This window comes from Allobosea sp. P5_A5, from assembly GCF_056400625.1.
The window spans coordinates 56,060-113,730 of sequence record NZ_JBFUKY010000012.1; the positions used below are offsets into that span (position 1 = coordinate 56,060).

Here is a 57,671-nt window from a genome sequence, read left to right on the forward strand (position 1 = left end):
CGCCATACGGCCCTAGGCAAAGGGATCGTCTGATCCCGGATCTGATCAGGCGCGTAAGGGATGGTTCGTCTGTGATACTTCCCGCCGAGGGGGGGGGGATGCGCTTTGCGCCGACTTTCGTCGACGATCTATGCGAGGCGATGATCGCGGCTCTGGCAGAAAGTTGGAGCGGGGTCTTCAACGTTGCTGCGCCCGAGGCGCTGACCATCGAGGAGGCGACTTGCCTGATCGGCAAGGCTCTGGATCGCGCGCCGATTTTCGCCCGCGCTTCTCAGTCCGACATCAAGAACAGCCAGCCCGTGGTCGTGCCTGACTTGATGCGATTGGCAGAGCGCTACGACGTCAAACGCTTCCGCTCTTTTGCCAAGGGGCTGCAGGCAACACTTTCCGCAGAGCCTTGAGCGTCGGATTGCCCCCCTATCCAGCTGCGCTACGTAACGGCCGCCCGCTGCGCGTCTTGCATTGTCCGTGGAACGTCGCCGGTCAGTCAGCGCAACTGGCTGCTGCCGAGCGCGCACTTGGAGCCGATAGTCGCTGTATCGTCATTGAGGAGACCGCACAGGGCTTTCCGGCTGACGAGGCTCTCACCGAGCACGACGCCCGCCTCCTCCTGCGTGAGAGTGCACGCTGGCGCCTCCTCTGGCGTGCAATCTCCTGGGCCGATGTCGTTCATTGTTCTTTCGGGCAGAGCTGCCTAGTGCCGCATGCGTTTCCCGGTTTGGAACATATGCGCTGGCGCAACCCGCTCGCCGTGATCTGGCGCCTGTATTGCCGTGCTATCTGGCTGAAGGATTTGCCGTTGCTCGCCGCTATGGGCAAGACGCTGGCGGTGACCTGGCAAGGTGACGATGCCCGTCAGCACGACCATTCGCTTGGAAATTTCGACGTGTCTATCGCGAAAGCCTTGGGCGAGGACTATTATCCGTCGGGTTCGGATGAGTGGAAACGCCGTACGATTGCCGCGTTCGCCCGTCATGTGCCGCTGCACTACGCGCTGAACCCGGACCTCCTCCATGTCTTGCCGGAGCGGGCGTGCTTCCTGCCCTATGCGAGCTTCGATCCCGCGAGCGTCGTGCCGGCCCTACCTGCGATAGAGGCCCCAAGCCGTCTCGTCATGGCCCACGCGCCCAGCCATCGCGGCGCCAAGGGGACGGCGCATATCATGGCCGCGGCCGAGAGACTGAAGGCGGAGGGCGTCGCGTTTCATCTGGAGCTTATCGAAGGCTTGCCGCGATCGCAGGCCATGGCGCGATACCGGGAATGCGATGTGGTAATCGATCAACTGCTGGCCGGATGGTATGGAGGGCTCGGTGTCGAGGCGATGGCGCTGGGCAAGCCGGTGGTGGCCCATATACGCCGGAGCGATCTCGGGCCGGTCGACGCTGCCTTCATCGCAGATCTTCCCGTCATCGACGCCGATCCCGACAGCATCTACGTCGTGATGAAGCAGCTTATTGCCATGCCGCGGCCCGAATTGCACGCGCTGGGGCGGCGCTCTCGCGCTTTCGCCGAACGGTGGCACGATCCCCTGACCATTGCGCGACAAACCCTGGCCGCCTACCAGAGTTCACGCAAGGAGCCATCGACATGAGCCGCACCACTCTTCTCACGATCGTGGGTGCTCGGCCGCAGTTCATCAAGGCAGCGGCTGTCAGCCGGGCCTTGCGCGCGACCAATGACTTTTCCGAAATCCTCGTCCACACCGGGCAGCATTTCGACGAGATGATGTCGGATGTCTTCTTCAGCGAACTGGACATCCCTAAGCCTCATGAAAATCTCGCAATCCACGGCGGGTCGCATGGAGCGATGACGGGGCAGATGCTGGAGGGGATCGAGCGCTGTCTCATACAGCACAAGCCGGATTGGGTTCTGGTCTACGGCGACACCAACTCGACGCTCGCTGGTGCCCTCGCTGCAGCCAAGCTGCACATTCCCATCATCCACGTCGAGGCCGGCCTGCGCTCGTTCAATCGCCGAATGCCCGAAGAGATCAATCGGGTACTGACCGATCATGTATCGACGCTGCTGTTGAGCCCCACGACCGTTGGCGTCGACAATCTGAAGGCGGAAGGGATCACCAAAGGCGTGCATCACGTCGGCGATGTCATGTACGATGCCATGCTGCACGCTCAGAAACGCTCCCGTGAAGGCTCAAAGATCCTTACACAGCTTGGTCTGGCCGATGGTCACTATACGCTAGCGACAGTGCATCGCGCCGAGAACACGGACGATCCGGTTCGCCTGCAGAAGGTCATGTCGGCCATCACGGTGGCCGCAAAGGGTAAGCCGGTCGTGCTGCCCATCCACCCTCGTACCCGCCAGGCGATCGCACGGCAGGGCACCAATCTTCATGGCATCCAGATCATCGGCCCTGTCGGCTACATCGACATGGTCCGCCTGCTCGATGGTTGCTCGCTGGTGCTGACCGATTCCGGCGGTCTGCAGAAGGAAGCGTATTTCGCGCGCCGGCCGTGCATCACTTTGCGCGATGAAACGGAGTGGACCGAGACGATCGACCATGGCTGGAATCGTCTCTGGACAGCGGATGACTGGCAGCCGAGATCGGACATCGCCGACTATGGCTCGGGCCAGGCCGCCGAGGCCGTGATCGCCAGCATCCGCCAGTTCGAACCCTGATGGTGCTGTTCTTCCAGCAGCTTTTACGAACGGTTTTGGGGACCCGCTGATGTGCGGAATCTTTGGTTCTGTCGGGTTTGCTCCTGACCAGGGCAGAATTGATATCGTGGCCCACAGGGGCCCAGATGGTCGGGGATGGCGAGAGTTCGCGTCGCCCGCCGGCCCGGTCGCGTTGGGCCATCGGCGGCTTGCGATCATCGATATGTCCGACAATGCCTTGCAGCCCATGGCTGACAGCACTGAACGATATCAGCTCGTGTTCAATGGCGAGATCTACAACTACGTCGAGTTGCGCGATGAGATGCGCGCGATGGGCGAGGTTTTCACGACGCAATCCGACTCCGAAGTCCTCCTGCGGGCTTATATACTCTGGGGCACAGAGGCCTTACCGCGCCTGCGGGGGATGTTTACCTTTTTGATATGGGACGATCGCGACAAGACGCTCTTTGCCGCGCGCGATCGATACGGCATCAAGCCGCTTTACATCACTGCGTTGCCGCGCGGCGTCGCCTTCGCGTCCGAGATCAAGCAATTGCTTGATCTTCCCGGCGGCTGCAGAAGGGTCAATATGGCCCGAGCGCATGATTTCCTGGCTAATGGCATCTCCGACCATACGGCAGAGACCCTTTTCGAAGGTATCCTGCAGGTCCGGGGTGGCGAGTATGTCGTCGTTCGGGCTGGGGAAGGCAGGCTCGATACGCCGCTCGTGAAGCGCTGGCATGCGATCGGCCTAACGCAGGTGACCCCGATCAGCGAGAGCGAGGCAGCCGATCGTTTTAGGGCGCTGTTGACCGATTCCGTTCGTATACATCTGCGTGCCGACGTGCCGGTCGGCTCCTGCCTGTCCGGAGGGCTCGATTCGTCCTCGATCGTCTGTTTGATGGCGGGGATGCTGCCGGCTGACGCATCCGGATTTCATACGGTTTCGGCGTGCTACACCGACAAGTCGGTCGATGAAAAGCCGTTCATGGATGCGGTCGTCGCGAGGACCGGCGCGACGCCGCACTTCATCTTTCCGCGCGCTGAAGACATTTTTGAGTGCGCGTCCGATGTCAGCTGGCATCAGGATGAGCCGTTCGGATCGACCTCGATTTTCGCACAATGGTTCGTGTTCAAGGCGGCGCGGGCTGCTGGCGTCAAAGTCATGCTGGATGGGCAGGGCGCCGATGAGATCTTGGCCGGATACCACAGTTTCTTCCCTGTTTATCTAGCCGAACTCGCGCGGTCTTTTCGCCTGCTGACACTTGCCCGTACGCTCTCCGAGCGGCGCGACATGCACGGGCAGGGCTATGGCCAGCAACTGGCGAGGCTCGCCTTCTCGCTTGCTCCCGATGGCTTGAAAAATCTGGTGCGTCGTACTCACCGCGGCCAAGCCCAGCATGGCTGGCTATCGTCGTCTGCGCTGGCCGCATTAGAGCGTCAGCCGCCGGTTCTTGAAACCGCAGCGGCGTCGCTCGGGTTAAAGCCCCCCCGCGACATTGCCTCACTGTGTCTGACCATGGCGCATGCCTCCAACATGCCGATGCTGCTGCACTGGGAGGACCGAAACAGCATGGCTCACGGCATTGAAGCGCGGGTGCCGTTCCTAGACCATCCCCTCGTCGATTTCGCGTTGGGGCTCGGCAATCAGCACAAACTTGTGGGAGCCGATACGAAGCGTGTTCTGCGCCGCGCCATGGCCGATATCCTGCCGCGGGAGGTCAGCGAGCGGCGTGACAAGCTCGGGTTCGCAACCCCGGAGACTGCCTGGCTTAGGGGCCCTTTGCGCCAGTTGGTCGAGGATGGCGTGGAGCGAACCCTGCGTGTGCTGCCTGGGTTGCTGGATCCCGCCGGGACACGGCGATTTGCAGCGGCCATGCTCAATGGCTCTGCGCCGCTGGACTTCGCTTTGTGGCGGATCGTCAGCATTGGCATCTGGGCCGAGCGGTTCAAAATGACGCTCGTCTAGGCAGGCTCTCTCGCAAGTTCATTTTCACGCCGTTTTGCGAGCATCGGCACCAGGCTGACCCGAAGCATCTCCTGCTCGTGTTCCCAGCACAGCTCACATGCCGCGATGCGTGCCTGGGCGCGGTAGATCTCGACTTTCGCGGGGTCGAGGCTGTTGATGGCCTGGGCAACTGCCTTGGCCCCCGCATCGGTGCTGACAACACCAACCCCATAGCCTTCCACGATCTCCTTGAGGTCCGCTCCTGGCGAAACGGCGACGGCGAGACCTGCGCCGATATATTCAAACAGTTTGTTGGGTAGGCTGAAATGGCGCTGCTTGGTTTCGAGCGGTGTGAAATGCACGCCGAGATCCGCACCCGCCGCGGCGAGGGGCATCACGGCGTCTGGCGAAACTGCGGCTTCGAAGGTTATGCGTCCGGCCGGCAGTCGGCTGGCGCGCTCCGTGAGTGCCTTCAGGTATTTGGGATGCCCGTCGCCTCGGATCGTCAGCTTATGGGGAGCGTGCCACAGTGGCACGCTGTCCAGCAAGGCTTCGAGTCCACGGTCCGGAAGGACCTGGCCATGGTAGAGCAACCGCAAAGGCCACTGCGGCGGCGTGAGCGCGGGCAGGTCGATCCGGTTCGGGATATTACGGATGACGAGCGGGCGCACGGGGAGATGATAGAACGCCTGCAACGCCTCGGCCAATCGTGGCCCCACCGTCGACACGACATCGGCGGCACCGATCGACGACCCTTCGAGAAGCGTGACGAAGCGCTTGTAGATCAGTCTCCAGGCAAAATTCTCATCGAATTCAAGCGTCGCGAATTCATGTGCGTCATAGTGGACAAGACCACCGGTTTCCTCCTTCCACCGCTTGGCTACCACTAAAGCCGGCCAATCGTTGGCTATCACAAGATGCGCCTTTGACTCCCGCAATTGCTGCAGGGCCCATCGATGGCGCGGCTCCGCCCAAAAACCTATCCCGGCCGCCGGTCGGCCTAGATAGGCGAGGCTTTGGCGAAGCACTGTGCTGAAACGGTGAGACACTGTCGGCCGCGGAACAGGCCAGCGACGGAAATCCTGGCCTACATCATCTCCGGCCGCGCCATAGCCGATGACAATCGGCGGGTAGCCCATCTCGGCGAGCAGCGTGCATTGCCGCAGTACCCGGCGATCGCGCGGAATGCGCGAGAAGGACAGGATTGCGGGAGGATAATCGGCCATAATTCTATCTTAGCAAGACACCGGCCCGCCAGCCCCGAAACCCTTCCGTGGGACAGGCCAAGTGGGCTTGCAGTCACGTTTCGATCTCGGTGCGCGAATATCTCATAGGGCGGAGCCCCGCGATATCCCTACACTCTGCGTTAGTACCAGCGAAATTTCTTCCGCGCGACTATGCCAGCTCGCAAAACGTTCAACATATTGGCGACCGTTGCTTCCAAGCCGCTTTGAGAGGCCTGCTTCACCCGCCAGACGAGATGCCGCCTTCGCCAATGCCGCGGCGTTCGCCATAGGAATGACCAGGCCTGTATTATGGTCCCGGACGATTTCGCGTTGGAAAGGCAGGTCGGTGACGATCACGGCGGTACCGCTGGCCATGGCTTCGAAGAGCTTTAACGGAGCCACACCTGTACTCAGATGCCCCGCTGAATCTTCGGTGATTGCGAGCGCCCCGATGGCACCTCTGATATAGGTCGCAACCTCTGTCGGCGGCCGCCGCCCAAGCCACTGAACCTGCGGATTAGCATCCGCATCCCTCAATCGGTCTCGCTCGATCCCGTCGCCAATTATGATGAGCTGAACGTCACGAGGCCAGGCAGGCTCATTAGTGGCCGCGATCATGGTCGCGATGCCGTGCCAGGCGGTCAGACCGCCAACGAAGGCGATGTAACGTGCCGGTTGGGTTGGGCGGGGGCCGTCTGGTCGGAACAGATCAGTATCGGCACCGTTCGTCACGACGCTGATGCGTTCGTGGCCTGCTTCGGCCGAGGCCCAACCTCGTAGACCTTCAGTGACAACGAAGACATGGGCGGCCATCTGCATTTGCGCGCGATAGAGCCAGCGAACCAGCGGCCCGATCCGACGCAGCCAGCGATAGGTAACGAGGATATCGGCCGGTAGTCCGTTGATCTCCTGGAAGACCGGCACGCCCCTCAGCTTCGCCCAAGCCGAGAGCGGCAACGCAGCGAAATGAGCCCGCATAAAGACGGCGTCATAATTCTTCAGCTTCCGCGCGGCCTGCCATTGCGTGCGAACATAGTCAGTCAACCGGGTAATATATCTGCTGCCTGAACTCGCCCCGCCTCGGCTTGTTGCCATGAGGTCGACCGTCCAGCCGATTCCGCGTAGGCCGCGGATAATCTCGTGCACATGCGTATAGGTCGCCTGTCCCTCACGCGGCGTCTCTAGAGAAAGGTATAGCAGCCGCGGCTCCGTCGTCACGCCGCGACCTTCAGCGCATCCTGAACCGCCTCAATGATGTAGTCCTGCGTCGCCTCTTCTAGGTAGGGATGCATCGGCAGAGCGACGACCTCCTGTGCGACGCGCTCCGAGATTGGCAGGCCGTTCCCGGCCACGGGATAATGCTTGTAGGCGGTCTGCTGGTGCAGCGGCTTTGGGTAATAGACTGTGGTCGGCACGCCTTTCGCCTTCAGCGCCGCCTGGAAAGCGTCGCGGCGGTCCGCGGCGACGCGGATCGTGTACTGGGCCCAGGTCGAGACGCAGTCCGCCATGACATGGGGAGTGACGACGACATCCTTGAGCGCTGTGGTGTAGCGGGCCGCCACGGCCTGCCGCTTCTCGAGCTCCTCGGCATAGACCTTGAGCTTCTCGATCAGCACGGCCGCCTGGATGGTGTCGAGCCGCGAGTTCACACCGACGCGGATGTTGTCGTACTTGTATGAGCCCTTGCCATGGAAGCGCAGTGACATCAGCAGCGCTGCATGCTCGTCATTGTCGGTCAGGATCGCGCCGCCGTCGCCGTAGCAGCCCAGCGGCTTGGCCGGGAAAAAGCTGGTCGTGGCGAAATCGCCAATGCTGCCGGCGACACGCCCCTTGTAGCGAGCGCCATAGCCCTGCGCCGAATCCGAGATCAGGACGAAGCCGTTCTGCTTGCAAAAGGCTTCGATCGGATCGTAGTCGCACGCCTGCCCGAAGAGATCGACGCTGATCAGGGCGCGCGGATTGAGCTTGTGCTGCTTCGCCGTGTCGAGAGCGACGCCGAGGCCCTTCGGGTCGACATTGTAGGTGGCTTCGTCGATCTCGGCGAATACCGGCGTCGCGCCCATCCAGGCGACGACCTCGGCGGTCGCGGCGAAGGTGAAGCTCGGGCAGATCACCGCGTCGCCAGGCCCGATGCCAAGGGCTTCCAGCACGAGGATCAATGCATCGGTGCCATTGGCGACGCCAATCGCGTGCTTCGCGCCGCAGAAGGCGGCAAGCTCGGTCTCGAACTGCTGGACCTGCTGGCCGAGAATGTAGTTCCCGTCATGGACGACCTTGAGAATCGCATCGTCCATGGCCTTGCCGATGTGCTGGCGCTGGGCCTTGAGGTCGATGAACTCGATCACGGGACGTTCGCTCATCAGGCCGTCTCCTCCAGATGCTCCGGGCCGGTTTCCCGGTAGCGCGTTCCGGTCAGCGGGCAGGTCAGGTCCGGGCCGAGCTTCTCGCCCGCCTTGCTCATCCAGCCGATACGGCGCGCCGGAACGCCGGCCATCAGAGCATAGTCCGGCACATCCCGGGTCACCACCGCGCCGGCGGCAATGAAGCAATACGCGCCGAGCGTATGTCCGCAGACGATGGTGGCGTTCGCCCCAATGCTCGCGCCCTGCTTGACCAGGGTACGGCGGAATTCGGCCTTGCGGTTCATGAAGGCGCGGGGATTGTTGACGTTGGTGAAAACGCAGGACGGCCCGCAGAACACGTCAGCCTCCAGCTCCACCCCGTCATAGAGCGCGACATTGTTCTGGATCTTGCAGCCGTCGCCGATGGTCACCCGCGGCCCTGCCATCACGTTCTGGCCGAGCACGCAGTCGCGGCCGATCGTGGTCTGGCCGAGCACATGCACGAAATGCCAGATCCGGGTGCCGGCGCCGAGCGTCGCGCCCGCGTCGACATAGGCGCTCTCATGGACGAGCACGCCCGGAAAGCGCGGATCTTCCCGCATCTGCGACGCGCCGGCCATGCTCAGCCCTTGAGATATTTGGCGACGAAGGGATGCGTCTCGCCGCCGGTTACGACCGGTGCATTGCGGAACTGCGAGACGACCTCGATCGAGAAGCGAACGTCTTCGAGGCCATAGCCCTTACCGGCGAGGATCTCCTCGTAGCTGCGGGTGTGCAGGTCGGTGAAGCCCTCGGAGAACTCGACCTCCTCGCCATCCATTGTGATCGAGCGGAAGGTCGTCTTCTGGCCTTTGACGCTGTCCGGCAGGTCGTTGATATCGACCGAGAGGAACCAGCGCACATCGGCCTTCTCGTAGGAGAGCAGGCCACCGGCGCGCTCGCCCTCACGCAGGTTCGCGGTCTGCGATTGCAGCGGGCCGAAGACATAGGCGAGCATGTCGAAGAAATGCACGCCGACATTGGTCGCGACGCCGCCGGACTTGGCCTCGTCGCCCTTCCAGGAGGCATGGTACCAGCGCCCGCGCGAGGTGATGTAGGTTAGGTCGACACTATGGCGCTCGTTGGAGGTAGAGACCCGTTCCTTCAGCGCTTGTATCGCCGGGTGCAGGCGCAATTGCAGGATGGTGTTGACCTTGCGACCGCTTTCGCGCTCGATCTCGATGAGGCCGTCGATGTTCCACGGGTTGAGGACGAGCGGCTTCTCGCAGATGACGTCGCTGTTGGCGCGCAGGCCGAAGCGGATATGAGCGTCGTGCAGGTAATTGGGAGAGCAGATGGCGACATAGTCGATGCGCTCGTCACGACGGCGCAGCTTGTCGACATGCCGGTCGAAGCGCTCGAACTCGGTGAAGAAATGCGCCTGCGGGAAATGGCTATCGATAATGCCCACGGAATCGTTGGGATCGAAGGCAACCTTGAGATCGCCGCCGACGGCCTTGATGGCCTTCATATGACGCGGCGCAATGTAACCCGCCGCGCCAATCAATGCGAAAGACGTCATTCCAGCGTTTCCTCGCTGCCTTAATTCAGGCCTTGATGATATTTTCGCCCGTCAGACCAGCTTTGGCGCAGGCGTTGCGTGTATCCACCACCAGTCGGGCCGACTCGACCAGAGCCTTGTAGTCGACGGCATCATGATCGGTCGCGATGAGCACCGCGTCATAAACGGCGATATCGTCGGCGGAAAGAGCGACGGATGTGCGGCCGGTAAGGTTGGCATGCTCGCGGGTTGGCGGGATGATCGGCACATGCGGGTCGTGATAGTCGGTCGTGGCCCCGCGTTCTTCGAGCAGTTCCATCAGGCGCAGCGACGGGCTCTCACGCATATCGTCGATGTTTTTCTTATAGGCGACGCCCATCACCAGGATTTTCGCCTTGTTCAAACCGCGCCCCTGCTGGCGGTCGAGAGCCTCGGCCACACGATCAACGACCCAATGCGGCATCGCTGTGTTGATCTGTCCGGCGAGCTCGATGAAGCGGGTCGTGACGTCAAACTCGCGCGCCTTCCAGGTCAGGTAAAACGGGTCGATCGGGATGCAATGCCCCCCGAGGCCGGGGCCGGGATAGAACGGCATGAACCCGAAGGGCTTGGTCTTGGCGGCGTCGATCACCTCCCAGACATCGATGCCCATCTTGCCGTAGATGATCTTGAGCTCGTTCACGAGCGCGATATTGACCGCCCGGAAGATGTTCTCTGTCAGCTTCACCGCCTCGGCCGTGGCCGAGGACGAGACAGGTACGGTCTTGACCACCAGGGCGCTGTAGACTGCGTTAGCAAGCGTCAACGCATCGGCGCCGTCACCGCCCACCACCTTCGGAATCGTCGAGGTGCCGAAATCAGGGTTGCCAGGGTCCTCCCGCTCCGGGGAGAAGGCGAGATAGAAGTCGACGCCGCTCCTCAGCCCTGTCGCCTCGAAGATCGGGCGCATCACCTCGTCGGTCGTTCCGGGCCAGGTCGTCGATTCCAGCACGACGAGATGGCCCTCGCGCAGGCGCGGGGCGATCGCCCGGGCCGTCGCCTCGACGTAGCTCAGGTCCGGCTCGCGATGCTTGGTCAGCGGCGTCGGCACGGCGATGATGATGGCGTCGACATCGCGGAGTTCGTCGAAATCGATCGTGGCCCGGAAGCGGTCTTCCTTGATCGCGGCGGCGATGGCCTCGGTCGGAATATGCTTGATGAAGCTCTCGCCGCGATTGATCTGCGCGACGCGCTTGGCATCGATGTCGAAGCCGAGGACCTTGAAGCCGGATTTGCAGGCCGTCAGCGCCAGCGGGATGCCGACGTAGCCGAGGCCAATGATGCCGATGCGGTAGCTCTTGTCCGACACGCGATCGAGCTGTTCAGTCAGATTCTGGCTCGAGACCATCGACTGAGCGGTCAGCAATGAAGACATGAACGGCAATCCCGCCTGAAGCGCACGGAGCAGCGCGATAGAGCGGGGCAATGACGCCGCTTTGGAACGATGTCAACCAGCAGAGACATATCCGACGTCATCGAGCAACGAGGTGACGGGCCTGACATCTGAGCCGCATCGAACACCGACAACGGATTACCTTCGCGGCCTTGATGCGACATACGCTCATCATCAGGACGAAATGGTTTCATATAAATGCCGGCTCAACTGCAAATCGCCACCAAGCGAACCGCACCGGGTTCGCCGGAGGTCTCTCCAACCCAATGAAATGATGGATCGGGCAATGGGAGCCGAACCCACGACATTTAGCTGGGAAGCCGGGCCAAGCCGTTGAATGTCTTGCCCCGCGTTCCCTGATGCTCGGCTGACAGGGTAGCCGGATCGCGATAAGACCCTCGCCTGCAGTCTCACCGGTTGATGGACGATCGCGGATCATCTACGCGAGGCAAAGCGTCGTGCGATGCCATTCGAGCGCTGCGCAATGAGCATCAGGGCTGTTCTGGGGCTAGATCGTTTCGAGCGAAGTGAACACTGGTTCGCGTGAAGAAAATGCTTTCAAACAAAGGGCTGAAGCGATTTCCAATCCAGCTTGAGCGGGAATTGATCGAGTAGCATTTGATGTCGGTTGAGCGTTTCGACACTGTCATCCTGGGTGCCGGTGCTGCCGGAATGATGTGCGCGATCCACGCCGCATCGCGCGCCGGCCGTGTTCTCATCGTCGATCATGCCAAAGCGCCCGGCGAAAAAATCCGCGTTTCCGGCGGGGGCCGCTGCAACTTCACGAATATCGGAACAAGCGCGCGCAATTTCTTGTCGAATAATCCGCATTTCCCCAAATCTGCGTTAGGCCGATACACGCAGCATGATTTCGTGGCATTGGTCGAAAAACACGGCATTGCCTATCATGAAAAAGCGCTGGGGCAGCTCTTCTGCGATGATTCTGCCAAGAACATCATCGCCATGCTGGTCGATGAGATGGCGCGCGCCGACTGCGAGTTGCGTCTCAGGACCACATTGGAAAGCGTTGAGCGCAGTGATGACGGCTTTGCCATCGTGCTTGGCGGTGAGGGGGCTGCCAAAATTCGGTGCCGGCAGTTTGTCGTTGCGTCTGGAGGAAAATCCATCCCGAAAATGGGAGCATCCAGCCTTGGCTATCAGATTGCCGGCCGGTTTGGTTTGGACGTCACGGAAACACGTCCGGCTTTGGTACCGCTGACATTTGGTGAAGACCTTCTTGTCGGGTTTCGCGAGATGGCCGGCGTCGCCGCGGAGGTAGGTGTCTCGTACGGCAAGGCCCGATTCGAGGAAGCGCTGCTGTTCACACATCGCGGACTTTCTGGTCCCGCAATTTTGCAGATTTCATCCTATTGGCGCGAGAAGGCACCGATCAGGATCACGTTCCTGCCTACGCAGGACGTGTTCGCCGAGTTGCGTGCTTCCAGACAGGAAAACGGCCGCAGAAGCATCGCCAATACACTTGGCGATATTCTGCCGAAGCGATTGGCGACCTATCTCGCCGATGCCCATGGTTGGACGGGGCCGATCGGTGACGCCAGCGACAAGCAGCTCGCCGCGATCGCGTCCACCATTCAGCGCTGGGACGTCATGCCCATCGGATCGGAAGGATACCGGACCGCGGAGGTGACGCTCGGCGGCGTCGATACATCTGGCCTGAACTCGCGGACGATGGAAGCAAGCACAGTCGACGGGCTCTACTTTATCGGCGAAGTGGTTGACGTCACCGGTTGGCTTGGCGGCTATAACTTCCAATGGGCGTGGTCATCAGGCTGGGCGGCAGGGACCGCCATCGCCGAGCGCGCCGGCTGAGATGCCCGCTTGGCGCGATGGCAATTCCCTGAACGATTGAGCATGCACGCCGGTATTCTCGATCCGGACCTCGCCAACACGCTCCGACGGCCGTCACGGTTTGAAAGAAAATTCAATAACCTTCTGTAATAAAAAGGTTTTTTGGAGCGGGCGATCGGGATCGAATCGACGACATTCAGCTTGGGAATTTTAGGGCTCGGACTCATAACCAGTAACTGACGGTAGCGGCGATGCAGACGGCGGCGAGGAAGTTGACGGCGTTACGATCGTATCGCGTGGCGACGCGTCGGAAGTCCTTGAGGCGGCAGAACATGCGCTCGATGGCGTTGCGGTCGCGATAGAGCACGGGCGAGAAGCAGTTCTTCCAGCGCCTGTTCGCCTTGGGCGGGATGTTGGGCATCGTGCCGTTATCCTCGACCTGCCGACGAATGGCGTTGCTGTCGTAGCCCTTGTCGCCATGAAGGATGCGGGCGGCCGGCATCTGCTTCAGCGAAGTCGCTCCCGCCGTGCACTCGGCGACCCGGCCGCCGGTCAACAAGAAGGCTATCAGCCGGCCATCGCGATCGATCAGCGCGTGGATCTTGGTCGTGCGTCCGCCGCGCGACGACCGATGAAACCGCTCTCATGACGATCTCCGCGGGGTCGTTTCCAATGCGTAGGCGTTCTCAACGGCCGAACTCTGCGCTAGCATCGCGCTTCACGGCGCTTGATCCAGAAAGCGATTGCGACCATGCCTTCCTTGATCGCGATCTCGCGCGCCGCTTCCCGCATTTCATCAGTCGTGACGCGCAGCCGAGGTGAACTGCAGTTCTTCGCAGGACTGGCAGCGCTCGGCCTTGGTTTCTGGGGTTGGTCAATCGAGCGGCCCGCTACCGACTGGGCCAGCTATACAAATAACGCTTTCCGGACATTGCAGCTCATCACCCTGAACTTTCCGACCAATTTCGACGGCCAGATCCCCTGGCAGCTCCAGCTTGCCCGATTAATGGTCCCGCTGGTCGCGATCCTAGCATCATTCAACGTGCTGATGGGAACGGTGACGCGGCCGCTTCGGCTCGCCTTGCTGCCGCGCACACGCGGCCATGTCGTCGTCTGCGGGGACACGAAGCTGACCGAAGCCGCTTTGCTGAAGCTTGCGGAACGTGGCCGCGAGATCGTCATCGTCACGCCGGCGATCTCGAGTGCGCGACGCGATATGCTGGAAAGCCAGGGTCTGACGATGGTCGAGGCCGATGCGCGCCGCGACGGTGCGTTGCGTCATCTCAGCCTCCGGAGCGCCGCAGCGCTCTTCGTTACCGGTGCCGATGATCTCGACAATCTGAACCTCGCCATGAGCGCGCTGGTCTCCGCCGAGGAACGCCTCGCGGGTTTGCCGCCGCTTATCCTGGCGGTTATGATCGAACGGGAGGACCTCGCCATCGAACTGGACCTGGCGCTTGACGGCGTGGCCAGGCGACATCAGCTCCGATATCATCGGCTGTGTCCGGATCGCGAGGGGATCAGCCTGGAACTCGCCCGTTTCGCGCCGGTCTTCACCAAACCGGCCCCATCCGAACCGAGCCATGTCCTGATCGTCGGATTGGCTGGGCGATACGAACAGGTGCTGGCTGAATTGCTGCTCTGCACGCAGGATCATCCGGATCAGAGCCCACTATTCTCGTTCGCGCTCACGGAAAAGGAGGCGCGGGGTCTGGAGGCATGGCGTGTGGACCGGCCCGACGTCGCTCTCGTCGTCCGTTTCGAGATTATGATCCGCGAGGAAGGCCGCGTCCCGGCCGACCCGGTGCTCTCCGATTGGCACCAGCGCAACGGCAAGCCGCATCTTGTTGTCGTGATGGGCAGCGATGCCGACGCGATGGCGGCCGCCTTCGTGCTGCGCAGACCGCATAGTGCCGCCGGAACCGACGACATACCGATCCTCGTCCGCCAGGAGCGAGAGGACCGGTTGCTGCAATCGGTCGATAGTGCGGGCCAGGTCGGATCCCAAAAGGCGCGGCTGATCGCCTTTGGCGGTCTGATCCGCGCGGAAAGCATCGAGCGCGTACTCGACCGAAAGGGCGACGAAGCCGCAATGGCGCTCCATGCCGGGTATCTTGCGGCAGAGTTTGGACGAAGTGCCCAATCGTCAGAAACTGCTTTACGCCAATGGGACGCGCTGTCGGAAACGTTGAAAGAGGCCAACCGGTCGGCGGCCAGACATCTGTCGATCCTGCTTGCTTCAGCTGGACTGGAAACGATCGAGCGCGCGAACGTCGAGCGGAATGGCTGGCCAGCCGTCGAATTGGCACCAGGGCAGATCGAGCACCTGGCCAAGGTCGAGCACCGCCATTGGATGGCATCCCGGATTGACCAGGGCTGGCGATCGGGGCCCGCGCGGGACGATTCGCGCCGACTGCACCCGGCGATCGTTCCCTATGATGAACTGAGCGCAATCGACAAGCAGAAGGACCGTGACACCGTGCGCCGGCTCATCGATATCCAGTCAAGCCGCGGGCTCGTCCTGTCGCGGCTCAACCCGGCAGCGTGAGCCTGCGCCGCCCGTAGAGCTGCCAGAAGGCGTCCTGATCCTGGGTCATCACCTCGGCGGTCGATGTGAGCAAGTCCCGCACCAATTCAAAATCAGGCTTGCCGGCCTCTGCGTGCTCAAAGGCCGCCACGAGGTCTTCAAGCTGCGCCACCATCGCATCAGAACGGCTGGCGCTGCCCTCGAACTCGCCAGTGTAGCGAATGCCCGCGATCGCTGCTCCGAACGCCGGCAGGACGGCGGCCAATCCGCCGACCACTACTTTCAAAGAGAGCAGCCAGGCCGGGCCGTGTTTCGCTACCTCGCCACCAGCGGCGTGGATGGGCCCGGGCAGCATGATCCAGCTGAGATAAACCAGAAGATAGAGCAGGAGAGCCAAGGCCGCAGTCCAGAATGCGGCGTAGCCGGCGAGGTGGAGGGAATGGTCCAGCCGCCGCATGCGCTCTCGGTTCCTACAGTGATAGTCGAGCTGCGGAGCGAGTTCGGCGAGACGAGTGGTTGCCAGAACCGATCTCTGGAATTTTGCATCGAGATGGCCCAACGGCATGCCGATCTCGCGGATCGTCGCCTGCACATACCACAGCCACCAAGGCCGCCTGGCGTCGTGCCCTGCCGAGAGGTGGCCATATTCGCCGATCAGCGCGAGGAAGCGCTGATGCCGCAGGGCCTCGGCCAAGGCGCGGTAGTCGATCCATTTCTCGTGCCAGCGTCCCGTCTGTCCGCGCATTATGATGGCGAATGCGATCAGCGCTAGGATCCCCAGTTCGACGGCAGCCAGGATTGCTTTCTGAAGATAGACATCGAGGCCGGTATCGAGGGTGAAACCGAGCATGGCAACGAGGACCGCCATCGCCGAAAGCAGGTAAGCCGCGACATAAGCGCTGCGATAGCGGTTGGCGTTATGGCGCGCGAGATCGTCAGCGTGGCAGAAGCGCGGCAACAGGGTGTCGGACAACGCATTGCCATGGGCGCTTGTGGATTGGGCATCGGCGGGCCGGGAGCCTTCCGGCTGCTCGCCCACCATGCCCTGGCGATGCGCTTTGTCCCAGACCGCTCGGCGCCAATCGTTCGCATCGTCGGGCCAGGAGCGTGAGCGAAGCCCACGAAGGCCCGAGAGTGTATTTGCCATGCGTTCGTAGAGTTGCGGTCCGGCGTCACGGGGGCGCGAGGAGCCAAGGAAGGCAGCGAATTTCGCCCGCAACGGAACGCGCGGCAGCGGATGTCCGGCTAATCGCTCCAGCAACGCCGGGCGGTGCCGCGGGTGATCGTTTTTCTCGACCGGCGGAAGCAGTATTGCTTCGATTAATTCTTGGAGCGCCACGGCGTCGAGTGCTCGCGGCGGATTATGACCGCAGACGAGCCGGATCGGTGCAGCTCCGGCCGGATCGACCAGCAGCACCGGCACGTCGCCGGCTCGCGCCCTTTGCACAAACGCAGCGACGCCGTCTGGCGCGCCCGGAGGCACGCCGTTCCAAACCGCGATCAGAATATCGCTCTGGCGCAACAGGAACTCGCCGGCACGCCGATGATTCAGGTTGCCGCCACCCGACGAGGCATCCTCCGAGAGCGGCGCCTCGTATGGAAGTTCCACGAGGAGGTCGGGCATAGCGATGGCAGCGGCGATATCCTGCTCGACATCACAGCCGGGGGCGTCGGATGCCACCGAAGCACGCGATGCGGCGATGAACGCTTCCCGGCGCGCCGGAAGTACCGCTTCCAGCGACCACTGGATTCCGATCTCATTTTCGCGCCGCTCGGCTGTAATGCGGGCCGCGATGAGATCGGCGCCCTCCGCCATCGCCGTGACGATCCGCAGCAGAGGGCGTTGCGCGGAAAAGAAGTCGCTGTTTCGTTCCCTGGCCAAAGTCCCGCTGAATGCGCTCTCAACCATCAGCATCCCTTCACGCAGAATCGCGGCGAGAGCTTCGTTGGTGCTCGGCGGCAGCTCGTTGGGACAATGTCCTACGATCCCGACGCGCAATACGGCACGCGGCGAGATCGGTGGCGTTTCGTTCAGGGGACCGGGCATGGCAGGGAAGCAATCCTTGGAGATCTAGAGTATCCGTCCTTCGTGACAACCGTTGCAAGTTGTTCCGCGACGACGTCAGCGCCCATCTCACCCGCAGACCCGCGGCTGTTCAGCATCGACGCAAAGCTGCTGTTGCACGATTGAGCGCCTCGGCAGGCGAAAGCGCGGCCGCAGCTGACGCAGGTGCCTTGACCCGGCCACGCCGATGCTGACTATCGGCCTATGGTCGATGTCTTCATCAGTTACAAGTCGGAACGGCGACCGGCAGCGGCACATCTTGCCCGCGTGCTGGAACTGCACGGCTATTCTGTGTGGTTTGACTATGAGCTGGTCTCGGGGCGCGATTTCAGCCGCCAGATCGAGGCCGAGCTGCGCGGCGCAAGCCTCTGCATCGTGCTGTGGTGCAAGCTCTCGGTCGCGAGCGAATGGGTGCTCGAAGAAGCCCATATCGCCAAGGAGAGCGATAAGATCCTGCCCGTCTGGATCGAGCCCGCGAATTTGCCGCTCGGCTTCACCCGGCTCGACACGATCGACCTGTCGAATTGGGATGGAAACCCGCTCAGCCACACGCTGAACCGCTTCTGGACTATGGTCGAAACACGGACCGGTCGCGAGCCGGCCGCCAACCTGAAGGCGCTGCGCGCCTATGAAGAGACCTGGCGCCGCTTCGGCAGCCCGCCCCTGGCGCGCTTCGCGCTCGGCCCGGCGCTCGACGAGCGCCAGTCTGGCAGTCCGCGGCCGGTGCCGCCTTCCATCGAGGTGCCCGCACTCGGCGCCGCCATACCGGCCCGCCCGGCAGCCCTCGAAGTCTTCGTACACGCCGCGTCGCCAGGCGACCATCGCCGGCCTGCCCGCGCAGCCTGGATAGGCGGCGGCGTGCTTTTGGCAAGCCTGCTAGCCCTCGGCGTGGAGCTTTGGCCCTCCGGAGCCGCACAGCCGGTAGATGCAGCAGTGGCCGTCAGGGCTGCAGGCGCTGCGGTGGCGCCTGTGCCGGCGAAGACGACGCCCTATACGCCCGCCTCGACGCTGAGCGGTCCACCCGCCGTGGCCTCGGACGAAGAGGCACAAACCAGGGCACGCGCGGAGGCCGAGGCACGTGAGCTTGTCGCACAACGGCAAGCCGAGCAGGAGAGACAGACCCGGCGGGACGGGGAGGCCACGGTGCAAGAGGCTGCCCGGCGCGAGGCCCAGTTGCGTGCGAACGAGGCGCGGGCCGCAGCCGCGCAGGAGGCTGCTGCGCACGACGCGGTTGCACGATATGCCGCTGCGGCGATTGCGGCCAGGACTGTGCCACCGCAAGCAGCGGCGCAGACCATGGGCCCGACAGCAGCAACCCCTTTCCTGCCTGAGCCCGCACCTACCCTGGACATGCAAGACAGCCAGCGCCTGGCAGCGATCGCTGCCGAGGCCGAGCGGCAGCGCAGCGAACGCGAGCAGCGACCGGTCGCGCCCTCCCGCATCCAGGCCGCGCTAAGGAGCAAGGGCTGCTATAGCGGCGCGATCGACGACGACGCTGCCTCGCCACGGATGATCGCGGCGATCGATCGGTTTTCAACCGCATCCGCTCAGAAGCCCCCTTTACCGCACAGCCTCGAACAAGCGCTGCTCGACCGGATCGGCGCTGCAGCGGCGCTGACCTGCCAGCCACGCGCGTCGGTCGAGTCGGCGCGCCCCGTCGCCTCGACCGAGCGAACCCCGCGGGCCGCGCCGCCCGCGCGGTTGCGGCCGCATAGTTCGAATTGCGTAACCGTAAACGGCCAGCGATACTGCGGCTGACCTAAGGAGCCAAGTACACCATGCCCAGGTTTCCTAGCTTAACCGCCAAACTCCCAGTGCTGCTGATCGTGGGCGGCCTGGGCAGCACGTCGGCCGTCGCGCAGTCACCCTGCACGCACACGCCGCTGACCTTTTGTGGTGGGTGCAACCTCTCGCAGGACTGGTTCACCCTGCCGGGCCGCGTGTGTACGACCAGCACCTATTTCGCCAATGGCGTCATTTCACTGCGCGTGACGCAGAAGGCACGTCAGGGCGTCGCGCTGGTCTCATCGAACTCCTGGGGCTACCGCGCACAGCCGAGCTTCAAGGGCACCGACGAGTTCGGCATCGAGATCAAGTTTCGCGACCGCCTCGGAAACCCGCAGACCACCCGGATCGCGGTCCACGTCAAACCAGCGCGATAGCCGTATACCTGCGGCATCTTTGATAGACGTTCGCCACTCAATCTCCCTGTCGCTGATATGTCGACCTGTATGTGATCGCTGTTCAGTACGCCCAACCGCCTCTTGGGGCCATGCGTGACGATAGACGAGCGTCATGCGCCAATCCAACGTTTGTCCGAATGAAATGCGCCGATGTCGTTGAAATGTCGTCGTTGGCGAGGGCTTGGTCCTGATTGAGTTGTCCTTGTTCGGAGGGCGGCGCAATGATGGGCGAGCAGCTGGTGGCGCAGGAGGCGCTGTTCGACGAGTTCAGCCTGGAGCGTCACGTTCCGGCTGATCATTGGGTGCGGTTCATCGATCGGTTCGTTGATCTCTCAGATATCCGCGCGCATCTGCGTCCGTTCTACAGCGAGATGGGTCGGCCCTCGATCGATCCCGAATTGATGATCCGGATGCTGCTCATCGGCTACTGCTGTGGCGTTCGCTTCGAACGGCGCCTGTGCGATGAAGTGCATTTGAACCTGGCCTATCGCTGGTTTTGCCGGCTCGGGCTCGAGAGCGATGCCCTATCACTCGACGTTCTCGAAGAATCGGCTTGGCCACTTCCGTGACAGTGATCTCCTGCGCGAACTGTTCGGGACGACGGCTCGGCGCTGCGCGGAAGGGCTCGTCGGCGGCGAAGGCTATACGCGGACTCGTCGGACAAAATTTGCGCGATTGCGGGAAGAGCGCGGCCTGACACAGGAACAGGTTGAGGAGCGGTCGGGCTATATCCAATCAGAACGGACAAATTCTTGTCCAAAAGGCTTTCGGCCTGACAATGCGGCTTTCGCCCTCGCTGCGTTTTGGAGCACGCTGATCCTCGGCCGTATCCTCTTCGCGGTGCTGGCACGTCGGCTGCCAGTAAGGCTGGTCTATATTGGGTTGCCGCTCCTGCTCGCGCTCGCCTTCCAGCCTGCAGCGCGGGCAATGGAGTGGAGTCGGGCATGGCGGCTTTCGCGCTTGTCGGCTTGGCTTGCTCGGCAATCTTGCGCTGAGCTTGAGCTTCGCCGGCCAAGAGTTTTCCGCGCGGTCGGCAACGATGCTCGGTGCGCTGATTGCCATCTATCAGCTTGGCTATGGCATCGCTGCATTTGGCGGAGGATCGCTTGTTGAAAGCGTCGGCCTTGCTTATTCGACCGTCTTTTCGCTTGGCAGCTTGGTCGCGTTTGCTTTGGGGATCCTCGTAACCCTGGTCGTTCGCCAAGAGGTGAAATCTCTGCCGATCCGCTGAAACCCTCTTGCACGCTACGCGAACTCTCGCGGTGGCACTATCAGCGGACCTGCGGGATCACACTGTCAAGACTAAATATCGTCCTGCCGGCGGCGAGGCGCGTCGTCAAGACGGCCGCATGGGTGCCGATCACTCGAACCGCGCCTGCTCGCCGCTCACCCTTGGACCGAGCCGTATTTTCCGCGTGCCATGCGCTTGGCCATGCCGGCGCCGCTCTTGACCCGCTGGCCATCTGGGTTGATCGGCATCGACCAGATCTCCTGACTTCCGTCCCAAGCCAGCACCAGATCGTCGTCCATCTCCCAGGTGCCACTGCGGCCCGAGGCGTCTCGCACCGTGCCGTGCGGGTTCACGCATAGCGACTCGTCGGTACCATAAGTTCCGTTCTTGATCGGCCATTCGAATGTGTATTTGCCACCGCCCGGAACCGACCAACTGCCGACCAGCCTTATGGCGTTCAGCTCCTTGATAATGTCGTCATGCTGCATCAGCGGGAATCGCAGCCAGAGGTCTGTCCGCTCTAGCGCTTCTCCCCAAGCGGCCTGAAGGCCGGGGCCGAATAGCCCGCTGAGCATCTTGAATTTGGGGCCATCGCCGCTGTGAACCTCGCTGACAGCAGGGTTCTTGAACGAATGCGCCGCCGTGGTGTGGCCGTAGACCCAGACGCCGAGCCCGATCTTGTCGAGCAGCATCGTAGTGAGGCCGCCGGAAGAGCCGGCGAGACAGGAATAAAATACGATGCTGGCGCCCGGCTTCATCTTCGGCTTCAAGGCGTCGGCCAGCATGCCGATGTCCTCTTTGGTCAGGATATGGCCGCCCAGCTGCGTATTGTAGCCATGGCCAAAATAGGCGAACAGATCGAGCCCACCGCCCATCATGCCGATTTTTTGCAGGAGATCGTTGCGGTTGGCGGGGTAGCTCAGCCCGTTGGCAAACTCCGAATAACCGCCCTTGTAGGCATTGCGGACCCGGACTGCTGCCGGCTTGAAGACGATGTCGCAGTCCTTCTCGTTCTTCTTGTTATCTCTTGTCGCGATGGCCCAGGCATTGATCATGAGAGCCCCCAATGCGGCAGTAGGCTTCCTGCCTAGGCCGAGAGGAGCGCAGTGCGCGATTGATCACGTCACCCAAATGGAGGACGCCGACGCAGGAAGCCACGGCGGCCGCAGTCTGCGCCGGACCCCGCCGGCTCAGTCCTGTTCTGGATAATGCAAACTATGCCAAGGTTGGATGAACGAGCACGCAAAAGCGCCGATTGCAGCACGCGATTGCACGCGAGGGCATCTTGCGTTCCCGCGTGCCACGCTTGTCGACTCGGAGCTTCCAAGCGACTGGTTAAACCGGGCGGGGCGGCGGAGCGGGCCTAATAGCTGCTTTTTGGAGCGAAGGCCGCAGGCCCGGGTGGGTGTCAACGTTAAAGGGCAGGTCTTTTTGGCGCCACTCGTCGGCGCGAAACGCAGCGCGGTTCATATGAATAATCTTGTACAACATGCCTTCACGCGTGAAACCATCAGGCGGCGCTCGCTCTACGATCCCATCACAGACAAGCTTCATATGGAAGCCTCGCCAATATACCTCGAAGGCCTTGATCATCCTTTCGGTCTGCGGACCATAATACCCATCGACAGTTATTTTTGAGCTATGTTCCGCTGGACCGTGTGGCGACATCCGGTCGAAGTTGGCTATTTTCATCAGAGTTTGCACGAGTATAACGTCGTCCCGGATGTTTGCCATTTTGGGCCCCACCGGAAAATTGACGTTATAGACTTGGGTCATCGCGCCTAAGTCTAACTGCATCGTGTATGCCACGTGCCGCTCCGAGCCGTTCAGCCGTAAGTTAGCGAACGATGCCCATTTCGCATCCCTCAAATGGATGAATTTCGCCGCGCTTTACGAAAGTTTTGAGCCAGCGTGCAAACGCGCTTGGGAAACGGCCGAACATGCCCGGCGCCATCGTTGCATCGCCTCAACCTCCTTTTTAGAAGGATCTAGGAAGATAGCGGTGTCGTTGGGCGCGACCGCCAAATCATTCCGGAGTCCCATCCTTCCGATGAGCCATGATTGGCCGGAGCTTTACGGACTGCCGCGTACTGGCTGCCTATCCAGCAGCCCGGTCGCGCCTTCTTTTGCAACCATGCCAACGAAGTAGTCCTCAGCAGTTTTGGGGCAGAACCGAGCGCTGTGACAGCTTACTCAGAAGCCGAAGTTGAAGCCGGCCTTGACGATGTCGCCCGATGTGGCACTACGCATCGCTACAGTCTGGTTTGGCGCCAGGCCGGTATAATCGCGCAAAGTGAGCTTGCTGTTGCCCAGATCGTAATGGGTGTAGTCCAACCGTAGCGTCATGCCGGAGAATATGGCGTATTCGATACCGCCGCCGAGCGCCCAACCGCTCGCGATCGTCGAGTTCGACCCTGTCGCGCCCGACTGCACCGCTGCGTTCGCTGGCGAGACGGTCCCACTTTGCTCGACGCGGCCGTACGCATATCCGGCTGACCCGTAGAGCATGAAGTCACCCATCACTACACCGGCGCGAGCCTTGACGGTGCCGAGCATTGAGACCTCGTTCTCGACGCGGGTCGTGAAGCCGGTCGCTGCGCTCGCCAGATTCTTGCCGCCGCCGAGGCGAGTGGCCGAGAGATCCGTTTCTGCGCCGACGACGACGGCGCCGATACGGTAGTTGAAGCCGAACTGCGCTCCACCCACCGCGCCTGCCCCCTCGGGCGAGAGCGAGAGCGGCACGCTGGCCGGATTGATCGCGCTCCCTGCCAGGGTCGGCGGGCCGACGGTTGTCGTGGCGGTGGTCGCAACGGCGGTCACGAAGCCGGAGGTGTCGGTCGTGGTGGTTGTCGTCGTTGTGGTGGTTGTCGGATTGACCGTAGGGCCACCGACCGGTCCACCGAGCCGGGTGCCCCCGGTCTGCCGGCCGCCGCCGATCGAGCCGCCTACGTAGAAGCCGCTCCAACGTGGCGCGTCGGGAACCAGCGGCGGTAATGGCGGGCTATAGGCCTGCTGCTGGGGGGCTGCCGAGGAAGGGGGCGAAAAGGGTTGACGCGGCATGGTGCGCGCCGGAGAAACATTGCGGGGCGAATAGTCGGTGCGGCGCGGCCCCGGCTGCGTCAGAGCAGGACAGACCGGGCAGGTCTGCGCCACCTGCAGGCGATTGCGGCTGGGCGCCTTCTCTGCCATCCGCAAAGCTTCAGCCACATGGGTCGAGCCAGGAAAAAGCCTCGCAAACAGCTTCAGAGATTCCGCGTCGCCGGCGAGCACTGTCTCAGCCCAGGCGCGCTCTTCTGTGCGCTGGGAAAGGATGCGCTGCAAGCGCAAGGCGCTCTGGTCGTCGGGGTTGATGTCGAGAACGCTACGATAGACGTCCGGGCGATCCCAGGCGACGGCTGCACGCGCCGCATCGGCCGGTGTCATCGAGCGTAGGCTCGCGGTCGTCGGACGCGTCGCGAGCGGCACGTTGCCGACCGCGGTCTGCGCTGGGGCGGCGCCGGTTGGCCGCTGGAAGAAACTGAATTCGGTGATCAGCGACGAGGTATCCCAGGGGACCTGCACGCCGCTCGTCGAGTCGTAGACCGCCAGGCGAATGCGGCGGAAAATCTGCTCGACCGGCAGGCCGGGTTCACGCGCCTCGCGCAGGAAGGCGGTGGTGAAGGGGCTGTTCGCGCCGGAGCCATCCGCCGCGGCCGACCCTGGCGATGTTGAGAAGGCGACAAAGGTGCCGCTGCCGGAATCGACGCGAGCAAGGCCAGCCTCGCTGCGGATGCCTTCGTTTGCGCCATCCACGATTTGCATGGCCAGTCCGCGAGAGAATTCCACAGCGGCAAAAGGGTTGTCGCGGCAGGCGTCGAGGATCGCGATCTTGGATTTGGCGCCGGCGGCATCCAGCCTCCGCAGCACTTCGCTGAGCGACAGCCCCTGATTGGAGATGTTGCTGGCGCCTTGAGGGCGTACATCGGTGGGCAGGATGTAGTTCGCGCCGTCGAGCTGGACGGCATGCCCGGCATAATAGACCAGCGCCGTGGTATTCGAGCCGCCCTGCCGGACCTTGTCGACGAAGACGTCGAGCGCGCTGCGCAGCCCGGCCAGCGAGAGATCCATCGCCGGCGTGATGTCGAAATCTGCCTCCTGCAGCATCGCGCGGGTGGCGTTGGCGTCATTCAACGCGTTGGGGAGTTTTACGACATTCGCGTAGCCGCCATTGCCAATAACGAAAGCGAAACGCTTCTGAGCCTGGGCGGCCGTGGCGACGAATGACATCGCCGACAGCACCACTGCCAGCACGATCGCCAGATACGCGCCGGCTCGAACGTTCATCCGCATCTCAAATCCTCTGCGGCATATGAATACCACTGAATCATTATGCCTGTGACGACTCATGCCGAAGTCAGTCATATGGAGGAGATTCGGCTAAATGCGGCGTGATCTGCAAGAGAAAATGGCAAGACGGTGGCAAAGCGGGAGACGTGCGCGAACGAATTTTCCGATGCAACGGCCAGACGTTAGCGGCTTTCGCTATTACTTCGCACCGACTGAATTCGATGCAGTGTGACCAAAATGCACGGGTCACGCGGCCCGAAACCTACCTTTGGCCTCAATCCTCCAAATGAAGGAAGCATGCCGCCTTCGGGTGGGCTGAAATACGCAGATGCCGGACGGGCTGCGATGACGATCAGCGACGCTGTGACCAATATCTATGACGAGGTGGCTTACCCCGGCCACTCCTTTTCGCAGACCCATCCCGCTCGACTTGGCACGATCGCGCATTTTCATGGAATGGATCCCGCGCCGCCGTCCGAGATGCGGGTTTTGGAATTGGGGTGCGGCCGTGGCGGCAATCTGCTGCCGATGGCGGCACAATATCCCGGAAGCGAGTTCGTCGGAATTGATTTGAGCGCGACCTCGATCCACCAGGCGCGGGCGGGCGCAAGCGAGCTCGGCCTTGGAAATGTGCGTTTCGAGCAGCGGGATATCATGGCGATCATGCCCGACATCGGCGTGTTCGACTACATCATCGCGCATGGCGTCTTTTCATGGGTGCCCGATCCGGTGCGCGAGCGGATTCTGGCGCTCTTTGGTGCCCTGTTGGCGCCTCATGGCGTCGCGTATGTGAGCTACAACGCTTTGCCGGGATGCCGCTTCCGTGACTTGGCGCGCGACGTGATGCTTTTCGAAACCGCCGGCATCGAGAATCCTAGCGAACGAGTGACGGTGGCGCGCGCCTCGCTCAAGGCCTTCGCCGAGGCGAGCGACCCGAACAGCTTCCATGGTGCGGCCCTTAGACAGCGCCAGCAGCAGGTGGAGGAATTGCCGGATAGCGTGCTGTTCCATGACGACCTCAATCCCGGAGCACGTGCCTTCGCCCTGCATGAGGTGGCCGCGATTGGCGAGCGTCAGGGCCTTCAGTTCCTGGCGGAAGCGTCGTTTCCCAATCTGTACGGAGCGGCCAAGGGGCTGGCGCAACAGATGCTGATGGACATCCCGCTGGAGCAAGCCGTGCGCCGCGAGCAGACCCTGGACCTGCTGATCGGCCGAGCCTTCCGCGAGACCCTGTTCTGCCGGACCGGACTGGCATTGAGCCGTGGCGTCAAACACGGAGCGCTGCGTGCCTACCACCTCGCCGCCGAGGTCCGGCTCGTGCCGGACGAGGAGGGAGATAAGAGACCGGGCGTCGCGCAGTTCGCCTTCGCGGAAGGGGTCAAGCTCGCCGTGGACCTGCCGCTCTGCAAAGCGGCACTTCAGCTCCTGGGAGAGGCCTGGCCCGGAAGCATCGCCTGGCCGGAGCTGCTCTCGCAAGCTTGGGCCCTTGCCGGCACGGACATTGGGTTAGGGTCGGACAATGAGCGTGAAAACGCTAGGCTCGACGAGGCGCTGACCGCCATCTTCAAGACCGGGCTGATCGACATCAGGCTCGGGCCGCCACCACTCACGACGCGACTGAGCGAGCAGCCGCGAGTGAGCAAGGTCGCCCGCTGGCAGGCCTCCAGAGGCAACGAGGTCACCGATCTGCGCCATCGAACGGTGCGGCTGGACAGCATCGTCGTCCGCAAGTTCGTGACTCTGCTCGACGGCGAGCGCGACAGCGCCGATCTGCTCGATGCGATGAACGAGTTTCTCGCCGAGCTGCGCGGAAGCGGCACGACAATTCCTGGACTACCCCTGCGGACGAGCGCCGAGGAGGTGGCGATGCATCTCAGGGACGTCGCCCGGCTCGGCCTGCTCGATGGCTAGGATCTGCCTTGGGGTTGCGGTCAGGCGCATCGCGATGTCGACGCCGCGGCGCGGGCGAGGCGGATGAGCGAGCGTTTCCGACAGTTCCAGGCGGCCTTTCCGGAGGAGGCTTGCCTCGCGACGCTGATGCGGTTGCGCCATGGCGGGACCGAGATGTCATGTCCCGCCTGCGGGCGGCCGGCCCATTTCCAGCTGCGCACGAAACTGCGCGCCTTCGCCTGCGACCGTTGCAATTATCTCATCCAGCCGGCGTCGGGGACGCCTCTGGAAAGCCGCCGCACCGCGCTTCAGCTCTGGTTCTACGCGCTCAAGCTTCAGACGGAACAGCCCGGTAAGGCGGAGGCCCTTCTGACGCGGGAGGCGGGCGTGCCGCAGCTCACCGCCAGGCGTATCGTCGACGAGCTGACGACGCTGGTGCGAAAGGGCAAGGCCGACTGGCTGGCGGCCCTGAGGCCGCTCGTCTGCCGCAACGAGGTGGCTGGACCCGCCGCGCCCGCGCTTGCGCCACTCCGGGCAGCGATGCCGTCTCCGCCCGTGGCTTTGTGTGCAGCAGCGCCTCCGCCGGCGAAACCGTCCAAGGCGGTAGAGGGAGCGCAGCCGGGTGCGGCCTCTGGTGGGCTTGCGGCGGGTTCGCCGAAACGCTTTGAGCCCGAGCCGGCGGCGGTGCCTCAACGCCGACGCTCCGGTCATCTGACCATGGTCGCCGTGGCCGGGGGCTTCGGCTGCCTCGTGGCGGCGGCGGGAGGATTCGCCTATCTGCACCTTCAGCGAGGCAAAGCGCCGCCCGGCGAGTTCGGCGATTTCGCACTCGAACGCTCGATCCCCGCGCTGAAGGACGGTCCGGCGAGGCCCTCGTTGATCCTGTCCTCGGTCGAGCAGGATCTGGAGGGCGCACGCCAGGCGGCCCAGTTCGCAATCGACAACGATCCCGCGCTTGCCGCCATCAAGTCGCAGGACGATGCGACGCAGCAGCAGGTGCCGGTCAACCAGCTGCAATTGCCCTCGAACATTCTGCTGGTGCCACCGAAAGGGGCAGGCGCGGGGGTGCCGGTCGCGCCTACTTCGCCGGCGGGCCCGGTGTCGCCCAGCGGAGCGCCGCAGCCGCCCCAGGTGATCTCGAGCGGCGACCCGGACCAGATCCTGAATTTCGGGCCGATCAAGATTCGCAGGCATCTCGTCGACACCATCGTGCGCGCGAGCAAGGTCGTCGGCGCGGATCCGACCCTGCTGATGGCAGTCGCGGACAAGGAATCCTCCTTCTCGACCGCCGTGAAGGCCCAGACCTCGTCCGCGACGGGGCTCTACCAATTCATTGAGCAGACCTGGCTCGGCGTGATCTACGAATTCGGGACGCGCCACGGGCTCGCGTCCGATGTGAAGCTGATCGGGCGCTCGGGGCGGCAATTCGTGGTCTCGGATCCATCGCAGCGGCAGCGCATTCTCGACATGCGGCGCGAGCCCTATATCTCGGCGCTGCTCGCGGCCGAGATGCTGAAGCGCGACACTCTGCGGCTCGAAGCCGCGCTCGGGCGCCACCTCACGGGCGGCGAGATCTACCTGATCCACTTCCTCGGTCCGGATGCGGCGCAGACGTTCATCGAGACGATGGAGGAAACCCCCGGCGTCAAGGCCGCCGAACTCCTGCCGAGACCGGCCCAAGCGAACCGCCCGATTTTCTACACCGATGCCGGCGGCGAGACGAAGACGCTCTCGGTGTCCGAGGTGCACAAAAAATTCAACGACATGATCAAGCTGAGGCTCGACCGCTACAGCACCGTGCGCCCCGGCATGGGGGCCGGCATCGCGCGGCCGCAACCGAAGAAATGACCGCTCTGAAGTGGGCATCTCTGCCCCGACGGATCTCAAAACAAGGAGGAAACACCATGGCAGTCAATCGCTTTGAGCAGGTCGACGAGCCTCAGGCTGACGCGATCACCCTGTCCCTGACCGATCGGGCCGGGGACCCGATCGGGAGGGTACATTGCCCCGCCGATCTCGCCTCCGGGCACCTCGTCAACGATTTCATCAGCGACGAGATGAGCGCCAAGGACGCGTTCCGTTCCGCGATTAGGCTCGCCAACGAGATCAATGCTCCGATCGTCGTCGAGGACGCTTCCGGCGTCTGGCAGGACGAGTGGGGCGTGCTCTATCGCGAGATGTGAAAGGCGCATTGTGCTTGGTCTGGCCTGGCCGCTCCCTGCCGCCTCAGGCTTGTGAACGTCATGCATTTTCGATCCTCGGGCCGTCTGCGGCGCCCGGGACGGATTCGCGTCGCGCCTCTCACTCGATCCGGAAATATTTGACCGCCAAGCCGAGCGGCCCACCCTGGCGCGCCAGATCCAGCTTCAGATTGGCGAAGAATTCGCTCGCCGGGGACGGATTCGGTCCTGACAGAGCCGGCAAGGCCTCGCGGCTGACGAGAGCCAGAACCGTTTGCGGGCGGGCCGGACCGCCGGTCGATTCCAGCTTGAGGTTGAAGCCGACCTTGCCGCCGTCGCGCTTCATGTAGCTCGCGAGATTGTAGACCAGCCCGTCATCGCCGACGAGGATCACGTCGAGGTTCTGCCCGCCGCCGGCCTCGACCGTTCCCGAGAGCACCTCGCCGCTTTTCATATTGAAGGAGCCGATCTGCAGCTTCGGGCTGCGGTCGATCGCGACGCCCGGCCGGCGCATGAAGTCTGCGACCGGGCACTGCGCCGCCGTGAGCGAACGGAGGCTGATCTGCGCCTCGAACCCCTGCGCCGTTTTGAAGGCTGAATCGAAATCGACGAACGGCTCCGTGCCACGGCCGAAGCCTTCGAGAACGGCTTTGCGATCACCGATCTCCAGCGGCCAGAGCGAGAAGCAGGAACCGCCATTATAGGTGCGCACGAAGCGTTCGATGCGCTCTGCCGGTGTCCGCGGCTCCGGCCCCATGCTCACGACCACTGGCGGCGCCTCCTGCGAGAGCGGGATTTTTGTCGGCCCTGGGTCGATCACAACGTTGTGGTTCTCGGCGGGCCGATTGGAGGACTGCGTCTGAGAGGGTTGGGTCTCGCCCTTGTCGGTATTGATGGCAACCTGCTGCTGGGCGGTTTCCTGTCCAGGACGGCGCTGTTCCTGTCCGCGCTGCTCCGGTTGCAGTGACTGAGGAGGGACATCCTGCCGGTCACGAATTGTCGGTGGAGTCTGAGTCACAGGCGCTGGCTTCGTGTCCGTAGCCTGGCCCGGCTGAGCCGATTGATCGTTTGCTGCCCTGTCGGGCGCCTTGTCGGGCTCGCTTCGGGACGCCTGCTCCGGCGTGGTCTCGGTTGGAGAAGGCGTTGCATCGGTCTTGGTACGGTCAGGCGCCGCCTGCTCCGTGAGAGCGGGAGCGCCCCCTCCGGTTTCCCTTGTCGGATCGAGGCGCTGAGAGGAGAGCATCGTCCAACCGTAGAAGCCGCCGACGCCGAGAACGGCAAGGCCCAAAATCGCGGCGATGGCCGTCAAGGGCGATCGTCGCTTCGCGTCCGCCGCGCCGTTAGCTATCGGACTGCGCAGGATAGTCGCTTTGGTCGGCGGCGGCAGCTGCCAGGACGCGACCTCCGCCATGTCCGCGGGACGCCCGGCCGGATCGGGCGAGAGCATTTTTGCCAGTAGCGGGCGCAATCTCGCATCGACCTGCGAGAGATCGGGCAGCCGGCGGCGCTTGTCAACGATCTGGACCTGGCTTCCGCCCATGTCGATGGCGCGGCCAGCCACCGCTTCCGCCAGCACGAGCGCGAAGGCGTACATGTCGGAGCGGCCGGTCACGTCGCCGCCCGACAGGCCAAGCTGCTCGGGCGAGACATAGTTGTATTTGCCGGCAAAGCCCGAGCCAATCACCGTGCCTTCGCCCAGGATGCTTGATCGGGCAATGCCGAAATCGATGATCTTTGCGCGGGCCGGGTCTCCGCCGGGCAGGATGATATTGTCCGGTGAGATGTCCCGATGGATGATGCCGAGCCGATGGGCGGCGTGTAGGCCGGGCGCGACGCGCCGGCGCAGCACGTCGGCCTCCTCCACCGTCAGCGGCTGGTCCCTGATGCGTTCGGAGAGCGGCTGGCCGTCAACGAATTCCATCGCCAGATAGGGCGCTTCGGACACCGGGTCGATGGCGAAGACATAATAACGGACGATCGCCTCGTTATAGAGGTTGTGTAGCGCCGCTGCCTCGCGCCGGAAGAGGGCGAGCACCGCCTCGTCGCGTGCCATGTCGGGGCGGATCATCTTGATCGCGACCGCATCGCCGGTCTGCATGGCGCGGCCCTTGTAGACCTCGCCCATGCCGCCGACCGCGATCAGGCTCTCGATCTCGTAGATGCCGTTGAGCTTCGTGCCGAGCCGGGCATTGGCGCGCGGGGCGATGACGGTGCGCTCGGAATCATCGTTCATGGGGTCGTGCTCCCTGACGTTCCCGCGCCCGCACGCCGGTTCGGCACCCAGAGCGTCTTTTCCGTATCGTCCTGCCGGTAGCGGACGATCACGACCGTGACATTGTCGCGCGCGCCACGCTCCAGCGTCAGGGCCAGAAGGGCGTCGCAGGCGGCCTGTGCGCCACCCGTCTCGACCGCGTGGAGAATTTCGGCGTCCGCCACATGCTCGGTCAAGCCGTCCGAGCAGAGAACGAAGCTGTCTCCATCGACGATCTGGCCGTTTTCCAGATCAAGTTCGGGCTGCTCATGCACGCCGATCGCATGGGTGATGACATGGCGCCGCGGCGAGTGCTTCGCTTCATCGGGTGTCAGCATGCCGCGATCGACCATGTCCTGCACCTCGGTGTGGTCGCGCGAGATCTGCACAATCTGCCCACCGCGAACGAGGTAGATCCGGCTGTCGCCTGACCAGATGCAGGCGAAATGCGGCACATGGATCAACAGCGCGACGAGCGTCGAGCCCATGGTGGCGCCGCCGCGCTGAGCAATCTCGGCACGCAGGGCCGTGTTGGCCCTTAGCACGCTCGCTTCCAGCATCGCCAGCAAGCCCGGCGCGGAGGTCGCCGCCGCGACCGCCTCCAGCGCGGCGACCACGGTCGCGCTGGCGAGCGCGCCGTTCTCGTGCCCGCCCATTCCGTCCGCCACCGCCCAGAGCCCGACTTCCGAACGCAGGACGAAGTTGTCCTCGTTGGCCTGCCGGACCTTGCCGGTGTGGCTGACGCAGCCGGTCTCGAAACCAGATATCGCGCGAGAGACGTCGTTCACGGGGCGTGACCTCGTGGGCTCGGCCGAGCGGCCGTGAGATGGATGTCGAACCTCCCGGTCAGAAGGGCGGCGAACAGATGCGGGTCGGGCAGCGCCTGGCCGACGAGGGCCAGCGGCTCGAAACTCGGTCCACCGACCGTCCAGAGATAGCAGGCGTGGGCATAGGCGCGGGCATGGTCCTCGACGCGCAATGCCGCCAGCCGCTCCGGTAAGCCGCTGGACGTGGCTGCGCTGACGATGGTGCCGTCGGCGAGCCGCACCATGTCCTGCGGTGGGGCCGGCAGCGACTCGCCGGTCGGAACGGGAAGCGCGGAGAGCCTTTCGACCACCGCCTCGTAGCTCGCGCCAGGGTCGAGCGCCTGAAGCAGGAAATCCTCGATCGCGCCGAACCAGAGATCCTGCGGATCGACCTCTGGGGGAGGGATCGCATTTCCAGGCTCCGACACTGCCAGGACCGTCAGCGGAAAGTAACGCCCGACGCCGTCGACGGACGGCATGAAGGCGCCGGCGACCGGCACCCCGCCGCAATGGGCGCCGCCCAGCCAGAAGCGCCAGATCGGGGCGTTGAGATACGATGTTTGCCAGCCCTGGCCGAGTTCGAGCCGGCTCGCGGTCAGCCCGCCCTGCAGCCATTTCTCGTAAGGCCCGAGAAACCCGGCGGATGCATTCAGCGCGATGAAGTCGCGCTTCGCGGGGAGCTTGCCGAACAGGCCGCAGCTCAAGGCTCAGATCCCCGATGGGCAGCGGATTTCCCGCAGCGCCGGCAGGATTAGTGGGTTCTTGAGCGAGCCGACGCCGAAGGAGTAGCCCACCTGCCTGCCGCCGGCGCTGAGCGTGAAGCCGACATTGTCGCCCTGCTTCAGCACCGAGCCGGCATCGAGCAGGCGGAAGAAGGACCATGTGCCGTCCTTTTCGAAGAGCTTGGCCTCGCCTTGGGCCGTGGCCTGCGAACCGGACGAGAAAAAGCCGCCGTTGAACATGCCGCCCGACGCCGCCCCACCCCCCAACGTCAGGGTCACCGCCGTCTTGCCAACGCCGCCGCCCGGCCACATCACCGGCGCCGGCGTGTTGACGCCCTGCTGGCTGGTGACGGTGAAGCCGTTGATCTCGAGCTTGGCGTTCGCGGCATCGGCGGAGAGAGCGGTCGGCGTCACGATCATCTGGAATGAAGGCAGGTTGCCGCCAGTCGGGAAGAAGGCCTCCTTGATTTCGCTTGAGCGCTGGAACTCGCGCAGCGTCGTCGGGGACAGGGCGCGGGCGACGCGGCTGTCGACCCGCCAGGTCCATTGCGGCTTCGAGGTGTCGACGAAGGGCTCCAGGCGCTCCTTGTAGAACTTGTCCACGGTCTGGCCGGGCGCGAAGATCCGGGCGAAATCGGCGAGCGGCACATCCCGGGTGCTGGCCTTGGTGAAGGGGTAGCGGTTGGTGACGATCTCGTTGCAGACGCCCGTGACCTGCTCGGCCAGGGCCTGCCTGAGCAGCGCCACGGTCGCACCCGTTGCGTCACCCTCGAAATCATTGACCGCCTGGACGATCATCCCGTCGAAGGGCGGCGGGTAGCGTGAGGAATTGGCGCGCAGCGTCGCGATCAGCGGGACGAGCGCAGCATTGGCGGCCGCCGACTGTGTCGGATTGGTCGCCGCGACGGCGAGGTTCTGGTTGATCTCGGAGAAGGCCTGAAGGAGCTGGTCCACGGGCCTGCGGCCAAGGTCGCCGTCGACAAGGACATGATACGGTTTGAACTGCGCCTCGATATCGGCGCCGAGCGAGACATCGTTCCCGCCCGCCAGCACGCGGTCGACGCCGGCCGAAGCCATCGGCAGCTTGGCGCCGAGTTGTCCGAGCGCTTGGCTGGCGCGCTGGTCGAGCGTCTGGGCGGCCTGGTTGGCCGCCGCCTGCGCAACGGCTTTCTTCGTGTTCGGCCGCTCCTTGGTCAGTTGCGTCTCTTCGCGCAGCGATTCCAGGATCTGCTTGAAGGGCGAGGTTGCGGCCGAAATGGCGCTGAGCGCGACATAGCGCGGCTTGTCGGCATTCAAGGGCCGCAGCTTCAGCCGCCGCAGCGTCTTCTGCCAGGTCGCGACATAATCGCGGCTGTAGAGCTTCATCAGGTCCTGAAACAGCGTGGCGTATTGCGACGTGATTGCCTGTTGGTCGACATTCTCGCCCAGGACCCAACGTTCTTTCTCGATGCGGTCGCCGATATCGCCGAGCCGGCCGATGAAGGCGCTCTGGAAGCCGTCATAGGTGTAGAAATAGGACACGCGGATCTGGTCTAGATCCTCCCCGCTGATCCCTTCGAAGACCAGCCGGACATCGGAGCCGCCGCGCTGAGACACGACCCAGTCTTTCGCGCTGTCGCTGCGGGCCTGCGTACGCAACAGCTCGTAGGCGCGCTCGGCGATGCTGAGGCGGCGCAAGGTCCGCTGGCTCTGCTCGATCAGCGACTGGTTCAGCTTGACCATCGGCTCGGTGTCGCCCTCATCGAGTGCGAGCATCGCGGCGAGGTGTTCCTCCAGCGCCTCGCGGCCCTTGGCGTTTGCAGGACCGGGAAAGAGGTTCTCGGCCCAGTCGAGCCTCATCCATGAGGTGACAAGGTCGCGGTCCAGCTTCGCCTGGCCGCCGACCATCATGTAAACCTTCAGCGCCTCGTAGACGAAGCCGGGATTGTTGGCGTTCTGCTCGAGCTGCTCCTCCAGCCGGAAGATGATGCGTGGGCGCAGCATGCGCTCCAGCGCCTGCTGGTAGGTGATCTCGGCCGCGTTCTGCAAACGCTCCCGTTGGCTGAGCCCGAAGGTCGCGAGCATCGGCACAGGCTCGTTCTGCGTCGCATAGCCCGCCGGCATGTTCCGCAGCTTGTGCAGCAGCGGCAGGATGCGGCTGAAATTGCGGTCGGAGATCGTCGTTTCCTGCAACACCGGAGCCGCAGCGCTGCGATAATCGGCCAGACCGTAATTCGTCGCGTTGATGAGGTCGCTGTTGCGCAAGAAGCTGGTCCACCACAGCCCCAGCGCCGCCAGCAACACCAGCGCGACCGCCGTTAAGCCGGCGATGCGCAAAGCGGTCGACCGGCGGGCGGCACCGAGATCGGTCGAGACCCAGCCGGACTCGCCGATGACCACCTTCTGGACCAGATCGGTGAGGAAATAGCTCTTGCCCTTGCCGGAGAAGGAAGCCGCATCCGAATGGTCCGAGCCGAAATTGCGCGAGAGCGCGCCGATCAGCTGGTCGATCGGCGTGCCTTCCTGCGTGCCGGAGGTGAAATAGAAGCCGCGCAGCGTCGCATTAGCGTGGTAGCGCGTCGGCTCGAAGACGCGGGTCAGGAAATCGACGATAGACCGCTTCAGCGTCGCCATCTGGCTTGGAAAGCCGAAAATCTGCGCGCGGGAAACCGGGTTGTGCTCGTCCTGCAACCTGTCCGAAAGCCGTTCGTTCAGCCGCTCGATCAGCGCGTCGTATTCCGGCGGCACCTCGCCGATCATGTTGCAGGTCTTGTCGGCGGTCTGGAAGGTGTGGCCCCAGACCATGCGGCGCTGCGGCTCGGTCAGCGCGCCGAAATACTCGCTGAAGCCGGCGATCAGATCCGCCTTCGTAAAGACGGCGTAGACCGGGAAATCGACCTTCAGGCGATCGTGCAGTTCCAAAAGCCGCGAGCGAATTGCGTCGGAGTGGGCCGCGATCTCTTCGGGCGTCGAGGTCAGGATGTCCTCGACGCTGATCGCGACGAGCACACCATTGATCGGCTGGCGCGGGCGGTTGGTCTTGAGCAGGTCGAGAAATGCAAACCAGCTGGTCTTTTCGGCCTTGGTGTCGCTATCCTGCGTGGTGTAGCGGCCGGCGGTGTCGATTAGGACGGCGTCCTCCGCAAACCACCAGTCGCAGTAGCGGGTGCCGCCGGAACCGGCGACGGCGGCGGGCGTCGTGCCGCGCGCAAGGGGAAATTTCAGGCCGGAATTGACCAGTGCCGTCGTCTTGCCGGCACCGGGCGGGCCGATGATGACGTACCAGGGCAAGTCGTAGAGATAGTCGCCGCCTTTGCCGCGCGCGCTCTTCAATGTCGCGAGGGCGTCCTTCATGGCGCTGGTCAGCGCGGCGCCGTCTCCGGTCTCCTCCTTCGCCAGCGCGTCGGTCAGGGCTGCGGTGGCCTTGCGCCGGCGCATCACGACGAGCGCAATCCAGCCAAGCGCTCCCAGCAGCAGCAGCGCCACCAGCGGCAGTCGCACCCAGACGGATTCGAACGGACGGACCTCGCCGAAGGCGAGGAACGGGCCGCCGAACCAGATCAGCGCGGCGAGCGCGAGCGCGCCGACCAGGATAGCCATGATTCTAAGCCAGGTGGCGAGGTTCATCGGTTCGCCCCTAGTTCTGCCGCTGGATCAGGATTTCGACGCGCCGGTTCTGCGCCCGTCCGTCCGGCGTCGTATTCGGCGCGATCGGCGTGTCGGCACCCTTGCCCTCGAAGCCGATGCGATCGGGCTTGGAGAGCTTGGTCTTCAGGACGTCGCCGACCGCCTTGGCGCGGGCCTGCGACAGCTCAACGTTCGAAGGAAAGCGGGCCGTGCGGATCGGCACGTTGTCGGTATGACCGACGACCTTCACCCCGCCACCCTCCTGCTCCAGGACGGCTGCGATACGCTCGATCAGCGGCTGGAATTCGGCGCGCACCGCCGCCTGGCCAGGTTCGAACAGGGTGATGCCGGCCAAGCGGACGATGACGACGTTCGGCGTCACCAGACAGACGATCGGCGGCTGCACCGCGGCGCAGACCTTAGGGGGCTGCGGGGGTGGCGGGGGAGGCGGCGGCGGGGTCGCGAAGACCTTGCGCATGATGCCGATCTCACCCTTGGGATGCACAGAGAGCAGGGCGGTCGAGGCGGCCTCCGCATTGCCGGCGAGCAGCGCGCGGAAGACGAAGTAGAGCCCCAACAAGGCGACCGCCGCGATGGCCGCGACCGACCAGACCGGAACCTTGAAGCCGGCGAGAGCGGCAGCGATCGCCTGTCCGCGCCAACGGGGAGAGAGCTCCGGATCGGGCTGCTTGACCCGGCGCAAGGTCTCGAAAAGGTTGCGCTGGATGATCTGGAGGTTGTTGGCCCCGCCGGAAGACGTCTGGTGGATGCCCTGGAAGCCCAGAGCAAGGCAGGCATGCATCAGCTCCAGCAGGTCGTAATTGACCGATGGATCGGCCTTCGCCTTGTCGAGCATCTCGAAAAATCGGACGCCGCCGATGCGCTCGCCGAAGAAGCGCGAGAGCATGCTGTATTGGGTCCAGACGTGACGGTCCTCGCCGGGAATGTTCTGGACGATGTCGTCGGCCGTGGCGGCGATGACGTATTTCGCGGCGTTCGCCTTCTCGGCGGAGACGCCGGCGGCGCGAACCTCCTGCTCGAAGGCCTCGATCGTTTCGCCCACTTGGCCGACGAGCTGGGCGAAGGGCGCGTTGGAGAGGTTGGCGCGCATGCGCCCGAGCAGCAGCAGAAGGGGGCCAGCGGCGCGCAGCAGCGGGTTGGCGTTCGGCGTCAGCAACTGGTCGCGGCGGGGCAGGGCCTGGCCTCCGACCGGCGCGGAGGGCGCCGGCCGCTGCGGCATCGGCGACGGTTGCGACATCCATTCGTCGCCGTTGCCGGGCACGCCAGGGGAAGCCACCTGTGGCGGCTGGTAGGGCGGGGGAGCCTGCGGCGCGGCCGGCTTCGCGGGGCCGGGAGGCAAGGGCGCGCGGCGCCCGCCAGGGTTCGGCCGGATGATCGTCCGCTCGGAGCGGCCGAAGGGATCTGACGGCGAACCCGGATCGCTCATCGCCGGCCCTCCAGAACGGCCCAGAGCTCGAGTTCGAGATCGGGCCAGTCACCGGAAAAATGCATGCCGATCGAGGTCGCGGTGCTGAAATCCGGCCAGAGCGGCGAGGTGCGATCGAGGTAGAAATAGACATGGTCGGTCAGTGCGCGAATTTGCGGCGGCGGGGTCGGCAGGTGCACGAGATTGATGCCCGGCAGATGGGCATGGACGATCTCGTTCATCTTGGTGTTGGGGCCGATCTTGAACAGTTGCGGGAACTGCGCCTGGATTTCGGTCAAGGGCCGGCGTGCGGCGACTTCCAGCACCAGCGTCGCGTTGCGCACCAAGCTCCGGTCGCGGATCGTCGACATGAAGGCGTTCTGCGCCCGCTCGACGATCTCAAGCCGGATCGCGCGGCGGCCGAGATTGGCCGAGAGGAAATCCTGGATGTCACGCACCACGGGCGCGAAGCAGTTTTCCAAATCGTCATGGTCGTAGGCCGGGTAGTCGTGGGCGCGGCGCTCGGCCGTGGTGAAGGTCGCGAGTTCGCCAGCCAGCCCAAGGAAGGCGGCGAAGAGTCGCTCGGGATGGACAAAGCGCGAGCGGCGCATGTGCTTCAGCACCGGAATGGTGCGGTTGAGGAGCTGGAGCATGAAGTAATCAGCGCTCTGCAACCCGCCGCCAGCGGTCGGGTCGGCGGCGTAGCGGGCGAGCTCCTCCAGCTTGTTGTCGATCCAGCCGATGACGCGATCGAGCCAGCCCTCGATGACCGGGTAGGCCGAGCAAACCAGCACCGGGGGAGCGAATTTCTCGTCGAACAGAACGGCGCGGTCGCGCACTTCCAGGATGCGCCCGAGCGCGAGGCCGACATAGCCGGCCTTGGCGGTCTTGCGCAGTTCCAGCGCCAGGCGCGGATGGGCGACGTCGATCTCCTCCTCGGTTCGCAAGGAGGCGGTGGAATCGATCAGCATCTCCGTTGCGGGCAGATACCGACTGGCCGAGCCGGTCTGCGCGTCGTCGACCTCGCGGGTGTTGGCGGCGGCCAGCGGCAGCGAAAGCCAGACGATCTGTCCTGCGGCATTCTCCGGAACCTCGATCGCCGCCGGCAGCGGGCCGTTATCCGGCATCGCGAAGGGCGTGCCGTCGGGCATGACGCCGACGGCGCGGCGCAGGCCGATGCGGCTCTGCTGGGCGAGGTCGCGGTCGATTTCCAAGACCGAGAAACCCCAGGGATAGGGCGTGACGTGCCGGACGCGGCTTTCGAGCTGGTTTTCGAGATAGCGGTCGTTCTGCTGGAAATGATGGGGCCTAAGGAAAAGGCCTTCCGACCAGACGACCTTGCTGTACCACGACATCCCGGTCTCGCTCACTCGAAAGCTGGCAGGCGCAACTTATCCGCGGCTTTCCGCATCGTCACCAGCTCGAATCGTAGGCCGTCGCACGCGGGGCGCCATCATTGACTTGAAGGATGCGGCCAGGAGTTTTTCGGGGCAGTCCTGATGGCGAGCCCGCCCCCGGCGCGCTGCATCCGTCGCCGGCTTGTGGAGTTCGACATGCCGAAGGGCCCCGCCGCGCGTATCACCGACCCCGTGATCCACCCGCTGCCACCGATCCTGCAGCCGGGGCCGGGCAGCCCTACGGTGATCATCGGAGGCCTGCCGGCGTGGCGCGGCGTGCCTGCCGCTGCGGCTGCGGCGATCCAGGGGGCGAAGGCGACTGCCGACGCTACCGTCCAAGTGGCCGAGGCCGCGACGCTCGCTGCCGCCGGGACGCCGGGAGCGCCTGCCGCGCTGGCGGCCGAGATCGCGACCAAGAACGCCGTGTCCGCCAGCATGGGCTCGATGATCACGGGTGCATCGGCAGGGGCTGATATCCACAATTGCCTGACGCCGGTGCCTCCGCCGGTCCCGCACGGCCTCGGCGTGGTCATCGACGGCTCGCAGACGGTGCTGATCAACAATTTGCCGGCCTGCCGGATGGGCGACACGATCCTCGAAGCGTTGGGCCCGCCTAACAAGATCGCGATGGGATTGCCGACCTGCATCATCGGCGGTTGATGCGGTCCCGATTCGGGAAATCGTGGCAATGGTCTGATCTGTAACGTTTTTCGGAGGAGCCGGTGGCGTCGCGCAGCAGTCCCGATCGGGAAGTCCAGGCGGATGAGGAGTTCAGGCTCCGGACCGTGCAGCGCTTTTCGAGCGACCGGCGGCGAGGGCTGAATCATGGCATGGCGCGTAACGAGCGCGTCGCCGAGATGCTATGCTACATGGCGCTGATCCGCGATCCGGCGCGTCGCAGCCGCAGCCTTCCCGCCAATCCGGCCGTCACATGCACCGCCGCGATCCGCCAGTTCTTCAGGGCGACCGGGGGCGAGCAGGCCGCCCATCTCCTGCCTGGGCAGATCAGGATCGGCGGCGTCTTGCCTTGGCATCTTCTGATGGGGCCTGCCTCCCGCAACGTCCAGCTGATCTTCGCGTATGTCGACCCGCTGCAGGCCAACTACAACAAGGCCGATTCCGCGGCGGAGGCGAATGGCCTGACCCAGGCCTTCGCCCAGGCCTGCCGGCACGTCCTCGCCGGGCAGGGCGATGCGGCGGCGGATATCGGCGAGGCGTTCGACCGGATCTGGGTCGCGGGCGCGCTCGTGGCGTTTGCTGCCGCCGAACAGCAGAAGCGCAGCCGGCCCGCGCCGGTGGAGCTGATCCGTGGCACGGGGATGGAGCACGGCCTCCTGCTCAATTTCGAAGAGCGTGCAGACGGCTTCCAGCAGGAGCCGCTGGCAAGGATCCACGACCAGCTCAGCATCCTCGGCTATTACCGGGCCGCGATGGATGAGCGGCCGCTTCAGATTCAGCCCCGTGCGATCGGGGCGATCCTGGCTCTGCCGCGGGCTTGACCCGGCCTGTCCCGCAGGCGAAGGCCCCAGGCTCAATCCTGCCATCCGAGGGACATCCCATGACCATCGAGCGCGTCGGGCTCACCGCCCGCTGGTGCGACGCCGCCATCTTCAACGGCATCGTCTTTCTGGCCGGCCATGTGCCCGAGCAGACCGCGGGGCGGTCCCTGATTGAGCAGACCGAAGAGGTGCTGGCGCTGCTGGAGGATACGCTGGCGCAGGCCGGCAGCGGCAAGGAGCGCATTCTCAGCGTCCAGATCTTCCTTACCGATATCGCCAAGATCGGCGAAATGAACGCCGTGTGGGACAAGTGGGTGGCGCCGGGTCATGCGCCGGCGCGAGCGACGGTCGAGGCGAAGCTGGCCTCGCCCGGTTACGGGATCGAGATCACGGCCGTGGCGGCGAAGCGCTGACAGGCGTGTCATCCTTGGGCGGAACCAAGCTCCGTCTCGGGAGACGCGTGCCGAAGGAGGCGCCTTGGCGTCCTGAAATGCCCGGGTCAAGCCCGGGCGTGACGGCGGGCCTGGTCACTTCCCGCCGCGGTCGTAGCACTCGGCGAAATAGATCATGAAGGCGTCGACCAGGCCGTTCTCGTAAGGCGCGGTCTTCGCGTCCCAGCGGGCGACATAAGTCTCCCACATCTTCGCCTTGCGCGAGCCGATCAACCCGCTGAGGCCCCCGTCCTGGGCCGTGCCCTCGGCGATCGCCTGCGGCTCGAGATCCTCCACCAGCATCTGGAGCGCGTGCTGCATGGCCGAATAGGTCTTGATCTGGTGGGCTTTCAGGTCACGGAAGCTTTCGTCGAAGGCGCGCCTGGCGTCAAGATAACCGCTGCGTGGCTGTCCGAAGATGAGCTGCAGGGCGTCATCGACCGTCGGCGAGAATTTCAGCGGATTGTTGTCCCGCGCCTGGATCATGGTCTGGTTGGTGCTGCGGGCGATGCGCTTGCTCTCGGCGCGCGCGGCGAGCAGGCCTTTCAGCTCCTCCGCGATGAGACGCATCAGTCCGCCGAGTTGCTCGGCGAAGGCGCCGGGATCCTGTCCGCCCAATGCCTGCGGCGAGACGCCCGCGCCCTTGGCGAAACGCTGCATGAACTCGGCGGTCGAGATCGGCGGCGCGGAGGTGCGCGCGGCTGGCGGCTCGGGGAGCGGCATGGGCTCGGGCCGGAAGGGTGGCGACGGCACCCCCGCTTCGTCGTCTCCGGTTCCGGGTAATTCCGGCTCAGGCGCGCTCGGCGCCTCGTCCCACGGGTTGGCGGCCGGGGCGGCGCCGGCCGCAGGGCGCCGCGGCGTCGGGATCGGGGCGGGCGCCGGTTCCTCGGGCACGAGCTTCGGCTGAAGCGGCGCCCAGGCGAAGTCGCTATCCGCCTGGGGGGGCGACCAGGGTGCGGGGCCCGCCGGCACGGCCGCGAACGAGGCGGCGGGCGTCGGGAGATCGGCGGCCCAGTCGATAAAGGGCGCATGCACCGGCTTGGCGTGACTCGGCGGCATCAGGTCGCGGCGCGCGATCGGCGGAGCGGCCTCTTCGGTCGAGCTCCACAACGATTCGGGGTCGCTGGCACGGGATGGCGGCGCGGCCGCTGGCGCCTGGTCCTGCGCCGCCTCCTCGTCGATCGAGACGGCGACGATGTAATGGCCGATCTCGAGCCGGTCGCCGTTCAGCAGGCGATAAGGGGACTGAACGCGGTGCTCGCCACCGTTTAAGAAAGTGCCGTTGGTGGAGATGTCGCGCAGCCACCAGCCTCCCTCCCGGAAGCGGATCTCGCAATGGCGGCCGGATACCGCGCGGGTCGGGTCCGGCAGGGCCCAATCGAGATGCTGGTCGCGGCCGATATCGAGGCCGCGGCCGCCCCCGGTCGTCACGCTGAGCGGCCCGCCATCGGGCAGGGAGGTTTCATTCTCGATCGTCAGCGTCAACGGCATGGCGGATGTCCCGTTCCGGCTCCCTGCTCGGGCGAAGCCTCAGCTTTTGCCGGCATCGTCATCGACCAGACGAATGCATGCTTCGACACATTGGCGCAACGCACCGGCCCGGTCCCGCGCGGGTAGCCGATTGATCGCGTTCAGCAGGGCGATGCGCACCATCTTCGCGGTCAGGTCGGGCGGGCAGGGCACGCCATGGCTCTCGACCATGCTGCCGCCTGAATAGCCGGCCGCCCAGGCGACCCAGGTGCCCGGTCGCGCGGGATCCGCGTTCTGCGCCAGCCGCAGCGCCTCGAAACGCGTCCGGTCGGCGGGCTCGCGCACCCAGGCTTCCGCCGCCGCGAGGCCTGGATCGGCCGTGCCGGGAGGCTGCATCGTCCGCACCGACTGCAAGGCCCACCAGACCGCTTCCCGTCGCGGCAGCAGGAAGGCGCAGAAGCCGGCTGCCTCGGTCGGAGCAGGGCCCTTCGCCAGCCTGTCGAGGAATGCGAAAGGGTGCTCGGGCCCCGCCGCCATGGTGACGGCGCTGCGGAGAGCGGGAAAGGTTTCGAACACCTCGCGGGCGGTGCTGAAGCGCAGGCGTGACATGATGACCGGGACCGTCCTGACAGGCACCGGAGCCATCCGCAGTTTTCCCACCGCGGATGCTCCGACTCTTTTTTCAGCTCATCTCGCGATGCGAACCGAGGCCCGCCTCGCTGGGCAACAGCTCTAGTTGATCGTCACCATCGGCGCCTTGACGACCACCATGCCGTCGCTGCCGACCTGGGTCATGCCGATGCTCTTGATCGTGATGCTCGGCGAGGAGATTTCGATGCTCGCCGGCGTCATTCTGATCTCGGTCAGGCCGACCTTCAGATTGATCTCGGTCAGCGCCTCAATATCGAGCTTGCCGTTCTGCACGTCGAGCTTGTCGTCGCCCATCTTCAGCGTCGTCTTGCGCGAATAGCCGCCGTCTCGATAATTCGGGCCGATTTCACGAGTCTCGATGTTGTTGACGACGATTTTGTGGTCTTTCTCGGCGCGCAGGCCAAGCACCTCATTGTCCTTTTTGTCCTCGAAGCTGATCTCGTTATAGGTGTCCGGGAAACCGATGCCGTCGGTGGATTCCGATTTCAGTCCGGATTGGGTCTTGTTGGCCGGCAGTTCGTAGGGCGGCTTGTGCTGGTCGTTGACGACCGCGCCAACGACCAGCGGCAGATCAGGATTGCCCTCGATATATTCGACGATCACCTCCTGGCCGATGCGGGGGATGATCTGGCCCCCCCAGTTCTTGCCGGCCCACATCTGGGCGACGCGGGTGCGGCAGGAGGTCGAGCCGCTCTCCCGGTCCCAGTGAAACCGCAGCCAGACCCGACCGTATTCGTCGACGTCGATATCGCCTTCCTGCCCTTCGTTCTTTTCGCCGACGACCTTGGCGGTGTGTGGTCCGTAAATCAGCGGGCGGGTCGTGACGAGAGGTGCCCGGAACCGCCGCTCCGTCTTCTGAAGCTCGTAGCTGCCGTGATAGATCGCCTCGTCCTGCCGCGACGAGGAGCGATAGTTCTGGACGCCGTAAGCGTGGGTGGCGCGCACCACGAGATACTCGGCATTCTCAGCGCTTGAAGGGTGCTCGCCCAGCTTCATCAAGGCGCCGGCATAGAGGCCCGGCGCCTCGCCCGCGGCATAGCGACGATCGTCGCGAGCCTGTTCCGCCTGCGCCATCACGCGGGCGAAATGCTCGCCCTGGTCTCGCTTAGTGTAGCTCGCGGGGTAGTCGTAGGCCTCGTAGGACTTGGCTTTAGGAAACCCTTCTTCGGCGCGGGCGGTCAGGTCCGATTCCGACTTCTCGAAATCATAGTCCTTGAGTTCGAACTTGCCGGTCCGTAGCCGCCGGATCGTCGACCATTGCGTCAGGTGTTCGACCTGCGAGCGCGGGAAGCGGCCCCCTTGCGGAACGAAGGCGAAGATTGAGCTGTCGCCCGTGAAGCTCGGCTCGGCGCTGGCCGTGACCGTGTCGTGGCTCGAGCGGGAGTCGCAGAGCACCAGCTTGTGGTCGCCGTCGCTGTGCTTGAAATAATAATAGATGCCGTACTGCTCCATCAGCCGCAGCACGAAATCGAGGTCGGTCTCGCGGTACTGGACGCAATAATCGATCGGCTGCAGCGCCTCGCTGGTCCTGTCCTCGAAGCTTGCCGAGCCCTCCTTGCCGAAGATCACCTTGATGATCTCGATCGCGGTTTTGTTCTTGAAGATGCGGCAGTCTGCCCGCTGCGAGAGCAGCCAGAGCCAGGGTCGCAGGGTGAAGCGGTAGATGTGGAGGTCTTCCTGCTGACCGAGCCACTGCGCATCGACGAGAGTCCCGTTGAGGACACGTTGCGACCTGTCCTTCAGCGTGAATTTGATCGAGCATTTTTCGCTCATGATGTTTTGTAGGTCGGCGTTCTCTGTATTACTCAGAGCTTCGACCTGGTAGGTAAAAAGATCGCTCAGAGGTTCGTCGGCTTCGAATTTTATCAACGAGAATTCGTCTTCACCCGCAGGCGTTTTGAATGATGCAATTCTTTGGTCTTGCCTGAGTGAGGCAGCCATCAATAAATACTCCGTTCATATGAACCTAATTTATACTTGACGCGACTAATGCAGAGAGTCATCGTGAGCTCCTTCGATTTCATCCGCCTTTTGGCGCCACTCAACGGGAGGTTTCCCATGCGCAAGCAAGCCGGACTTATCGCATTCGTCGCTTTGGGCGCCGCGATGGTTCTCACCGCCGCACAGGTTGCGGCGCAGACCTACAATGCCGACGACATCGTCAAGCATTTCGAGGCGGGCATTCCCAAGCCGGTGACCCGCGGCCTCTGTGTCGGCACCGAGGCGGAATGCGCCAAGGCAGGCCATGCGGTCGAGGTCGCCAAGCCGCCGAGCGCCTTCGATCTCGTCGTCAAGTTCAAATACAATTCCGACATTCTCGAGCCAGAGGCGAAGCTCAACCTCGACCAGTTCGCCAGGGCGCTGAAGACCCCCCAACTCTCTGCCCAGACCTTCATGGTCGAGGGGCATACCGACGCCGCCGGCTCCGCCAACTACAATCTCAGCCTGTCGCAGCGACGCGCCCAGGCCGTGGTGCGCTATCTGAGCGACAAGGGCGTGAGCACCCGCCACCTCGTCGCCAAGGGCTACGGCCAGGCGCAGCCGCTCGTGGCGGACCCGCTTTCCGGCGACAACCGGCGCGTCGAGACGCGGCTGCGTCCGGCCAATTGAGCCTTCGATTGCAAATCCGCGGGCGGGCCGGCCTCGGCGCGGTCCGCCAGCTTCATGAGCGGGGGGCTGGATGGCCGCACTGAATTTCGCCGAACTGTCGAAGCCCTTGTCCGGGGACGATCCGTGCGGCGCGGATCTCGAAGACGACAACGATTTCATGAATGTCGCGGCGCGGCTGGAGGTCGCGCTGCCGACGTCGTATTTCCGCCGCGACGACGAAGGACGGCAGGTCGCGTTCGACCGCACCAGCATCGAGTTTCCCGCCGCCTTTTCTGACCTCGGCAAGCTGATGGCGCAGACGCGCGACCTGCGCCTTTTCATGCCTGCCGCGAAGCTTTCGATCCTCAATCGCGACATTGCCGGCTTCGCCGCCTGCCTTTCAGCCATGGCCGACCTCCTCACCGAGCATTGGGAGGCGATGTATCCGCGGCCGATCGACGGCGATTTCGTCATGCGGGAGGTCGCCCTCCAGGGTCTGGACGAACTGGCGACGGTGGTTCTGCCGCTGCAGCACGCGCCGCTCTTCGTCAGCCGCCGCATCGGGCCCTTCGTCTTCCGAAGCCAGCTGGTGGCGAGCGGCGAGACCAAGCTGGTCGACGGCGAGCAGCATCCCGACGCCAGCACAATCCAGGCCGCGCTCACCGAGACGGAGATCGACGACCTCTCGACGATTCTCGGCCGGATCGATGCGGCGCGCGATGCGCTCGCCCGCATCTGCGCGATCTGGCTCGAGAAGGTCGGTGCCCATCATCCGCTCGATTTTCCGCGCCTGGCGGCGCTGCTAGATCAGATTGCCGCCTTCCTCGACGCCGCGGTCGCACGGCGCGTTCCGGGGCATCAGGCATCCGGAGTCGCGCCGGGAGCGACCGACGCGCAGAGGCCGGCAGCAAGCCCGGCGACCTTCGATCCGGGCCGCCTTTCGAGCATCCTCCAAGTGAAGGATACGCTGGCCGCCTGCCTCGGCTACTTTTCCAGAACAGAGCCTTCGAGCCCGGCTGTGCTGCTCATCGGGCAGGCGCAGCAGCTCATCGGCAAATCGTTGATCGAGGTCATCCAGATCATGTTTCCCGAGCACATTGACAGCGCAGTGATGGAGATCGGCGATGTCCGCCGCTTCCGCCTGCCGCTGGCACGGTTGCCGGTCCCGGATGGCTATGACGGCAACGCGACGGATGCCTATGAGACCGAGGGCGACGCCGATGAAGGCGCGCTCGTCAACGATGAGGATGCGGCTGCGGAAGTCCCGTCCGCTGCCGACGTCGCGGGCGCTGCCTCCGCCGCCATCCTGATCGCCAGCCGCTCCGAAGCCGTCGCCGCGATGAAAGCCGTCGCGGGATTCTACCGCCAGGCCGAGCCGTCGCATCCGACGCCGCTGCTGATGGACAAGGCCTGTGCGCTGGCGCAGCAGGATTTCATGTCGCTGCTCGGCAACATCCTGCCAGACGTCGCTCCGTTGCCGGAGGCAGGCGGCTAATTTTGTTCGCGCTTCGATTGAACCTTTCGCCGCTTCGGCGAGACCAATCGAGGAAGGCTCAAGTCATACTGAAAAGTTGCGCTAGGTCAGCGTGACGCGAATGCGGAGGACATCTCGATGGCCGGAGATTCGGGGCAAAAGTTCATTCGCCGCAACAGGCCGCCGCGGGTGCACATCACGTATGAGGATCCCTACAACGCTGAGCAGAAGGTCGAGCTTCCCTTCGTGATGGGCGTGCTGGCCGATCTCTCCGGCAACGCCTCCGCGGTTGAGAAGTCGGACATTTCCCAACGCAAGTTCCTCGACTTCGACATGGACAATTTCGATCAGCGCCTGTCGGCGATCGAGCCTGCCGTGAACTTCAACGTGCCCAACAAACTCGGGCAGGACGAGAGCGAGAAGCTCTCGGTGTCGCTGAAATTCTCGAAATACGAGGACTTCAACCCCGCCGCGATCGCACGCCAGATTCCGGCGACGGCGAAACTGCTGGAGGCGCGCGAACAGCTCGCTAACCTGCTGCGCTACATGGACGGCAAAATGGCTGCGAGCGACCAGATCAAGGCGCTGCTCGCCGATCCGCAGCTCATGGCGACGCTGCAGGACAGGCTCGGCAAGGGCCCGGAAGACAAGACGCAGAACTGAGGGCAGGGCGGCCGGTCCGGGTTCCCGGGCCGGTTGATGGCAAGCGAGCGAGGCGCCAATGGCAGCGGAAGCACAAACCCAACAGCCCGGCGGGGCGGCAGTCGAGACGCGCGAGATCGACGATTTCTCGGCGATCCTGAAGCAGAGCTTCAAACCCAAGACGGAGCGCGCCGCGACGGAAGTCGAGAATGCGGTGGCGACCCTGGTCGGCCAGGCGCTGGCGGACTCGACCGTGATCAAGGGCGACGTCATCGACACGATCGAGGAGATGATCGCCAGGCTCGACGCCAAGCTCACCGAGCAGATCAACGCGGTGCTGCATGCGCCCGAGTACCAGAAGCTGGAGAGCGCCTGGCGCGGCCTCAACTACCTGGTCTTCAACTCCGAGACGGACTCGCAGCTGAAGATCAAGGTGATGAACGTCTCGAAGACTGAGCTCTACAGGAACCTCAAGACCTATCCTGGCGCGCGCTGGGACCAGAGCCCGCTGTTCAAGCAGGTCTATGAGCAGGAGTTTGGTCAGCTCGGAGGCCAGCCCTTCGGCTGCCTGGTCGGCGACTATCACTTCAGCCACACGGCGACGGACGTGCAGTTGCTGCGCGACCTCTCCAAGGTGGCCGCCGCCGCCCACGCACCCTTCTTCGCCGGTGCCGACCCCAATCTAATGGGGATGGACACTTGGACGGAACTCTCCAACCCGCGCGATCTCGGCAAGGTCTTCGACACGCCGGACTACGCGGCCTGGAAGGGCCTGCGCGACGCCGCCGACTCCCGCTATGTCGGCTTGTGCCTGCCGCGCGTTCTGTCTCGCGTGCCCTATGGCGCGAAGTCGGAGCCCGTCGAAGAGTTTGCCTTCGAGGAGGACACCGACGGCCACAAGGGCGAGAACTACGCCTGGATGAATGCGGCGTATGCGATGGCCGTCAACATCAACCGCGCCTTCAAGGAATATGGCTGGTGCACCCGTATCCGCGGCGTCCAGTCGGGTGGCGAGGTTTTGAACCTGCCGACACACACCTTCCCGACCGACGATGGCGGCATCGACCTGAAATGCCCGACGGAGATCGCGATCAGCGACCGGCGCGAGGCGGAACTGGCCAAATCCGGCTTGATCCCGCTCATCCACCGCAAGAACACCGACAAGGCCGCCTTCATAGGCGCCCAGTCGCTATACAAGCCCAAGGCCTTTTCGGGGCCGGACGGCGTGGCGGCGACCGCCTCCGACAACCTGTCGTCGCGGCTGCCCTACATGTTCGCGGTGTCGCGCTTCGCGCATTATCTGAAGTGCATGGTCCGCGATAAGGTCGGCTCCTACAAGGAAAAGGAGCCGCTGCGCCGCTGGCTGCAGGAGTGGATCACCGATTATGTTGACGGCGATCCGGTCAACTCCAGCGAGGAGACGAAGGCCCGTCGCCCGCTCTCGGATGCGCGCATCGACGTGTTCGAGGACGAGGAGAACCCCGGCTACTACTCGGCCAAGTTTTATCTGCGGCCGCACTTCCAGCTCGAAGGCATGGATATCGGCCTGAGCCTGGTTTCGCGTCTGCCCGCTCCCAAGCAGTAACCGCCGCCTGACCTTCATGTGATGGCGACGATCCAACGAGTGCGACACGCCGGCCAACCGAGCCGGCGTGACGGGACAATCGTGCCCACAACCCGCCTGCGACCGCGGGTTCATCCCTCTACCTGAAAACGGAGGCCATCATGGCTAGCGACTTCCTGCTCGAGATCGACGGCATCAAGGGCGAAAGCAAGGATTCCAAGCACCCCAGCACGATTGAGGTCGCGTCCTTTTCCTGGGGCCTGACGAACAGCGGCTCCCACGGCTCGAATATGGGCGGCGGCGCCGGCGTTGCGAGCTTTCAGGACATCCACTTCACCGCCTCGGTCAGCAAGGCCTCGGGAAATCTCGCCCAGTCCTGCGCGAGCGGCAAGCACATCACCAAGGCCACTCTCTATGTCCGCAAGCAGGGCGAAACCCAGCAGGACTTCTACGTGGTGACGCTGGAGGATCTGCTGGTCTCGAGCTACCAGTCGGGTGATGCGGCCGGTGGTTCCAGCATCCCGACCGACCAGTTTTCGCTGAACTTCGCCAAGATTAAATACGAGTACAAGTCGCAGAAGGCCGATGGTTCGCTCGAAGCTCCGGTGACGATGACCTGGGACCTCAAGGCCCGCAAGAAGTAAGCCCAAGCGGGACGGCGGCCGCGATCTCTTCTGAGGATCGGGCCGCCATCGCGATCTCTCGCTCCGGCGACGGTGTCCATGGCCGATCCGATTTCCAAGAAGCGGCTGCGACCTCCCTTGATGTTCGCGTTTCGGGAGGCGCATCTGCAAAAGGACTCCGCGACCGCCCTGGACCTCCGGGACGAGGGCGGCGAACGCATTATCGCGCAGCGGCGTGCGGCGCCCCGTTCCGCGATCACCGAGCCGAAGCTCAGGCGCGAGATCGCGATCGATCTCGACGCATTAGTGAACACGATCAATCTCGGCTCGACGCTGGATCTTTCGGGGCTGGATCAGGTGCGCCGCTCCATCCTCAATCACGGCTTCCCGGACATGACCCGTCTGTCGATCGACGAGCATCGCGTCGATCAGATCCGGGACGATCTGGCGGAGGTGCTCGTCGGCTACGAGCCGCGCCTGATCCGCAAGTCGATCGCGGTCGAACGAGACCAGAGCCTCGACCCGGCCGATCTGAAGGTGCGCTTCGTCGTCCGTGCCGAGCTCAATTGCGAGCCGCTGAACGTGCCCGTGCAGTTCATCGCCGATCTGGAACTCGACACCGGCAAGATCGCGATCAAGGGCTAGGGCGCACCACGATGAACCAGGAGTTTCTCGACCTCTACAACCAGGAACTTCGGCTCTTCACCGAGCACAGCAAGGAATTCGCCGAGGAGTATCCGGGCATCGCCGAACGGCTCGGCGGCTTGGTTGGCGAGCGCATGGACCCGATGGTCGGCGGCCTGTTGGAGGGCGCCGCATTCCTCGCCGCGCGGGTGCAGCTCAAGCTGAAGCACGAGTTTCCCGAATTCACGAACAATCTGCTCGAACAGCTGCTGCCGAACTATCTTGCGCCCACACCCTCGGCGCTGCTGGCCGGGTTCGCGCCGCCCTATTCCGATCCTGGCCTGCGGGAGGGGGTGATGATCCCGCGCGGATCCTATCTCGACGCGACCTATCTGGAACGTGAGCGCCGCGTCGCATGCCGGTACCGGCTGGTGGCCGACGTCACCCTGTGGCCGTTCGAGATCGTCGCGGCCGAGTATATTCCGGCGCCCGGACCGCTGCAGGCGCTCGGGCTCAAGACCGGTGCGCGGGCTCTGTCCGGACTAAAGCTCACCTTGACGCACCGGATGATGCCCGATGCAGAGCAGGAGCCGACCGGCGCGCTGGCCCTGAAGAACCCGGCAAGCTGGTTCGCCGGCTGCCGGGCGAAGTCGCTGTCGTTCCATCTGCTGGGTGCGGAGGCAGACTCTGTCGCGCTCTACGAGCAGCTCTTCGCGAACTGCATCGGCATCCATTTCCGTCATCTCGACGAGTTCGGCGACCCTGTGGTCATCCCAGCCGAGGGAGCTTCCCTCGAGCAGCTCGGGTTCGAGGAGGACGAGGCGCTGCTGCCGGCCGATACGCGCGTCTTCCGGGGCTTCGAACTTCTGCGCGAATTGTTCTGGTTTCCGCGCAAGTTTCTCGGCTTCCGGCTGAACGGGCTCGGCCGGATCATGCCGCGGCTCGATGCCAAGACCGTCGACATCATCTTCGTCTTCGACGAGGTCAACGCGCGTCTGCCGGGCGCGGTCCGCAAGGAGATGTTCGCGCTCTATGCCGCGCCTGCGGTCAATCTCTTCGAAAAGAGCGTCGACCGCATCCCGGTCAGGACGAACCAGCACGAGTTTCATGTGGTGCCGGACCGCAGCCGCGCGCTCGACTACGAGCCGCACAGCATCGTCTCGGTCTATGCGCATTACGCTGGGGGGCGCGAGAAGCAGCCCGTGCATCCGCTCTATTCGTCGCCCGAGGGCGCGTCTCCGGTGCATGGACTGCACTACACGCAACGGCGCCTGCCGCGGCGGCGCTCCTCGGCCGAGCGGCGCCAGGGGCGCTCGTCCGACTACACCGGCACCGAGATGTTCATCTCGCTAGTGGAGCCGGCCGGCATGGCCGACAGCACTTCGGTCGCGGAGCTGAGCGTCAAGGCGCTGTGTTCCAACCGGCATCTGACCGAGCATCTGCCGACGGGGGTGGGGGGCGCGGATTTCCGTCTGATCGACAACGTCTCGCTCGATGTTGCCTGTCTCGCCGGACCGACGCCGCCGCGGGAGCCGATCGTCTCGCAGCTCAGGCTGCGGGCCGAGACCGCCTCGACCGGCGTGGTGACGTGGCGGCTGATCAACCTCCTCAGCCTCAACCAGCTCGGGCTGGTTCAGCGCGGGGCCGGGCAGAACGGCGAGGCACTGCGGGAGCTGCTGTCGCTTTTTGCCGATCTTGCCGACAGCGCGACCGAGCGCCGCATTCGCGGCATCAAGAGTGTCGACAGCCGCGCCGTCGTACGCCGCTTTCCGCAGCGGGCGGGGACGGGTGCGGCACGCGGGCTCGAGATCACCGTGCTGCTCGACGAAAAGGCGTTCGAGGGCTCGGGCGTCTTCCTGCTCGGCGCCGTGCTGGACCGGTTCTTCGCCGAATATGCCGCGATGAACCATTTCACCCAGACCGTGATCCGCACCGTGGAACGAGGCGAGGTGATGCGCTTCCCGCCACGCGCCGGATCGAGGCGCATCCTGTGACGGACGACGCCCCCCTCGCGGCGGAGAAGGCGCCGAGCTATCAGGCGCGGCTGGAAGACGAGCCCTGGCGCTTCGATTTCTATGCGGTGCTGCGACGGCTCGAACGCAGCTTTCGCGACCGGCCGCGCATCGGCGAGGTCGCGACCAAGCGGGAGGACTATGTCGCGCTGGGCGAACAGGCCTTTCTTGACTTTCCCGCCTCGACGATCTCCGACGCGGATCGCGATCTGCAGGGGCGCCTGCGGCTGTTCGTCAAGTTCCTCGGCCTGCTGGGCCCGCAAGGCGCTTTGCCGCTGGCGACGACGGAAGAGAGCTATCACTGGCAACTGGCACGCGACGATGCCTTTCCGCGCTTCCTGGACATCCTGAACCATCGCTTCCTGCAGCTGTTCTATCGCGCATGGGCGGATGCACGGCCGGTCGCGCAGCATGACCGGCCCGATCTCGACCGCTTCGCCGCCTATATCGGCAGCATGATCGGAGTGGGCTCGAAGCCCTATCTCGACCGCGACAGCGTTCCCGATGCCGAGAAGCTCGCCCATGCCGGCCTGCTGGGAGCCCAGGCCAAGTCGGCGTCGCGTCTGCAGCGGTTCCTCGCGGGTCTGTTCAAGGCCGATGTGGAGATCGAACAGTTCCTCGGCATGCGCCTTGTCTTCGACGAGGCCGACCGGACACGGCTCGGAGGCGCCCATTGTACCCTCGGCGCGGACGCACTGCTGGGCGCCAGCGTCTACAGCGTCGAAGACAAGTTCCGGGTCAAGATCGTCGCGCGCGACCTGGAGCAGTTCGAGCGCTTCCTCCCGCAAGGCGATCGCTGCGAGAAGCTGGCGGACGCGGTGTTCCTGCATCTCGGCGAGCAGTTCGAATGGGATGTCGAGCTCGCCTTGCCGGTCGGCGAGGTGAAGCCGGTCCGGCTGGGCCAGAGCGGCCGCCTCGGCTGGACGAGCTGGATGGCGCCGAACTGGACGCAGGAAGAAGGCGCGTTGCGCCGCGATGCCCGTTTCCACCCCGCCGAGCGCATGCGCCTGAAGCGCAGCCGCGTCGGCTGAGATCGACATAGAGGGTACGACCATGGCCGATATCAGCCTCGAAGCCGTTACCGGCAAGCTCAACCGGGTGGGCTACGACACCTTCCTGCAAGCGTTGCGGCACGCCAAGGGCGCGGGCAACCGCAATGTCGAGCTCGCTCATTGGCTGGTCCAGATCTTCCAAGGCAGCGTCAACGACATGACGCTGACGGCGGACCACTACAAGCTCGATCGGGCCAGGTTGCTGATGGACCTCGGCGCCGTCGTCGAGGGCTTTCGCCGCAATGAAACGGAGATGCCCGGCATCGCCAACCACATCGTCGATATCCTCGACCGTGGCTGGCACTACGCGACGCTGTTCTTCGGCGAGACCCAGATCAGGACTGGCCATCTGCTCGTCGCGGCCTTGAAATCGACCGAGTTGCGTCGCGCGCTGACGGCCCTGTCGAAAGAGTTCGCAAAGATCCCGGTCGAGGAACTGGCGGCGGCCTACGGCAAGATCTGGGAGGCGTCGCAGGAGGAAAATCTTCGGCCGATGGATGGCTCAGGCCTGCGCGCCGCTGGTACGCCCGGCGCAGATCAGGCTGAGGGGGCAAAAGGCACGACAGCGCTCGACCGCTTCTCACAGGATCTCACCGCCAAAGCGCGCGAGGGCGGCATGGATCCGATCCTCGGCCGCGACGACGAGATCCGGCAGGTCATCGACGTGCTGATGCGCCGGCGCCAGAACAACCCGATCCTCACCGGCGAGGCCGGCGTCGGCAAGACCGCAATAGCGGAAGGGTTCGCCCAGCGCGTCGCATCCGGCGACGTGCCGCCGCCGCTCAGGGGCGTGCGCGTCTGCGCGCTCGACATCGGCCTGATGCAGGCCGGCGCCTCGATGAAGGGCGAGTTCGAGCAGCGGCTGCGCTCGGTCATCGACGAGGTGCAGTCCTCGCCAACGCCGGTGATCCTGTTCATCGACGAGGCGCATACGCTGATCGGCGCCGGCGGGCAGGCGGGCACGGGCGATGCTGCCAATCTGCTCAAGCCTGCGCTGGCGCGCGGCACTCTCAGGACCATCGCCGCGACGACATGGTCGGAATACCGGCAATATTTCGAGAAGGACCCGGCGCTAACCCGGCGCTTCCAGCCAGTGCAGGTTGACGAGCCCGACGTCGCGCGCTGCTGCACCATGCTGCGCGGCCTGATCGGCCCGATGGAGAAGCACCACAAGGTCCGCATCTCGGATGCGGCCATCGTCGCGGCGGTGCATCTTTCGCATCGCTATATCCCGGCGCGCCAACTGCCCGACAAGGCGGTGAGCCTGCTCGATACCGCATGCGCGCGGGTCGCGATCAGCCAGAGCGCGACCCCGGCCGCGATCGAGGACGCCCGCGTCGTGATCTCGTCGCTGGAGCAGGAACAGGCGGCGCTGACCTCGGACGCCGATCTCGGCACCGACAGCGCCAAGCGGCTCGCTGAGATCGCAGGCGAGGTCGCGGAGAAGCAGCAGAAGCTGGCGGCACTCGAAGCGGAATGGGCCAGCGAACTCGCCATTGTCGAGGAGATCAAGGCGCTGCGGGCCAAGCTCGGTGAAAAGGCGCCGGGTGCCGATCCGAAGGCGAGCGTCGCGCAACAGGCGGCAGGCGACGACAGCGGTGTGGAAGCAGCGCCGCCAGAGGAGGGCGTTCCTTTCGCTGGCGGGGCCCAGACCGACGCGGAGGAAGCCCGCGCGACGCTCAACGCCCGCTTCGCGGCACTCAGCGAGATCGATCCAGCCGCCCGCATGATCTACGCCCATGTCGACGAGCAGTCGGTGGCCTCGGTCGTATCGGACTGGACCGGCATCCCAGTCGGCCGGATGGTCAAGGACGAGATCGAGACCGTGCTCAACCTTGCCGAGACGCTGAACCGGCGCGTCGTTGGGCAGGGGCACGGCATCGGCATGATCGCCAAGCGCATCGAGACCAACCGCGCAAGGCTGGACAATCCCAACAAGCCGATCGGTGTGTTCATGCTCTGCGGCCCCTCGGGCGTCGGCAAGACCGAGACGGCGCTGGCGCTAGCCGAGGCGCTCTATGGCGGCGAGCAGAATGTCATCACCATCAATATGAGCGAGTTCCAGGAGGCGCACACCGTCTCCACGCTGAAGGGCGCGCCTCCCGGCTATGTCGGCTATGGCGAGGGCGGGCGATTGACGGAGGCTGTCAGGCGCAAGCCTTACTCGGTGGTGTTGCTCGACGAGGTCGAGAAGGCGCATCCCGACGTACACGAGCTGTTCTTCCAAGTGTTCGACAAGGGCACGATGGAAGACGGCACCGGCCGGCGCATCGACTTCAAGAACACGCTGATCATTCTGACTTCGAACGTCGGCACCGACGAGATCATGAGCCTGTCGGCCAACGGCACGGCCAAGCCCGATCCCGAGGTGATGGCCGTGAGCCTGAGGCCCGCGCTGCTCAAGGTCTTTCCGCCGGCGCTGATCGGGCGGCTCGTCACGATACCCTATTATCCCCTGTCGTCGGACATGCTGGCCGGGATCGTGCGGCTCCAGCTCGGGCGCATCGGCAAGCGCCTGGCCGAAAACCACAAGGCGAGCTTCGTCTTTGACGATGCGGTAGTCGAGCATATCGTCGGGCAGTGTAACGACCCGGATTCGGGCGGCCGCATGATCGACAACATCATCACCAATTCGATGCTTCCGTCGCTCTCCCGCGCGATCCTGAACCTGCAGCTGGAGAAGAAGCCGCTGACAGAGGCAACGGTCACGCTCGAAAGTAGACAGTTTAATTATCAAGTTAATTAATCATCGACAGTACGTCATTCTAGCACATAGGAAAATATCAAAGTATTCGAATAATGAAAACTGCGAAATGGTCGTCGTGGACGGCGCGTTTTTTGATCTATGAAGCTTTTTTCGATTCAGGTTTGGTGCGTTGATCCAGGGCCTTTGCGTCAGACGGCTCACGATGATCGACGGCAATGCTTTAGGTCGAGGCGGCTAGGTGAATTACAGTGGCGCGGATTTTTCTCCTTAATCGCGCGCGCTGAACCGAGACGCGGCACTCGTCCATCATTTGGATGATGCCATTTGTAGCTAAATTAGGCTTAATGGCTTTCAGCAACGGGGCCGAGATGGGCTTATTCGCTGATGGCAAATCGCTGGCGCAGAGGCAGGGCAGCGCTGCGCAGCAATGAGACGAGCTGGCTTTGCTGCCGCGTATCGGTCTTCTGAAAGATGCGCGCAAGGTGGGTCCGCGCCGTTGAGATTCTAACACCTTGGGCCACTGCAGCCTCGGCGAGCGATAAGCCGCCTGCGAGGGCAGAGGCAAATTTTGCCTCTGTATCGGTAAGGTCGAACATTTGGCGGGCACATGCGGTCATGTCGGTCGATAGGTCGAGCCGCCGCAGAGCGAGCATGATCTTGCGATGGATTCCCGCAGAGGACGGAGCTGCAGGCATGATGCAGGCGGAGACTGAATGAGATCGCTCGCTACCGCGCAGGATCAGGCTAGTCGGGAAGGGCGCCAGCGGATCGCCGATGCTTTGCAACGCCTCGTCAACACGGCGCTTCAGC

Annotated in this window: 44 protein-coding genes and 2 pseudogenes (2 of these 46 running past the window's edge); 25 read left to right on the forward strand and 21 right to left on the reverse strand. The window is 64.1% G+C overall.

Annotation, left to right across the window (positions count from 1 at the left end):
• The 4 genes in view from AC1DR6_RS19810 to asnB are tightly spaced (at most 49 nt apart) and all read left to right on the forward strand, a layout consistent with a single transcriptional unit that may run on beyond the window.
• Window positions 1-401, forward strand: the end of a protein-coding gene (locus AC1DR6_RS19810) for an NAD-dependent epimerase/dehydratase family protein (protein WP_476830989.1). The gene continues 478 nt to the left of window position 1, outside the view; 401 of the gene's 879 nt are visible here — the last part of the coding sequence; the start codon falls outside the window, past its left edge; it ends in the stop codon at window positions 399-401.
• 8 nt (window positions 402-409) lie between these two features.
• On the forward strand, window positions 410-1,591 hold the full coding sequence (locus tag AC1DR6_RS19815) for a glycosyltransferase (RefSeq protein ID WP_476830990.1): 1,182 nt from the start codon (window positions 410-412) through the stop codon (window positions 1,589-1,591).
• Window positions 1,588-2,637, forward strand: a complete 1,050-nt coding sequence (gene wecB, locus AC1DR6_RS19820; RefSeq protein ID WP_476830991.1) for a non-hydrolyzing UDP-N-acetylglucosamine 2-epimerase — start codon at window positions 1,588-1,590, stop codon at window positions 2,635-2,637. Before AC1DR6_RS19815 ends, wecB begins: the two co-directional genes overlap by 4 nt.
• 49 nt (window positions 2,638-2,686) lie before the next feature.
• Window positions 2,687-4,585, forward strand: coding sequence for an asparagine synthase (glutamine-hydrolyzing) (gene asnB / locus AC1DR6_RS19825; RefSeq protein ID WP_476830992.1), 1,899 nt, complete (start codon window positions 2,687-2,689; stop codon window positions 4,583-4,585).
• Here the strand turns inward: asnB and AC1DR6_RS19830 are convergent.
• The 6 genes from AC1DR6_RS19830 to AC1DR6_RS19855 form a co-directional block, all read right to left on the reverse strand.
• Window positions 4,582-5,790 carry a glycosyltransferase gene (locus tag AC1DR6_RS19830; RefSeq protein ID WP_476830993.1) on the reverse strand — a complete coding sequence of 403 codons (1,209 nt, stop codon included), beginning with the start codon at window positions 5,788-5,790 and terminating at the stop codon, window positions 4,582-4,584. The genes asnB and AC1DR6_RS19830 overlap by 4 nt on opposite strands.
• A 102-nt stretch (window positions 5,791-5,892) precedes the next feature.
• On the reverse strand, window positions 5,893-7,008 hold the full coding sequence (locus tag AC1DR6_RS19835; protein ID WP_476830994.1) for a glycosyltransferase: 1,116 nt from the start codon (window positions 7,006-7,008) through the stop codon (window positions 5,893-5,895).
• Window positions 7,005-8,150 carry a DegT/DnrJ/EryC1/StrS family aminotransferase gene (locus AC1DR6_RS19840; protein ID WP_476830995.1) on the reverse strand — a complete coding sequence of 382 codons (1,146 nt, stop codon included), beginning with the start codon at window positions 8,148-8,150 and terminating at the stop codon, window positions 7,005-7,007. The genes AC1DR6_RS19835 and AC1DR6_RS19840 overlap by 4 nt, the downstream gene beginning before the upstream one ends.
• The gene (locus tag AC1DR6_RS19845) at window positions 8,150-8,752 is read right to left on the reverse strand and encodes an acyltransferase (protein ID WP_476830996.1); all 603 of its coding nucleotides are present in this window, start codon (window positions 8,750-8,752) and stop codon (window positions 8,150-8,152) included. The genes AC1DR6_RS19840 and AC1DR6_RS19845 overlap by 1 nt, the downstream gene beginning before the upstream one ends.
• Window positions 8,753-8,754: 2 nt before the next feature.
• Window positions 8,755-9,693: a Gfo/Idh/MocA family oxidoreductase gene (locus tag AC1DR6_RS19850; RefSeq protein ID WP_476830997.1), complete on the reverse strand. Its 939-nt coding sequence runs from the start codon at window positions 9,691-9,693 to the stop codon at window positions 8,755-8,757.
• 25 nt (window positions 9,694-9,718) lie between these two features.
• On the reverse strand, window positions 9,719-11,086 hold the full coding sequence (locus AC1DR6_RS19855) for a nucleotide sugar dehydrogenase (protein ID WP_476830998.1): 1,368 nt from the start codon (window positions 11,084-11,086) through the stop codon (window positions 9,719-9,721).
• Window positions 11,087-11,725: 639 nt separating this feature from the next.
• Here AC1DR6_RS19855 and AC1DR6_RS19860 point away from each other — a divergent pair.
• Entirely contained in the window at window positions 11,726-12,934 is a 1,209-nt protein-coding gene (locus AC1DR6_RS19860; protein WP_476830999.1) for a BaiN/RdsA family NAD(P)/FAD-dependent oxidoreductase, read from the forward strand.
• Window positions 12,935-13,136: 202 nt separating this feature from the next.
• On the opposite strand, the pseudogene AC1DR6_RS19865 reads toward AC1DR6_RS19860, so the two are convergent.
• Window positions 13,137-13,538, reverse strand: a pseudogene (locus AC1DR6_RS19865) (IS5 family transposase); the annotation flags it as partial.
• Window positions 13,539-13,640: 102 nt separating this feature from the next.
• Between AC1DR6_RS19865 and AC1DR6_RS19870 the strand changes: the two are divergent.
• Window positions 13,641-15,461: a RyR domain-containing protein gene (locus tag AC1DR6_RS19870; protein ID WP_476831000.1), complete on the forward strand. Its 1,821-nt coding sequence runs from the start codon at window positions 13,641-13,643 to the stop codon at window positions 15,459-15,461.
• Here the strand turns inward: AC1DR6_RS19870 and AC1DR6_RS19875 are convergent.
• Entirely contained in the window at window positions 15,445-17,487 is a 2,043-nt protein-coding gene (locus tag AC1DR6_RS19875) for a DUF4231 domain-containing protein (protein WP_476831001.1), read from the reverse strand. The two genes, AC1DR6_RS19870 and AC1DR6_RS19875, sit on opposite strands and share 17 nt — an antisense overlap.
• Before the next feature lie 222 nt (window positions 17,488-17,709).
• Between AC1DR6_RS19875 and AC1DR6_RS19880 the strand changes: the two genes are divergently transcribed.
• From AC1DR6_RS19880 to AC1DR6_RS19895, 4 genes and pseudogenes are all read left to right on the forward strand, one after another.
• Window positions 17,710-19,263 carry a toll/interleukin-1 receptor domain-containing protein gene (locus tag AC1DR6_RS19880; RefSeq protein WP_476831002.1) on the forward strand — a complete coding sequence of 518 codons (1,554 nt, stop codon included), beginning with the start codon at window positions 17,710-17,712 and terminating at the stop codon, window positions 19,261-19,263.
• A 20-nt stretch (window positions 19,264-19,283) separates the two neighbouring features.
• A complete protein-coding gene (locus AC1DR6_RS19885; protein WP_476831003.1) occupies window positions 19,284-19,667 on the forward strand; it encodes a hypothetical protein in 384 nt (127 codons plus the stop codon).
• Between the two features lie 242 nt (window positions 19,668-19,909).
• Window positions 19,910-20,333: pseudogene (locus AC1DR6_RS19890) on the forward strand (transposase); the annotation flags it as partial.
• A gap of 328 nt (window positions 20,334-20,661) precedes the next feature.
• Entirely contained in the window at window positions 20,662-20,919 is a 258-nt protein-coding gene (locus AC1DR6_RS19895) for a hypothetical protein (RefSeq protein WP_476831039.1), read from the forward strand.
• A 155-nt stretch (window positions 20,920-21,074) separates the two neighbouring features.
• On the opposite strand, the gene AC1DR6_RS19900 is transcribed toward AC1DR6_RS19895, so the two are convergent.
• The 3 genes from AC1DR6_RS19900 to AC1DR6_RS19910 all read right to left on the reverse strand — a co-directional run bounded on the left by AC1DR6_RS19900 (window position 21,075) and on the right by AC1DR6_RS19910 (window position 25,242).
• Entirely contained in the window at window positions 21,075-21,974 is a 900-nt protein-coding gene (locus AC1DR6_RS19900) for a hypothetical protein (RefSeq protein WP_476831004.1), read from the reverse strand.
• A gap of 280 nt (window positions 21,975-22,254) precedes the next feature.
• On the reverse strand, window positions 22,255-22,728 hold the full coding sequence (locus AC1DR6_RS19905) for a peptidoglycan-binding domain-containing protein (protein WP_476831005.1): 474 nt from the start codon (window positions 22,726-22,728) through the stop codon (window positions 22,255-22,257).
• Between the two features lie 384 nt (window positions 22,729-23,112).
• The gene (locus AC1DR6_RS19910) at window positions 23,113-25,242 is read right to left on the reverse strand and encodes a caspase family protein (protein WP_476831006.1); all 2,130 of its coding nucleotides are present in this window, start codon (window positions 25,240-25,242) and stop codon (window positions 23,113-23,115) included.
• Window positions 25,243-25,542: 300 nt separating this feature from the next.
• Here AC1DR6_RS19910 and AC1DR6_RS19915 point away from each other — a divergent pair, with 300 nt between their 5' ends.
• The 3 genes from AC1DR6_RS19915 to AC1DR6_RS19925 all read left to right on the forward strand — a co-directional run bounded on the left by AC1DR6_RS19915 (window position 25,543) and on the right by AC1DR6_RS19925 (window position 29,318).
• On the forward strand, window positions 25,543-27,156 hold the full coding sequence (locus AC1DR6_RS19915) for a methyltransferase regulatory domain-containing protein (RefSeq protein ID WP_476831007.1): 1,614 nt from the start codon (window positions 25,543-25,545) through the stop codon (window positions 27,154-27,156).
• 63 nt (window positions 27,157-27,219) lie between these two features.
• Window positions 27,220-28,983, forward strand: a complete 1,764-nt coding sequence (locus tag AC1DR6_RS19920) for a transposase (RefSeq protein ID WP_476831008.1) — start codon at window positions 27,220-27,222, stop codon at window positions 28,981-28,983.
• 56 nt (window positions 28,984-29,039) lie between these two features.
• Window positions 29,040-29,318 (forward strand): hypothetical protein, encoded by a 279-nt coding sequence (locus AC1DR6_RS19925; protein WP_476831009.1) that lies wholly within the window; start codon window positions 29,040-29,042, stop codon window positions 29,316-29,318.
• Window positions 29,319-29,436: 118 nt separating this feature from the next.
• Here AC1DR6_RS19925 and AC1DR6_RS19930 read toward each other — a convergent pair whose 3' ends face one another.
• The 6 genes from AC1DR6_RS19930 to tssK are packed head-to-tail and all read right to left on the reverse strand — an operon-like array spanning window position 29,437 to window position 39,481.
• The gene (locus AC1DR6_RS19930; RefSeq protein ID WP_476831010.1) at window positions 29,437-31,548 is read right to left on the reverse strand and encodes a serine/threonine protein kinase; all 2,112 of its coding nucleotides are present in this window, start codon (window positions 31,546-31,548) and stop codon (window positions 29,437-29,439) included.
• Window positions 31,545-32,354, reverse strand: a complete 810-nt coding sequence (locus AC1DR6_RS19935; protein WP_476831011.1) for a PP2C family protein-serine/threonine phosphatase — start codon at window positions 32,352-32,354, stop codon at window positions 31,545-31,547. Before AC1DR6_RS19935 ends, AC1DR6_RS19930 begins: the two co-directional genes overlap by 4 nt.
• Entirely contained in the window at window positions 32,351-33,076 is a 726-nt protein-coding gene (gene tagF, locus AC1DR6_RS19940; protein WP_476831012.1) for a type VI secretion system-associated protein TagF, read from the reverse strand. Before tagF ends, AC1DR6_RS19935 begins: the two co-directional genes overlap by 4 nt.
• Window positions 33,077-33,079: 3 nt before the next feature.
• Window positions 33,080-36,700, reverse strand: coding sequence for a type VI secretion system membrane subunit TssM (tssM, locus tag AC1DR6_RS19945; RefSeq protein WP_476831013.1), 3,621 nt, complete (start codon window positions 36,698-36,700; stop codon window positions 33,080-33,082).
• Between the two features lie 10 nt (window positions 36,701-36,710).
• Window positions 36,711-38,147, reverse strand: a complete 1,437-nt coding sequence (gene tssL / locus AC1DR6_RS19950) for a type VI secretion system protein TssL, long form (protein ID WP_476831014.1) — start codon at window positions 38,145-38,147, stop codon at window positions 36,711-36,713.
• The gene (tssK, locus tag AC1DR6_RS19955) at window positions 38,144-39,481 is read right to left on the reverse strand and encodes a type VI secretion system baseplate subunit TssK (RefSeq protein WP_476831015.1); all 1,338 of its coding nucleotides are present in this window, start codon (window positions 39,479-39,481) and stop codon (window positions 38,144-38,146) included. The genes tssL and tssK overlap by 4 nt, the downstream gene beginning before the upstream one ends.
• A gap of 198 nt (window positions 39,482-39,679) precedes the next feature.
• On the opposite strand from tssK, the gene AC1DR6_RS19960 reads away from it, so the two are divergent.
• The 3 genes from AC1DR6_RS19960 (at window position 39,680) to AC1DR6_RS19970 (ending at window position 41,435) form a co-directional block, all read left to right on the forward strand.
• Window positions 39,680-40,183 (forward strand): PAAR domain-containing protein, encoded by a 504-nt coding sequence (locus tag AC1DR6_RS19960; protein WP_476831016.1) that lies wholly within the window; start codon window positions 39,680-39,682, stop codon window positions 40,181-40,183.
• A 170-nt stretch (window positions 40,184-40,353) separates the two neighbouring features.
• Complete coding sequence (locus AC1DR6_RS19965) at window positions 40,354-41,022, forward strand: hypothetical protein (RefSeq protein WP_476831017.1); 669 nt, start codon at window positions 40,354-40,356, stop codon at window positions 41,020-41,022.
• A gap of 59 nt (window positions 41,023-41,081) precedes the next feature.
• Complete coding sequence (locus tag AC1DR6_RS19970; RefSeq protein ID WP_476831018.1) at window positions 41,082-41,435, forward strand: RidA family protein; 354 nt, start codon at window positions 41,082-41,084, stop codon at window positions 41,433-41,435.
• 114 nt (window positions 41,436-41,549) lie between these two features.
• On the opposite strand, the gene tagH is transcribed toward AC1DR6_RS19970, so the two are convergent.
• The 3 genes from tagH to AC1DR6_RS19985 form a co-directional block, all read right to left on the reverse strand.
• Window positions 41,550-42,944 carry a type VI secretion system-associated FHA domain protein TagH gene (gene tagH / locus AC1DR6_RS19975; RefSeq protein WP_476831019.1) on the reverse strand — a complete coding sequence of 465 codons (1,395 nt, stop codon included), beginning with the start codon at window positions 42,942-42,944 and terminating at the stop codon, window positions 41,550-41,552.
• A 39-nt stretch (window positions 42,945-42,983) separates the two neighbouring features.
• Window positions 42,984-43,559 carry a DUF6931 family protein gene (locus AC1DR6_RS19980; protein WP_476831020.1) on the reverse strand — a complete coding sequence of 192 codons (576 nt, stop codon included), beginning with the start codon at window positions 43,557-43,559 and terminating at the stop codon, window positions 42,984-42,986.
• Window positions 43,560-43,655: 96 nt separating this feature from the next.
• A complete protein-coding gene (locus tag AC1DR6_RS19985; RefSeq protein ID WP_476831021.1) occupies window positions 43,656-45,515 on the reverse strand; it encodes a type VI secretion system Vgr family protein in 1,860 nt (619 codons plus the stop codon).
• Window positions 45,516-45,632: 117 nt separating this feature from the next.
• Here AC1DR6_RS19985 and AC1DR6_RS19990 point away from each other — a divergent pair, with 117 nt between their 5' ends.
• From AC1DR6_RS19990 to tssH, 9 genes are all read left to right on the forward strand, one after another.
• Window positions 45,633-46,184 carry an OmpA family protein gene (locus AC1DR6_RS19990; RefSeq protein ID WP_476831022.1) on the forward strand — a complete coding sequence of 184 codons (552 nt, stop codon included), beginning with the start codon at window positions 45,633-45,635 and terminating at the stop codon, window positions 46,182-46,184.
• A 70-nt stretch (window positions 46,185-46,254) separates the two neighbouring features.
• Entirely contained in the window at window positions 46,255-47,658 is a 1,404-nt protein-coding gene (locus AC1DR6_RS19995) for a type VI secretion system protein TssA (protein WP_476831023.1), read from the forward strand.
• A gap of 117 nt (window positions 47,659-47,775) precedes the next feature.
• The gene (tssB, locus tag AC1DR6_RS20000) at window positions 47,776-48,300 is read left to right on the forward strand and encodes a type VI secretion system contractile sheath small subunit (RefSeq protein ID WP_476831024.1); all 525 of its coding nucleotides are present in this window, start codon (window positions 47,776-47,778) and stop codon (window positions 48,298-48,300) included.
• A gap of 58 nt (window positions 48,301-48,358) precedes the next feature.
• Entirely contained in the window at window positions 48,359-49,864 is a 1,506-nt protein-coding gene (tssC, locus tag AC1DR6_RS20005; protein WP_476831025.1) for a type VI secretion system contractile sheath large subunit, read from the forward strand.
• A gap of 140 nt (window positions 49,865-50,004) precedes the next feature.
• Window positions 50,005-50,487 (forward strand): Hcp family type VI secretion system effector, encoded by a 483-nt coding sequence (locus AC1DR6_RS20010; RefSeq protein WP_476831026.1) that lies wholly within the window; start codon window positions 50,005-50,007, stop codon window positions 50,485-50,487.
• 78 nt (window positions 50,488-50,565) lie between these two features.
• On the forward strand, window positions 50,566-51,111 hold the full coding sequence (locus tag AC1DR6_RS20015; RefSeq protein WP_476831027.1) for a GPW/gp25 family protein: 546 nt from the start codon (window positions 50,566-50,568) through the stop codon (window positions 51,109-51,111).
• A gap of 11 nt (window positions 51,112-51,122) precedes the next feature.
• Complete coding sequence (gene tssF, locus AC1DR6_RS20020) at window positions 51,123-53,084, forward strand: type VI secretion system baseplate subunit TssF (protein WP_476831028.1); 1,962 nt, start codon at window positions 51,123-51,125, stop codon at window positions 53,082-53,084.
• Entirely contained in the window at window positions 53,081-54,133 is a 1,053-nt protein-coding gene (gene tssG, locus AC1DR6_RS20025; protein WP_476831029.1) for a type VI secretion system baseplate subunit TssG, read from the forward strand. The genes tssF and tssG overlap by 4 nt, the downstream gene beginning before the upstream one ends.
• A gap of 22 nt (window positions 54,134-54,155) precedes the next feature.
• On the forward strand, window positions 54,156-56,900 hold the full coding sequence (gene tssH, locus AC1DR6_RS20030; RefSeq protein WP_476831030.1) for a type VI secretion system ATPase TssH: 2,745 nt from the start codon (window positions 54,156-54,158) through the stop codon (window positions 56,898-56,900).
• Window positions 56,901-57,235: 335 nt separating this feature from the next.
• Here tssH and AC1DR6_RS20035 read toward each other — a convergent pair whose 3' ends face one another.
• Window positions 57,236-57,671 carry the end of a helix-turn-helix transcriptional regulator gene (locus AC1DR6_RS20035; protein WP_476831031.1) on the reverse strand. The gene runs 704 nt beyond the window's last position, so the window shows 436 of its 1,140 coding nt (coding positions 705-1,140); its start codon lies off the right edge, out of view; the stop codon is at window positions 57,236-57,238.

What these genes read in the sequence shown, in the direction of transcription:
- tssB (WP_476831024.1), top strand. Translation starts at nt 47,776, where the DNA reads ATGGCCGGAGATTCGGGGCAAAAGTTCATTCGCCGCAACAGGCCGCCG.
- AC1DR6_RS19845 (WP_476830996.1), bottom strand. Translation starts at nt 8,752, where the DNA reads ATGGCCGGCGCGTCGCAGATGCGGGAAGATCCGCGCTTTCCGGGCGTG.
- wecB (WP_476830991.1), top strand. Translation starts at nt 1,588, where the DNA reads ATGAGCCGCACCACTCTTCTCACGATCGTGGGTGCTCGGCCGCAGTTC.
- AC1DR6_RS19910 (WP_476831006.1), bottom strand. Translation starts at nt 25,242, where the DNA reads ATGAACGTTCGAGCCGGCGCGTATCTGGCGATCGTGCTGGCAGTGGTG.
- AC1DR6_RS19830 (WP_476830993.1), bottom strand. Translation starts at nt 5,790, where the DNA reads ATGGCCGATTATCCTCCCGCAATCCTGTCCTTCTCGCGCATTCCGCGC.
- tssL (WP_476831014.1), bottom strand. Translation starts at nt 38,147, where the DNA reads ATGAGCGATCCGGGTTCGCCGTCAGATCCCTTCGGCCGCTCCGAGCGG.
- AC1DR6_RS19995 (WP_476831023.1), top strand. Translation starts at nt 46,255, where the DNA reads ATGGCCGCACTGAATTTCGCCGAACTGTCGAAGCCCTTGTCCGGGGAC.
- AC1DR6_RS19855 (WP_476830998.1), bottom strand. Translation starts at nt 11,086, where the DNA reads ATGTCTTCATTGCTGACCGCTCAGTCGATGGTCTCGAGCCAGAATCTG.
- AC1DR6_RS19990 (WP_476831022.1), top strand. Translation starts at nt 45,633, where the DNA reads ATGCGCAAGCAAGCCGGACTTATCGCATTCGTCGCTTTGGGCGCCGCG.
- AC1DR6_RS19930 (WP_476831010.1), bottom strand. Translation starts at nt 31,548, where the DNA reads ATGAACGATGATTCCGAGCGCACCGTCATCGCCCCGCGCGCCAATGCC.
- tssF (WP_476831028.1), top strand. Translation starts at nt 51,123, where the DNA reads ATGAACCAGGAGTTTCTCGACCTCTACAACCAGGAACTTCGGCTCTTC.
- tagH (WP_476831019.1), bottom strand. Translation starts at nt 42,944, where the DNA reads ATGCCGTTGACGCTGACGATCGAGAATGAAACCTCCCTGCCCGATGGC.
- AC1DR6_RS19965 (WP_476831017.1), top strand. Translation starts at nt 40,354, where the DNA reads ATGGCGCGTAACGAGCGCGTCGCCGAGATGCTATGCTACATGGCGCTG.
- AC1DR6_RS19900 (WP_476831004.1), bottom strand. Translation starts at nt 21,974, where the DNA reads ATGATCAATGCCTGGGCCATCGCGACAAGAGATAACAAGAAGAACGAG.
- AC1DR6_RS20010 (WP_476831026.1), top strand. Translation starts at nt 50,005, where the DNA reads ATGGCTAGCGACTTCCTGCTCGAGATCGACGGCATCAAGGGCGAAAGC.
- tssH (WP_476831030.1), top strand. Translation starts at nt 54,156, where the DNA reads ATGGCCGATATCAGCCTCGAAGCCGTTACCGGCAAGCTCAACCGGGTG.
- AC1DR6_RS19860 (WP_476830999.1), top strand. Translation starts at nt 11,726, where the DNA reads ATGTCGGTTGAGCGTTTCGACACTGTCATCCTGGGTGCCGGTGCTGCC.
- AC1DR6_RS19885 (WP_476831003.1), top strand. Translation starts at nt 19,284, where the DNA reads ATGCCCAGGTTTCCTAGCTTAACCGCCAAACTCCCAGTGCTGCTGATC.
- AC1DR6_RS19840 (WP_476830995.1), bottom strand. Translation starts at nt 8,150, where the DNA reads ATGAGCGAACGTCCCGTGATCGAGTTCATCGACCTCAAGGCCCAGCGC.
- AC1DR6_RS19960 (WP_476831016.1), top strand. Translation starts at nt 39,680, where the DNA reads ATGCCGAAGGGCCCCGCCGCGCGTATCACCGACCCCGTGATCCACCCG.
- AC1DR6_RS19920 (WP_476831008.1), top strand. Translation starts at nt 27,220, where the DNA reads ATGAGCGAGCGTTTCCGACAGTTCCAGGCGGCCTTTCCGGAGGAGGCT.
- AC1DR6_RS19915 (WP_476831007.1), top strand. Translation starts at nt 25,543, where the DNA reads ATGCCGCCTTCGGGTGGGCTGAAATACGCAGATGCCGGACGGGCTGCG.
- tssK (WP_476831015.1), bottom strand. Translation starts at nt 39,481, where the DNA reads ATGTCGTGGTACAGCAAGGTCGTCTGGTCGGAAGGCCTTTTCCTTAGG.
- AC1DR6_RS19985 (WP_476831021.1), bottom strand. Translation starts at nt 45,515, where the DNA reads ATGGCTGCCTCACTCAGGCAAGACCAAAGAATTGCATCATTCAAAACG.
- AC1DR6_RS19875 (WP_476831001.1), bottom strand. Translation starts at nt 17,487, where the DNA reads ATGCCCGGTCCCCTGAACGAAACGCCACCGATCTCGCCGCGTGCCGTA.
- AC1DR6_RS19970 (WP_476831018.1), top strand. Translation starts at nt 41,082, where the DNA reads ATGACCATCGAGCGCGTCGGGCTCACCGCCCGCTGGTGCGACGCCGCC.
- AC1DR6_RS19925 (WP_476831009.1), top strand. Translation starts at nt 29,040, where the DNA reads ATGGCAGTCAATCGCTTTGAGCAGGTCGACGAGCCTCAGGCTGACGCG.
- asnB (WP_476830992.1), top strand. Translation starts at nt 2,687, where the DNA reads ATGTGCGGAATCTTTGGTTCTGTCGGGTTTGCTCCTGACCAGGGCAGA.
- AC1DR6_RS19850 (WP_476830997.1), bottom strand. Translation starts at nt 9,693, where the DNA reads ATGACGTCTTTCGCATTGATTGGCGCGGCGGGTTACATTGCGCCGCGT.
- tssM (WP_476831013.1), bottom strand. Translation starts at nt 36,700, where the DNA reads ATGAACCTCGCCACCTGGCTTAGAATCATGGCTATCCTGGTCGGCGCG.
- AC1DR6_RS20015 (WP_476831027.1), top strand. Translation starts at nt 50,566, where the DNA reads ATGGCCGATCCGATTTCCAAGAAGCGGCTGCGACCTCCCTTGATGTTC.
- tssC (WP_476831025.1), top strand. Translation starts at nt 48,359, where the DNA reads ATGGCAGCGGAAGCACAAACCCAACAGCCCGGCGGGGCGGCAGTCGAG.
- AC1DR6_RS19880 (WP_476831002.1), top strand. Translation starts at nt 17,710, where the DNA reads ATGGTCGATGTCTTCATCAGTTACAAGTCGGAACGGCGACCGGCAGCG.